Source organism: Spongiibacter pelagi (assembly GCF_014705705.1).
GTDB classification, from domain to species: Bacteria; Pseudomonadota; Gammaproteobacteria; order Pseudomonadales; family Spongiibacteraceae; genus Spongiibacter; species Spongiibacter pelagi.
Genome location: NZ_JACXLD010000001.1, coordinates 517,470 through 574,969 on the forward strand (window position 1 = coordinate 517,470; position 57,500 = coordinate 574,969).

The window sequence follows — 57,500 nt, forward strand, 5'->3', positions numbered from 1 at the left end:
TGCGCGGCGCAGGGTGAAAAGACCTATAGCAATAGCAGCCCACTAACAGAAGAAATAATTGGCGAAGCGGCGGATGCCAGTCTGGCGGATGCTGAGCGTGCCATCGCCGCAGCTAGACAGGCTTTTGATAATAGCGAGTGGTCGCGTGATCACCGCTATCGCCTACAGTGTTTGCGCCGTTTTGTTGAAGGGATGCAGGAACAGGCGGCGCTGATTCGACAGGCGGTTGGAAGCGAAACTGGCGCCACACAAATGTTCGTGAATGGCCCGCAGGTGGATGGGCCGCTGTCGATGGCGAGCTGGCCGTTGGATTTTCTGGAGCGCTTTAACTGGCAGCGAGAAATTGGCGAATACGAAGTCATGGGAATTAAAAGTCAGCGCCGGGTTTGGAAAGAGGCTGCCGGGGTGGTGGCGGCGATTAGTCCGTGGAATTTTCCGCTGCAAATTAATTTGGCTAAGTGTATTCCCGCGCTGGCGGCGGGTTGTACGGTGATCTTAAAAGCGGCGCCGGAAACACCTTGGTCGGCCTCGGTGCTTGGGAAAATTGCCGAGGAGGCGGGTATGCCTGCAGGGGTGTTCAATGTGCTGACGGCAGCTGATCCCGCCGCTATTGGCGAATTACTCAGCACCGACCCGCGTGTGGATGTAGTCTCGTTCACCGGCTCTACGGCAGTGGGTCGAGCGGTCATGCGCAATGCTGCCGATACAGTGAAACGCGTATTTCTCGAGCTGGGTGGTAAGTCGGCGATGGTGGTGCTGGACGATGCGGATTTGGGATCTGCCATGTTCGGTGTATTTGGCGTTTGCGCCCATAGCGGCCAAGGTTGTGCGATCACCACTCGCTTGCTGGTGCCACGAGAAAAACTGGCCGAGGCAGAACAGCTGGCGGTGGCGTATCTGGGAGGCATGCCCTATGGCAGCACTGATACCCGCGGTGAAATGCAGGGGCCGCTGATTAGTCAGCGCCAGCGCGATCGGGTCTTGGCCTGCATCGAAAAAGGCAAGGCCGAGGGCGCAAAGTTAATTCTCGGCGGCGGCGTGCCTCAGCATATCGACAGGGGCTATTTTGTGGAGCCCACGGTATTCAGTGAGGTGGATAACAGTATGAGCATTGCGCAGGAGGAAATCTTCGGCCCGGTGCTAGCGATCATTCCCTATAAGGATGAGGCCGACGCGCTGCGCATTGCCAATGATTCCATTTACGGTCTTTCCGGTGGGGTGTTTTCCGCCAGCGAGGAACGTGCGCTGAATTTTGCCAGTCGACTCCGTACCGGCACGGTCAATATCAACGGCGGTAACTTCCTTGGCCCGGATGCGCCATTTGGCGGTTATAAACAGAGTGGTGTTGGTCGTGAAATGGGGCCGGAAGGCTTTGAAGAATATCTGGAAACCAAAACCGTGGCGCTGGGGTGTAGCTGATGTCCGTTTTTCATCCGGGTATTCAAGATCGCGTTTATGCCGTGACCGGTGCCAGTAGTGGCTATGGTTTGGCTATGGCCAAAGCCATTGTGGCAGCGGGTGGCAAGGTGGGGTTAATCGCTCGAGGTAAGGAGCGATTAAAAAACGTTGTGGCCGAGTTGGGCGAACAACAATGTTTTGCCGTTGCCGCAGATGTGACGAATAGCGCCGAGGCAGAAGAGGCACTGAAGGCGATTAAAACCCATTATTGCCGACTTGATGGTGTGGTTAACAATGCAGGTATGGCGCGCCCCGGTTTTGCCGAAAACTACAGCGATGCCGAAATTCAACAGCAACTCAATTTGAATATCGCTGCCGCCATGTATTGCACGAGGGCGGCCATTCCACTGCTTCAAGGCGGCGACAACCCGCGCATCGTCAATATCAGTTCCGCCAGTGCCGAGCACCATGACGAAATGCAAGGCCTGTCACTCTATGCGGCCAGCAAGGCGGCGCTGGAGCGCTTGAGTCGGGATACCCGCCGTGAGCTGCAGGAATACGGAATCGGCCTGACTATTCTGCGTCCCGGTGCGGCCATGACCGAGTTTGCCGCCGGTTGGGATATGGCGCGACTGGAGCAAGCGGTGACCGCCTGGAATAAGCGTCAGGGTGGGTTTATGGATACCGGTATGGAGCCGGGTCATGTGGCCGATGCGCTGGTGTATTGCTTGGGGGTGCCCCCGGGGGTGTCAGTGGATGTGCTGGAAGTGCGTCCCAACCGCCTAGCCGAAAAATTCAAATTTTAATAAGACTCTATGACGGAGCGAGTGATGACAGAAATTACCTACGTAGAACACAACGGAACCGAACATACGGTAGACGTCGATGAGGGCATGAGCCTCATGGAGGGCGCCACCTTGAATATGGTGCCCGGTATAGAGGGCATGTGTGGTGGCATCTGTTCCTGTGCGACCTGTCACTGCTATATCGAGTTGAGCGATCAGCAAGGTTTACCTGCTATTTCGGAGGGCGAGGAAGATATGTTGTGCGGTGTAGAAGATCGACGCCCGGAGAGTCGTCTCGGTTGTCAGGTGCCGGTGACTAGCGCCATGAATGGCTTGCGTGTGGCGATGCCGGAATCGCAGAGCTGATTTTTCAGAAAAATAAAAATACGGAGAAAGAATATGAGTTTTCAAGACAAAGTCGTGATTGTGACCGGTGCTGGGCAGGGGATTGGCGAAGCCTACGCCAAGCGTTGTGCCAATGAAGGAATGAAAGTGGTGGTGGCGGAATTAAATGCTGAACAGGGCGAGCGCGTAGTGGCGGAAATCTGTGAGGCGGGCGGCGAGGCCATGTTCTATAAGGTCGATGTCGGTAATGAGCAATCCTGTCTGGATTGTGCTGCGAAAGTTGTTGAGGCCTTCGGGAAAATTGACTACCTCATCAACAATGCCGCGATTTTCGGCAATATGAAAATCGAAGGCTACCTGAATGTCGATATGGATTATCTCGAAACCTTTATGCGGGTGAATGTGCATGGTGCCCTGTTGATGGCTCGCGCCTGCGTGCCACATATGCCCAAGGGCAGTGCGATTGTGAATCAGTCCTCTACCGCGGCATGGATGAATATGGGCTTTTATGGAGTTGCCAAGCTGGCCGTGAATGGCCTGACCGGGTCGCTTGCGCGGGAGCTCGGGTGGCGAAAAATTCGCATCAATGCGATTGCTCCCGGCCCTACCGAGACGCAAGCGCTGAGAAATACTGCAGGTGATTATGCGGATGAATTGGTCAAGCAAATGCCGCTGAGTCGGGTGGGTACGCCGGATGATATGGCTGATGCGGCTCTATTCCTGCTATCGGATAAAGCCTCTTGGATCACCGGCCATATTCTCAATGTAGACGGCGGCCAGTTTATGCGCGTGTAAGGGGGCGAATATGAATAATGATAAACGTGAACGCGGCATTGCCCGTTACCACGAGGTCTATAACAATCAATTGCCCGATCCACCGGCAGAGGGTGAGGACCGCTTTTTTGATTATATGTTGGGCAGCCTGTTTGGTGATCTGTGGTCCAATGAAACGCTGAGCATTCGTGATCGCCGTTTGTTGTTGCTGGGTGCGATCACTGCCCAGGGCGAGGAAATGACTTTTGCTATACAGGCCGAGTCCGCTTACCGACGTGGGGAAATGAGTATTGCCGAACTGGAAGAAGCGGTGCTGTTTCTCACGCAGTATGTAGGCTATCCGCGTGCATCGAAGCTGCGGCTGACACTGCTGGGCATGATTGGGAAGTGGAAGAAGGAGTTGAGTGCCGAGTAGTATCGGCACTCCGTTTTCAAAAATTCTATAAACCAACGGCGGGCAGTAATCTTCTGCTTAAAAATGCTCGCAGCTCTTCATCACTGCGAGTCAGTGTTCCTTTTAAGGTCGTCAGTGAAAGCGCGAGTCGAACGCTGATTTCAATAATTTCCATCAAATCATTGGCGTCGATGTCGGGCTCATCTTTCAGAATTTCGCCAAAAATCATCAGTAGTATTTGTTGGCCCTCAGTGTCTTGCAGGGCATCTTCATAGATATCACTGGGGATTTCCGTGTGGGTAACAATATCCAGATGGGGTTCGGTCGGCAGGGTATTCACGGCGTAAACCATCGCTTCAATCAGTTTTTCGGCCGGGCTGGGAAACGCGGAAATATGCGCCACCATTCGCTCCGCCAGTGCGTAGCCAGATTGCAGTAAGGCGGTACGGATGACCTCGTTCTTATTCGAAAAATAATTATAAACCGTTGGGCGGGTCACTCCGGCGCGCTTGGCAATATCGTTGAGGCTGGTTTTCTCCAGTCCCCAGTCTTTCACGCAGGTGATCGCGGCATCAAGAATCCGCAGTTGGGTGTCGTTGAAGTTATCGCTAAAGGCTAAGGGCTGATTAATCTTATTCATCATTCAAATGGGGGAGTCACAGTGGCTTTACACTTTTTCATAAAGTGTAATACTGTAAATCCGCTTTGTCAGCCTTTGTAAGCAAGAACACGTGGTGGGGTGGCGATCATGATCGCTGCTGTTCGGGCTGAAAATTAAAATAATGATAATAGTAGTGAGGTTGCTATGGGCGCTAGCGCAGTTTCACCGGCGGCGAAAAATAATCAGCCCCCCGAGGCTAAAGGCGGTTTGCCACTGCTAGGGCAGATGCTGAATTTTGCACGTAATCCTTACCAGTTTGCCAAAAAGCTGGCTGATGACCACGGCGAGTTTGTCAGTTTTAAATTGATGGGACAGCGGATCTTTTTGCTAACGGGTGAAGAGGCTAGCACGCTGTTTTATCGCGGTACTGACGAGCAGCTTGATCAGTCAGCCGCTTATAAACTGATGACGCCAATTTTCGGTGAAGGCCTGATTTTTGATGCGCCTAACGACAAGAAAAACCAGCAACTGAAAATGCTAATGCCGTCTTTGCGCATGGATGCGATGCGCAATCATTCCGGCAAGATTGTGCAGGAAGTGGAAGACGCGATTGCCGACTGGGGCGATAGCGGTGAGATTGATCTGGTCGATTTTATGAAGCGCCTGACCATCAATACTGCTAGCCACTGCTTGTTGGGGCGGGAATTTCGCTATGAGCTGAGCGAGGAATTTGCCGAGATTTATCACGATCTGGAAAAGGGCGTAAGCCCTCTGGCCTACCACTTCCCCAATTTACCTATTCCGCGTTTTCGCCAGCGCGACAGGGCACGGCAACGCCTTCAGGATCTGGTCGGAAAAATCGTTAAGCGCCGTGAATCGCAGAGTGAAAAGCCGACCGATATGTTTCAGTCGCTGATTGATATGCGCTATGAGGATGGCACACCGCTGGACGACAATGAAATTACTGGCATGTTGGTGGGTGCGATCTTCGCTGGTCACCACACCAGTTCCGGTACGGCGGCTTGGGTATTACTGGAACTTTTGAAGCATCCCGGCATTTTGCGCAATGTGCGTGGCGAGCTGGATGAATTGTTGGGCAGTCGCGGCGAAGTCAGCTTCCAGAGCATGCGTGAAGTTCCGCAATTGGAAAATGTGTTGAAGGAAGTGCTGCGCCTGCATCCGCCGCTGATTATTCTGATGCGCAAGGTCGCCCAGTCCATGCGCTTCAAAGATTACCAGATTGAAGAGGGCGATATGCTGTGGGCGGTGCCGCCGGTGACCCATCGCATGTCTTCTCTTTTTGATAATCCCGAAGTGTTTGATCCAGATCGTTTTGCTGGAGAGAACCCGGAAGATAAGCGTTTGATGGCCTACCAACCCTTTGGTGGAGGCAAACATAAATGTTCGGGTAATGCCTTTGCCATGTTTCAGATCAAGGCAATTTTTGCTGTGCTGCTGCGCCGCTATGACTTTGATCTGGTCGAATCGCCACAGAGTTATGTGGATGACTACAAGGAAATGATTGTACAGCCACTGTCACCTTGCCGAGTCCGCTATCGCCGCCGGGCCGAGAGTAGTTTTGCTAGCGAGTTTGGCAAGAGCGCCCCAGCGGCTGCCGAGGGTTGTCCTTTTCACCAGCAGACGGAGTCGGCGAGTTTGAAGGTGGTGCTTGATTCCCATCTTTGTCAGGGACATGCCATGTGTATTGGCGAGGCGCCGGAGTATTTTAGTCTCGATGAAGAGGGGCAGATGCATCTGATCAAAACCGATGTGATTGCGGCGGATCGCGAGCGCTTGGAAAAAGCCGTGCGTTTTTGCCCGAATCAGGCATTGAGATTAGAAGCCTCAACGCTGGGCGGCTCGAGCAAGGCAGCTGCTTCAAAATGAAGTCCTCGGCGGTATCAGAGATGACGATACTGGTCACCGGAGCAACCGGCTTGGTGGGCGCCCATTCGGCACTGGCCTTAATGAGGGCCGGGCACAAGGTGCGGCTATTAGTGAGAGATAAACACCGTGCTCGCAGCTGGTTCGCTCAACAGGGCGTCGCCGATATTCACTATATACAGGGCGATATGCGCGACCATATTTTGCTTGAAAAAGCCATGCAGGATTGTGATGCCGTTTTACATGCGGCGGCGGTAGTGGATTTGAATGCGTCTCGTGCTGAACAAACCTTGCAGGCGAATCTGGCGGGTCTTGAGGCGGTGGTTACGCAAGCAGTGGGGCTGCGTATTCCCAAAATTCTCTATGTTTCCAGTTTGGCAGTGTTGATGCGCCCCGGTGTTTTTTGTTTGCGAGAAAACGGACCAATGGCTGTCGCGCACGATGCCTACAGTCGAGCCAAGCTAGCTTGTGAGCAGCGGGTGAGAGATTTGCAGGAGTCCGGCGCGCCGATTGTCATCAGCTACCCCGCCGCCGTGGTTGGCCCGGATGATCCGAAACTCTCGGAGAGCAATGCCGCGCTACGTCTTTTTATAGAACAGTTTTTACCCCTAACCAGCAGTGGTCTGCAAATAGTTGATGCGCGGGATCTGGGTGAGTTTCATCGCCGAATGTTAGAAGCTCGATTGGATCAGTCTACTGTTGGTGGCAATGCGGAGCGCTATATCGTTGGTGGGCACTTTGTCGCTTGGCGGGAACTGAACGCACAACTTAAACAGCTTGGTACCCGACCCTTGGCCCTGCCTGTGCCGGGGTGGCTATTGCGAATATTGGGGGGCGTTATGGATGCCCTGCGGGTTTTCATTCCAGTGGAGTTTCCCCTGAGTCGTGAGTCAGCGCGCATGGCAACGCAGTTTGTGCCTGCAGACTCGAGCCGACTTTTACATCGCTATGGTGAGGGTTTTCGGCCTTTGTCGGAAACGCTAGCGGATACCGTGAGCTGGCTGGCAGAAAGTGCTCAGCTATCAAAGAAATGCAGTCCTGAAATTAATAACAATACTGTGGAGCTGAAAAATGGCAGATAAGCGTGTTGCCTCAATTACCCCCCCGAACAAAGCCTATCCTCGCGAGGAATTGGAAGAAATGGTGCAGCGTTGGTTGCAGGCCAATATTGATGCAGAGAAGGCTGGTGATTGGACTAGCCACCTGGGACCTATGTACACCGAAGATGCAGTATACGGCTGGAATATTGGCCCCAATGAAGAATTTGTCGCCAATGGTCGCAAGGAAATTTGTGACTTGGCGCTGGGGTATCAGATGCACGGCTTTGAGGAGTGGGAGTATCCCTATCACGACATCATTATTGATGAGAAGCGTGGAACGGTAATCGGCTTCTGGAAGCAAGTGGCGCCCTATAAACGTGAGGATGGCAGTCATTATGAGATTGCCGGTATAGGCGGTTCCTGGTTTGAGTATGCCGGAAATTTTCAGTGGGCTTGGCAGCGGGATTTCTTTGATCTTGGCAATGCCAAAGATTGTTTCTTCCAGCTGGCAGGCGCTGGTGCGCTAGACAAGGTGGTGAAAGAGAAAATACACCTTCAGGCCAAAGGCGATTTACTTCCCGGTCACCGCAGGCTACGGGAGGAGCCCAGTAAAATTCAGAAAGTTCGCAATACACTCGCCATGGTGAAGATCGCAGTTACGGGGCGCTAAGCCCCCATTATTGATTGCGTTAGTAAAATAATAATAGGTGAAAAATGATGAGCGGCTGGTTTTCTGAAAACCCGGATAAAGCTTGGGTTGAAAAATTCTTTTTGATCTACACGCCAGTGTGGATGGTGTTAATGGCGATCATGATGCCCACTGGCTGGGCAGAATCCGCGGGTAATGGTGCGCTGCTGTTTCATGGCTTGTTAGTTGCGTTGCCGATTATTGTAGTTCCGGCACTATTGAATAAGCGATTTGGCAGTGGTTCGTGGTGCGATAGCTACTGGCTCAAAGTGAATCTCTACCTGTTTATATTCGGCTTTTTCGGCAATTACTTCGGCTCGGAATATTTCTTCGATACTTTGGGCATGGTCTACAACTACCCCAATGCCACCACCAATCTGGATTCGGCGTTGCTGGGTAGTGGTGAGCAGAAAGTGCCGCTGATTATGTATTTCTATACCCACGCCTATTTTATGACGTACCACGCCACGGCAAATATTACCTTGCGTAAATTTCGTTCGCTTAATTTACCCGCTGGTGGATTCTTATTTGCCGTGATGGTGTTTGTGGTGGGTTATCTCTGGGCTTGGGCAGAAACCAAGGCGATGGCCAATCCGATGCTGGAAAGCAGCTTTTACTATAAAGACATGAGCCGAATGCTGGCCTACGGTTCGGCGATTTACGCGACATATTTCGTTGCCAGCTTCCCGATCTATTACTGGATAGACGAAATAAAAACCAGAAAATGGACGTTGTTGCAGGTGGCGGCAGGCGGTATGGCTGCGAGCATGCTGACTTTTTATATGCTCGATATCACCACTCATATTATCGGCCGCTTGTAGTGCAGGTCGAGCAGAAAACAGCCTGAAAAAATAATAAGAGGACAGGAAAGGATGGAGCGCAACAAGCGTGCTGTTAATAAACTGAGAGCCATCACATTGGCGGTGGCGGGTCTTGGATTCGTTGGGCTCGCCGGTGCAGAAACACCCCTGCTTGAAGTGAAAACCAAACGTAAACCGGTGGAGTCTTCGGCGATACTTGAAGAGGTTTATGTGACGGCGCGGAAGCGGGAAGAGAACCTGCAGGAAACCCCAGTGGCAGTTAGTGCCATTGGGGCAGATGCGCTGCGTGAAGCCGGTATTGGCAGTATCACTGATCTGCAGGGGGCGGTGCCAAGTTTGCAGTTCGGTCAAAGTGGCTCCAAAACACCGGCGATTTTTATTCGTGGCATTGGTCAGCGCGAGGCGACATCAGTACTCGATCCCGGCGTGGGTGTGTATCTCAACGGAATTTTTATTGCCCGGCAAGACGGTCAGCTGCTGGACACGGTTGATACTCAGAGTATTCAGGTGCTGCGCGGCCCTCAGGGCACGCTATTCGGTAAGAACAATACCGGCGGTGCAATTCTGGTAACCACTAAGCAGCCTGACCCCACGGAGTACTCTGGTGGTCTGATGATTGATATCGGTAATTACGGTCGTGAAGACGTAAAGTTGAATGGCAATATCCCGTTGTTTGATGGTAAGGCTGGTATGCGTTTGGTGCTGAATAATCGCCGACTAAAAGGGTATTTCGAGAATACTAATGGCAATAGTGATTTTGCCGATGAAGACCGCCTCTCCCTCTCTGCGAGGTTGTTCTGGGAGCTGCGCGATGATTTCAGTCTCGATCTGTTCGGTTTTTGGAGTAAGCAGGATGAGCGCAGTGTCGGCATGACGTGTTTGTTCCAAAATCCTGACGCAAACATTATGCAGCTGCGCTATCCGGGGCAGCCAGAAATTACGAATGCTTGTCGCGACAGTGAGCGGGCATTTTCTCGTAGTGAATACGAGATGAACCAAGAGCACAGTGAGATTAGCATGGTAAATACCATGCTGGCGTTGAGTCTGGATTGGTCAATTTCTGAAAATTACAGCCTGAAAAGTATCTCTGCCTTCAGTTTTCAGGATGGTATACATCGCAACGACGATCAGGATGGTACTCGGGTTCCTGCCCTAGATAGCGGTACCGAGTCGCTCAACAGAACGCTAAAAGCTGATGGCAAAGCGGTTCCTCAAGAGGAACGTTATCAATTTAGCCAAGAACTCCAGCTTAATGGTTTGGCATTTAATGAAAAGCTGAATTACACCGTTGGTGGCTTTTTTTCTTATGAAGAAATTTCAGACAATCCGTTTAGTCAAATGGTTGGGCCAAAAGGCTTGGCCGGGGTGCGACTGAGTTATGCCTGCGGGATTGGGGCGGAGGCTCTCGGATCAATTTGTGGCCTACTAGATGACACTCTGATTTTGCCTCTTGCAACAATATTTGCTAATCGCAGTGATTTGGAAAATGAAAGTTGGGCTGCTTTTGCGCAGGGCACTTACTCGATTACCGATTATCTGCAACTCACATTGGGGGCGCGTTATACCCATGAGGAGCGCAAGCGGAGCATGACCGTCTATGAGGTTGACGCGCTTGAGTTTGGAACTCGAATTGGCGCGGTATATTTAGATCCTGTTGGACTCTACTCACCCATCACCATGTTTCAGTTTAATAACTTAGCGACTAATCAGCCGGATCTGCCGATTATCGTGAATGAAAATGCAGATAGTGGTAGTGCCGAATGGAATAACTTCACGCCCTCGGCAACCTTGTCGATGCAGGCTAGAGAAGATTGGCTGGAAAAAATGAAGCTGGAAAGCTTTATGGTTTACGCCACTTACTCGGAAGGTTTTAAGGCTGGGGGCTTTGAACCCAAGGGACCGGAATTGGTGTCATTTAACCCCGAAGAGGTGGTGAATTACGAGCTCGGTTTCAAACTTGATGCGCTGAATTCACGGATGCGGATTAATGCGGCGGCTTACATGATGGACTATGAAGAAATTCAGGTACGCGTGGCCGAGCAAGGACAACGGATTTCTGATTTGTTTTTGTATTTGAGTAACGCCGGTAAAGCGCAGGTGAATGGCGCGGAACTGGAAACCGTATTTGTATTAGGAAATTGGTTTATTCAGGGAAGTTACTCTTGGACAGATGCTTCTTATGAAGAGTTTGATGCCAATGTGATTATTCCTGGTCAAGGTGAGTTTATTGCTGACCGCAGTGATGAGCCATTTGCGCTGGTGCCTGAGACAAGTTGGTCATTCTCCGTGGCATATAACTGGCTTACACAAATAGGCGCCTTTAGCTCGCGGCTTTCCGCCTATTATCGCAGCGAGCTATTCACCGGTATTGATTACCTCTCAGATGAATTTGAAAGCTCATTCATTGAGGAGCAGACCACTTGGAATTTTCGGCTGGCTTGGCATCCTGATGAAAATCTTAATGTCACCGCCTACGTTAATAATCTGACGGATGAGCAATATTTCTCCAGTGGTTTTGCGGTGTCGGCATTACTGGGTGCGGCCACCTTGGTACAGGGCAATCCACGCTCCTATGGTGTGCAGGTCGGTTATCAGTTCTGAGGAATTCCCTGACTGGGTTTACTGGTTGACTGTTTGTAAAGTGGCAGCTTGCAAGGATATTCTTTTCAGTCCACATTTGCCGGTAAACAGCGCATCCAGATAGGGAAGATAGCAATGAGTCAGTGGTTTGATGTGCTCGGTGGCTTAGGTGTTTTTCTGCTGGGCGTAGTCATCATGACCGATGGCCTAAAAGGCTTGGCCGGTGATGCCCTGCGCCAAACGCTAACCCGCTTTACTCGCAGCCCTTATTCCGGTGCGGCGACCGGGGCATTCAGTACCGCGATTCTGCAATCTTCCAGCGCTACCACTGTCGCGGCGGTGGGGTTTGTGGGCGCGGGTTTGCTCACGTTTTCCCAGGCGTTAGGCATTATTTTCGGTGCTAATCTTGGCACTACCATTACCGGCTGGTTGGTGGCCTTGGTCGGTTTCAAACTCAAGCTCGATAGCGTCATGCTGCCCATGGTGTTGCTGGGGGTGTTGCTGCATCTATTTGGTCGAGGCCGGGCTAAAAGTGGCGGCCTTGGTTTGGCGGGTTTCGGTCTGATCTTTGTCGGCATCAGCGCCATGCAGGCGGGCATGTCCGGGCTGGAAGGGCAGGTAACCCCAGAGAGCTTTCCGCCCAATACCTTGTTGGGACGTTTTCAATTATTGCTGATTGGGGTGGTGATTACGCTGATCACCCAGTCTTCCAGTGCTGGCGTGGCAGCGGCGCTAACAGCTGTGCATACCGGCACTATTAGTTTTGAGCAGGCGGCGGCAATGGTAATTGGTATGGATGTGGGGACTACCGCTACCGCGTTGTTTGCAACCTTGGGCGGCGCGCCGGAAACTCGCCGAACCGGTTATTCCCATGTCGTATATAACCTGATTACCGGACTGGGGGCGTTCTTTTTGCTGATTCCCTATGTGTGGGTGTGGCAAAACCTTGCGCCGGGCGTGATTTACACCCAGTCAGAAATTGCATTGGTGGCGTTTCACACCAGTTTTAACGCCTTGGGAGTACTGCTGATTTTGCCCTTTACCGGCGCTTTTTCGCGACTGATGTTTCGCCTAGTGCCAGAGCGTCAATCCGGTTTGGTCTTGCAGCTGGATCGTCATCTGATCAAAGAGCCGGTCATCGCATTGGAGAATTTACGCGTCAATCTTAATCAAATTGCGGCAGCCCAATTCCAATTTGGACACGATTTATTAAGGGATAAGGAAGCGGCAAATCCAGAGCGCTTGCAGGAAATTAAACAGGCGATTGAACAAAACCAGCGTTATCTCGATGAAATTCATACGCGTCCAGACAGCAAGCGAGAGTGGTCTTGGTTGTTGGCAGAAATGCACGCCGTAGATCATATGCAGCGTTTGAATTATCGCTTGCAGGAAACTCAGCGCGCCCAAAGCTGGCGAAATTCAGCGGATCTGAACGCGCTTGGGCATGAGCTGGAGCTGGGCTTTGCAGCCTTGGTGAACGGTGTGTCAGAGAATGGCGCTTGGTCGAATATTGCCGAACGGGCATCAAGTGTGGCGCAACACTGTCGAGATTTTGCGCAGCAGGGGCGTGAATTGGTGATGGCCAAGATTGCTCGTGGCGATGAAGATACCGTACAGGGCGATACCTTACTGGAGTCTTCGCGTTGGTTGCATCGTGTGGCGGGCCATTGTTGGCGAGTGAGCCATTATTTAAGTGAAGCGGAAATGCTTTCCCAAAGTGAAAAAATGTCGCCGGCAGAAAAAATGCCTATTGAGCCAGATAAAGTGCCAAATTAGTCCGCATTAAATAGCGCCAAAAAATGCTTTTCTGGTTCCCCTGAGCGCGGCTGCTGTCCCGTTTGGACTATTGCTTTAAGTACTCATCTATCACATTCTCAAGATTGAACTATTATAAAAATAATTCCGAGCACTGTGCTTGCGTGGTGCTTTAAAGCTGTTTCGGAGATTTGTTTCTGTGCACGGTTGAGCTGTGTCGAAGCCCCTGAGGGAGTGAGAGATGATCAAGTATTTTCGGCTAGCGGCGGTTATCGCCGCTGTATTGGTTTCCGCTTGTAGCAAAAGTGTGGGGCCTAATGAAGATAGTCAGCAAGCTGCCCAGCAGGCGCAGGCGATGCTCGCCCAAGGCGGCAGTGCGGATGGCAAATCACTGTACGGCGCGTGTGTGGCTTGTCATGGCGATAAAGGCCAAGGCAATGCGGCGCTAGGTGCTCCCTCTCTCACAAACCAACAATCTTGGTATATCCAGCGTCAGCTTGAGTATTTCAAAAACGGGACTCGAGGTACTCATCCAGAGGATGCCTTTGGCGACCAAATGCGCGCGCTGGCATCGAGCTTAGACGAAGCCGCAATGGCTAGCTTGGCAGATTATATTGACGGCTTTTCAAATAAACCGGCCACCGCCACCTTGCAGGGCAATGTAAAGCGCGGCGCCGATTACTACAGCAATTTATGTGGCGCTTGCCATGGCCCCGAGGCCGAGGGCAATGAATTGCTGTCTGCGCCCGCCTTGGCTGGGGTGGATGATTGGTACTTGCTGCGTCAGTTCAAGCATTTTGAAAATGGGCTTCGCGGGGCTGATGAATCAGAGAAATACGCCTATCAAATGGGCTTGATGGGCAAGGTCTTACCCGATGCGGATGTTGCCCGTGATGTGATTGTTTATATCCAGAGCTTGGCTGACTAAGTTGGTGCTAGGCATTTTTAAGCGAAGTCAGCGCCGAATTCGGCTCGGCTTCTGCGGTGTTATTTTAGGCTTATTGAGTGTTTCGGCCACGTCGTCGGTAAATTGGTCGCTTAGGGATTTTTGCCCTGCAGGTTTTGTGCTGCGCGATGGCGGCTGCTATTTGCAGAGTATGTACTACGACTATCACTCGCTACAAAACGCCGGTGTGGGTGGTTTGAAAATTGCGCTGCCCGAATTGCGCCAGGGTTTTAGTCCGCAAAAGATTGATTTGGGGCGCTTGTTGTTTTTCGATCCAATCCTCTCCAAAGACAGTTCGGTAGCCTGTGCTTCCTGCCATGATCCCGATAAGGGTTTTGCCGATGGTCGAGCGGTGAGTGTTGGAATAGACGGGCAATTAACGGAGCGTTCTGCGCCCAGTCTTTGGAATGCGGGATTTCTTCAGCGCTTATTTTGGGATGGTCGGGCGGCGAGTTTGGAAGCGCAGATCATCGGGCCGCTGTTTGCGCCGAATGAAATGGCGGCAACTCCGGATCAATTACTGCATAAGCTGCAAGCCAGTGCGGACTACCGCGCTTTATTTCAGCAGGCTTTTGGCGCAGGCGAGATTAATCTTGAATGGGTGTATGAGGCTCTTGCGGCCTTTGAAAGCAGTTTGGTTTCGCTTAATAGCCGCTACGATTTATATGCCAATGGCTACCATCAGGCTTTAACCGAGCCTGAGATCGAAGGCATGAATGTGTTTCGCTCCTTTGTTGCGCGCTGCGCGGAGTGCCATACGCCACCCTTATTTACGAACCAACAAATTGCAGTATTAGGTACGCCGGAGCCCGAGGGTAAGCCTTTAGATCCCGGAGCGCAGCGAGTGACAGGTGATCCCTCGCAGCGCGGCGGTTTTAAAGTGCCGAGCTTGCGCAATGTCGCTTTAACTGCGCCGTATATGCATTCCGGTCGCTTTGCCACATTGCGCGACGCGGTAGCGTTTTATACCGGTGGTCGTGGTCATGCCGTGCCAGAGGGCGAGCAGTTAAGTTTGCATTGGCATATCTGGGAGCCCAATCTCACCGATGCCGAGTTGGATCGTTTGGTCGATTTTTTACAAACCCTGACCGATGAAAGTTTTAAACCGCAGGTGCCAGCACAATTGCCTTCTGGCTTGGCACCCGTGGTGGGCACGCTCGGTGCGGGTGCAAATTAAATTTAGCCTTAAAAAGCAGGTTTTGAAGACAGAGGACAAAACCATGAAAACAAGCAAACTGTCTGCAATAAGTCGCCGTTACTTGGTGGTGGCCGCGTTAATTTTAGCGGCGATAACCTCAGCCTCGGCAGCGGAAATTCGGGTTAAGGATGGCCAGTCGATTCAGGATGCAGTCAATCGCGCGGTGCCCGGTGATGTGATTTTGGTTGAGCCCGGTACTTACAAAGAAAGTGTCTATGTCGACAAAGACAAAATTACCCTGCGCGGTGTGGTCGAGGAAGGTAAATGGCCGGTAATGGAAGGCGAAGGCAAACGCAACGATGCGATCCTCTACTCCGGCAATGACTTCACCGTGGAGTGGATGTGGATTCAGCATTACAAGGGTAATGCCATTATGGGGCAGGCGGGGAACAACTATGTGATCCGCTATAACCGGGTTGTCGATACCGGCGTTTACGGTATTTTCCCCCAGCTTGGTCAAAACGGTTTAATTGAATACAACGTCTTGGATGGCATTGAGGACGCCGCCATCTATGTGGGCATGTGCGACAACGTAGTGGTGCGTTACAACGAAGTGTTTAACAACGTTGCCGGCATTGAGATTGAAAACACCCGCCATGCGATTGTCGAGAATAACTATGCTCACAACAACACCGCCGGACTGCTGGTGTTTATCACGCCCGGCTTGCCGATTAAAACCACCTACGACGTTATTATTCGCAACAACTTTTCAGTCAATAACAACACGCCAAACTTCGGTGCGCCGGGTTCGATTGTGTCTAAGCTGCCGCCGGGTTTGGGTGTGGTGATTATGGCCGCTGACGATGTGATTGTTGAAGGCAATATCATTACCGGCAACGACACGGCTGGGGTCGTGATTACCGATCTTAATTTTATTACTGATATTGCCAGCGATCCTGAGTCAGAGCCGAACCCTGATCGTATAGCGATTCTCGATAACTTCTTTATGGATAACGGCAAGGCGCCGGTTGCCGATGTGAAAGCGGCGATGATGACCCAGTTTAAAACCCGTGGCCCAGATGTATTGGCTAACTTCGGTTCTGCCCAAGAGCCGGATAACTGCATTTTGAATAAAGACCGCTACGTTACTTTCGGTCTGAAAAAGTGGGGTGTTTGTGAGCGCGAAAACACCCACGATATTGACACCTATTTATTGGCGGATGGTGCGCCGCCGCGTCCGATCGAAACCGATCAGGATTTAACCATTCGCTTGTACAAAGGGATTTGCGCGGGATGTCATGCGCTGAATATGCGGATGATTGGGCCACCTACATTGGCGATACAGGCCTTGTATCACAACAATCCGCAGGGAATTGCCGATTATATTGCTGCGCCTCACAAGGTGCGTCCCGACTTTCCTGAAATGCCGCCACAGGGGCATTTATCAGAAGAGCTGCGTTTGCGGGTGGCTGAATATATGCTATCTCTTGAAAAGCCATGCCATATGGCTATGGATTGTATTCGCGCCGAGCAGAGCAGGGAGTAGTTCTATCGGTCGTAGTCAGGTGTAGTCGCTTTTAATATTTTGATTGGATCATCACAGGGGGTATCCATGAACGTAACACGATTTGGAAAAGGGATTTTTGCAGTCAGTGTTGGTTTGGTCGCCGGCTCCACCCAAGCTCGAGATTTGAGTTTGGAGGAGGTGGTGGTAACCGCCCAGAAGCGTGAACAGAGTGCGATGACGGTGCCGGTCACCGTGGATACTTTTACCAATCAAGATGTAGAAAATACCGGCGCGCTGAATATGGCGGATATTCAAGCCTATATTCCCGGTCTTCGCGTTGGCAGCAATGTGCAAAACGCAGGCGGCATGACCCAATCAACCTTCGTGATTCGAGGTATCGAAACCTCGAATATCAGTACCGGCGGAGACCCTTCCGTTGCGAGCTTCCTAGATGGCGTTTACCTGCCGCGTGCGGCCATTACCGTGCCTTTTTCGGATATGGAGCGCGTCGAAGTTTTGAAAGGCCCGCAGGGCACCCTGTTTGGTCGCAACGCTGCAGCCGGGGTTGTTAACTTTATTCCCAATCAACCCAGCTTCGATGAAAAGGAAGGCTTTGTGCATGCCAAGTTTGGCGAGTATGGCCTGTTTCGTATTGAGGGTATGGGGAACTATCCGGTCAGCGATGACTTTGCGATCCGCGTAAACGCCATGCACAACCAGCGCGATGCGGTAATAGATAATACCGGGCCTTCCAAGCCTGATCCCCGCGAGCAAGATAATCAGTTCCTGCGCGTAGCCATGAATTGGCAAATCTCCCCCAAATGGCGAACCCTGCTTGCCGCCGATATTGACCGTGTCGACAACGGCCCGCAGGCGCAGATGGGTATCAGCCAAGAACGCTCCGATCATCCTGATCCTACCGAGCGCAAGTTGAGTACCGATGCCATGGGCGCGGGTGAGGCGCGGGATATGTATGGCGTCACCGGCAAGCTGTTTTACGACCTGAACGATACGGTTAGCTTAATGGGGGTGGCGAGCTACCGGGATTTTGAAACCTACAATCTGCAAGATGAAGACGGCACCGCTGATCCCGATGTCTACGTAGATACCAATAATCTTGAAGACTCCAATATTTCCTATTTTGAACTTCAGGCCAATATCGCCCTCGACTGGGTGGATGTGGTTATGGGGGCGAATTACAGCCAAGAAGATACCTATCAGCAAACCGCGCTGACCTTTGGCTATGGCACCGTTATCGAGCTGGCTTCGGGAATGGTGGGCATTCCACCGGCGCTTTTGAATTCTTTAATTGGCAGTGCCGTAGAAGGCAGTTTCGTTACTGAAACCATGACCAATGAAGGCGATTTCAAAAACTACGGCATCTATGGCGATATGGATTTCACCATCACCGATCGTCTTAACCTGATTGCCGGCGTGCGTTACAGCAAGGATGAAAAAACCTTTTCGTGGCTTGCGCCGCTGACTGATTTCCCTCTCTCGCAATTACAGGGTGCCAATTTCTTTTTCAATACCGACGGTTTTGAACAGGGCAGTGCTGATTGGAGCAAGGCGACGGGGCGCTTGGTGGCGAACTACCAAGTCACTGAAGAAGCCATGGTCTTTGGCAGTTATTCCACCGGCTATAAGTCGGGTGGTTACGACTCGCTTAATACCGACACTAAAACCGAGCCGCTTGAGCCAGAGGTGGTTGAGAATATTGAACTTGGCTTTAAAGGTGATCTGCTCAGCGGGCATTTGCGCACGCAAACGTCGTTGTTTTATATGACGATAGATGCCCGTCAAGAAGACATCGAATCGCGTAAGCCCGGTAGCAATGCCGCCGTGCCCACGGTTATTAATACCGATGAAGAAATTCAAGGCATAGAAATTACCACGGATTGGTTGGTGAATGATGCGCTGCGTTTTGGTTTGGTTTACACCTACCGCGAACAGCAGTCGACGCGTGAGCCTTACTACAATGCGCAAGGCGATTACGTGGCTGACGATGTGGCAGATGCCACAACACCGCAGGAATACACCTTGAGTTTGGATTGGTCGCCAACGATTAGCTACGGCAGCCTATTTTTGCACGTGGATTATATCTACGAAGAAAATACCGATCCGGAAAATGAAGACCACATTGATGAGTTTAATGTGGTGCCGGGTTATGGCGACGACACAAAATTACTTAATGCCCGTCTGACCTTTGTGATGCCCAATGGCGATTGGGAGTTTGCGCTGTGGGGTAAAAATCTTACGGACAATAAGCGCATTTCTCAGCCCGGCGGCCTGACGGGCGATGTGTTGGGTACTTACCATGTGGGTATTGTTGATCCGCGAATTTTGGGCGTAGATGTTAAGCGCGTTTTTTAACTGGCGGCTTGTAGCTGCTTCCACAAACCGCCGCACTGCCGCCAGCTTCCGTTGTTGTCTCGCTCAATAAAAATGGGCTTGCAGGGGTGCAGTTCTAGTTTGCTCAGCGCATCAAATGAAATAACGCCGAGTAAAAAAGCGGCGTGAAGCAGCGATTTGTTGTGGCCGACAAAAAGCTTGATGTTGTCGGCGTTGGCCGTTGCATCAATTGCGGTAATACGCTGCACAATATGCTCGGCGCAGCGATCGCCAGATTCCATATGTGACTCAGCGCCAGCAAAGGGCAGTCGGTAATTGCTGTCGTCCATCCAGTTTTCCGGCGGTGCATCGTAACGAGGGTCGGCCTGCAAGCTGTCTTCAATTTGAGCGCAACTCAAATTCGCCGCACTGCCCATACTGGTATCGAGCAGGCGATTATAAGCGGATAACGTAGGTGGCTCATTGACGGAGTCGTGCAGTTCACGCCCGATAATTTTCGCGGTTTGCCAAGCGTTAAGGCTTGATGAGCAGTCTAATTCGGGGTGGAGTTGCAGTTGGTGTTTTGAGGCAAAATCACGCAGCAATATGGCTGCGTCGAGAGCTTGCTGGCGACCTAGCTCATTGAGTGCAAAAGGTTGTTGGGCGCTGGGTATTCCAGGCAGTTGCTGAAATTCGCCGTGGCACAAAAGTGCGGCAATAATCCTTGCCATAATCTCCAGATAGCAGTCGCGTAAAAGTTGTTGCCCCAAAAAGGAGTATTGCTCACTCCTGCAGGGAAGTATCTTTGCTGATGTTGCCTTAAATTGAGAATTCAGTCACATATTTATTGCTTTTTTTAGGCAGATTTTTGACTCGCTTGGCTAAAAGCGCAGGCGTGGATGGGTATTTTTTGTGATGCGCATCTCACTTTTGTTGTGTCGGGCGTGTCATAGCTGGGTGGTCTAATTTGGGTTTTACTTAGTGAATGCGTGGAGAAACACCTTGTTTACAGTGTTTTGCGCAATTTTTAGAGACAAATTTTGGGTGTTACGGGAATAGACATTTGAGACATTGCGAATTATTCTCACCGGTTGCGATAGTTTATCGCTGATGTGATGTGCGAGAGCTAGCGTGAAAACGATAATAAAAGCAGGCCATCCAAAAAAATAACAAGTGTCAGCAAAGACACAAAGAACTGATTGGGCGGTGTTTGGGGTATCCAATGCAGGCAATAATTGATGATCTTGATGCACAGCCGCCAGTGGCTGATGCTAATGAGTCTTCCCCGTCTTCGGGCTGGCTCCCATTAATACAGCGTAGCTTGGCAATTATTGCGGTTATTGCCAGTTTGTCGGTCATGGCCTTCCTTTTGTGGACAACGCTCCGCAACACGGTGGAAACCGGTCTTCATATAGTACGTCTTGAGCAACTTGATCGGGTTACGGAAGCGGATGCGAATCTTCAGCGCCGCTTGGACCAGTCGCGCTTAGACCTAGAGGACGGGGTGTCGGATCTGGACGCTGCGCGCGATAGCTTTGCCACTGCGCAACGTGCGCTCTCTCAAGGTCGAGCTGGCCTCAGTGGCATCGACCCGCAAATCGACAGTGCGCTTAAAGAATTTAATCTTTCCGCTAACCAACGATTATTGGCGCTGGATGGTTATCGAGACAGCCTCGACCAGCTCTCATTGTTGTTTGGTAGTGTGCGTTCGCAGGGTCTCGATTTGCTCGGTATTCCTTTTGTGGCGCAGAGCAAAAATTTCTCGCGAGATATTGTCAGTATGCTGGATGTGGCCAGCTCTTACAGTATTCGCCAGCAAGACAGCTACGCGGCGGAAGAGTTGGATCGCCTGTTTGTAAAACTCAGTATCGCCTTGGCGAAAATCAACGATGATGATCTCAGGGTCACGCTGGCGCGTTTTTTAGATACCGTTGAGGCGCTGCGCTTCTCCCGTGAATCACTGCAGAAATCTCGAACGGAGCTGGTTCAGTTGGATCAGCTCGCTAAGCTTACCGCGGTAGACCGAGCGTATCAGGACCACTTCCACCAACTGCAAGAAGTCGCTAGCCGTCACCGGCAAACCTTGGCGGTTTTTGCGGTGGCGCTGCTGATCGCGTTTGGTTTGATTGCGTTTCGTCTGCGCAGCAGCTTCTCGACCTTGGACGTGCTCAACGATGAACTGAAAAATGCCAACGTTCATCTGGAAGAAATTGTTGAACGCCGCACGCAGGATTTACAGCAGGCCTTGAAAGATATTCGCACCCAGCAGGCGCAGTTGATCCAATCTGAAAAAATGGCATCGTTGGGTCAGATGGTGGCGGGTGTTGCTCACGAGATTAATACCCCGCTGGGTTACGCCAACTCCAATGTTGAAATTGTTCGCGATAGCTTGCAGGGGCTTGAAGAGCAGTTGGATGCCGATACTCGCGGTGAGTTTGATATGTTGCTCGCCGACGCCCAATACGGTTTGGAACAAATCAGCGAATTGGTATTGAGCTTGAAGGATTTCAGCCGCGTGGATCGCTCGCAAACGGAATTGTTCGATGTAAACGACGGCCTAGATACCTCGCTTAAAATTTGCCATAACCAGCTTAAAGATCGGGTTAGTATCGAGCGCGAATATGCCGAGCTGCCTAAAATCAGTTGTGCGCCTTCCCAGCTTAACCAAGTGTTTCTCAACCTTATTAATAACGCCTCGCAGGCTATTGATGGTGCCGGTACGATCACGATTAAGACCGAGTTGGAAAATGAGCGCGTGTTAATCCGGGTGCGCGATACCGGTTGCGGTATGGATGAAGAAACCCGCGCGCATATTTTTGAGCCGTTCTTTACCACCAAGCCTATTGGCGAAGGTACCGGGTTGGGCTTGTCGATCGTGTTTAGAATTATTGAAGATCACGGCGGCGAAATTAGCGTGGCCTCGAAAAAAGGCGAGGGAACAGAGTTCCTGATTAGTTTGCCGGTGGCGAGTCAATCGGCGACCAATAAAAAAGCGTCCGCTGTGCTGATTGATGATTCAGTGGAAGTATAAAAACGTTATCTGAGATGGTTTGAGGAGTTGTAATGACCGCAGTAGATGCAGATCAGGCCAAGGTGCTTTTTGTTGATGATGAGCCGCGCATTCTGGTTGCAATGAAAGCGCTGTTTCGGAATACCTATGAGGTGTTTACCGCCAATAGCGGTTCAGATGCGCTTGAAGTGCTACGCAGCCAGGACATTGACGTTATCGTCAGTGACCAGCGTATGCCTGAAATGAATGGCGTTGAGTTTTTGCGCACTGCCCGCACTTTGCGTCCTCGTGCAATTCGTATTTTGCTGACCGGTTATTCTGACCTTAATGCCATTCTCGGCGCGATCAACGAAGGTGAAATTTTCCGCTATATCAACAAGCCTTGGTCCAATAACGACCTGCGTCAAACCATTGCTGATGCCGCCACCGCAGCGCGAACTGAGGGCGTTGACGTTGACGATTTAGTGGCGATGTCGCTGGATGCCGATAGCGGCGATAACTTTGAAGAAGCCGCCGCTAAATTTGAATCTGCCGAGTCAGAGCCCAAAGCGGAATCGTCACTTGGTGCCATGCAGCGGGTGGATGCTCCGGTGGCGCCGAAGCTGGATGATGTGGGTATTTTGATCCTCGATGACGATGCTGATATTCGTGAATCCCTGAAAAATTTTCTTGGCGTTGAGCGCCATGTGTACTGTGCTAGCGGCCTTGACGAGGCCTTGGGTATCCTCGAGCAACACCGCATCGGCGTGTTGATTACCGAGCTGATTGTTGATGGCGAGGCGGTTACCGATTTGTTGTCGGCCCTGCGTGAGCATCACCCTTCCTTGGTGGCAATTGTGCTCAGTGCACAAGCTGACGCAGAAAAGAGTATTGAATTGATTAACTGCGGTCAGGTCTATCGATTCCTCAGCAAGCCAGTGAGTGCGACCCTGCTGCGCGGCAGTATTAATTTGGCGGCGCGGCGTTTCGATATCTTGCAGAAAAATCCAGATCAGGCGCAGCGCTTAGTCGCGGAAAAACCCAAGTCGAGTCAGCGCGAAGATCGTCGTGGCTTGCTCGGCCGCATCGGCCGCATTTTTGGTCTGGCCTCTTAATTCGTTTCCTAAATAATAAGATTAATGCGAAAGGCAGGATATGAGCGATTTTATTGAACCGAATCCCGTGGTGATGGCGCAGGCGGAGCACAAATCCGCAGAGTCCATGATTGCTGCGGCGCTGTTAAGCGTTTGTGCGGTAACGGCGTTGGCCGCTTGGGGTTTGGCTAATTTTGCCACCAGCGAACCTGAATATCGGAATTTGAGTGCGGCGTATCAGGGGCAGTTAGAATCCAGTGAATTGCGTTTGGCTGAAGATGCGGTAATCGCCGATTGGCGAGCGCGCCTTGATACCGCCTTGAGTCAGCGCGACCGCGCCTCGCAGCAAAAAGAGCAGAGCGTTGCCATGCAGAAGCAGGCGCTTGAGTTGCAAGAGGCTCAGGCGGCGATTGCAGCGGCGCGGCAAGCGGCACAGCAAGCCGAAGCCAGAGCGCAGGCGGCGGAGCTGGCGCGTAAGCGCGCTCAGCAAGAGCAGCAAAAACAACAGCAAGTCGCAGCTGAAATTGAGCAGCCTCAGCAGCAGGAAGAAGCACCTGCGGCGCCAGCTGTTGCGGCAGCACCTAAACTGACCGGTGAGGTTGTACCGGCCAGTATCGATTGGGACACCTGTAAAAAACCAGTTTATCCAGCGGCATCTGTGCGTCTTCGTCAGCAGGGTGATGTGGTTTTGTCATTTGCGATCACGGCGTCGGGCGAGGTTGAGAACGCGTCTGTTCTGGAAAGCAGTGGCACCAAGCGCTTGGATTATGCCGCGCTAAATGCCTTGCAGCGCTGTCAATTTAATCCGGAAACGGTGGGCGGCGTGGCCAGACCCGCCAGTACCCAGCTCAAGTTCGCTTGGCGACTTGATCAATAAGCGGCGTTACACACGCCGCTTTCTTTCCTGCTTTCCTCTGAATTACGCCTGAGTCAATACTGACGGGTGTAATGCGTCTTCAGACACGCTAGACTTGCCCGCTGTTGTTCCTAGGTTTACGTTTCTGAGAATCACCATGCCGCAGTCTTATATCAAAAAAATCCTTGAAGCACGCGTTTACGACGTGGCGATTGAGTCGCCGCTCGATCATGCGCGCCTTATGTCCAAACGTCTTGGCAATAATGTGCTGCTCAAGCGTGAAGATTTGCAGCCGGTGTTTTCCTTCAAGCTGCGCGGTGCCTACAACAAAATGATGCACCTCAGCGAAGAGGCGCGCGCCAAAGGCGTGGTGGCAGCCTCGGCGGGTAATCATGCTCAGGGTTTAGCGCTGTCGGCATTAAAGCTGGGTGTGAAAGCGACCATCGTAATGCCTAAAACCACGCCGCAAATTAAAGTGGACGCCGTGCGTTCTCGTGGCGGTAAAGTGGTTTTGCATGGTGATACCTACGACGAAGCCTCGACCTACGCCAAAAAATTGGTGGCTGAAAAGGGCATGGTCTATGTGCATCCCTACGATGACCCGGATGTGATTGCGGGACAGGGAACAGTGGGTGTCGAGATTCTTCGTCAATGCACCGGCCCTCTGGACGTGGTGTTTGTGCCCGTGGGTGGTGGCGGTTTGGCGGCGGGTGTCGCGGCCTATATCAAGTATGTTCGCCCCGAAGTGAAAGTGATTGCGGTCGAGCCGGAAGATGCGGCGTGCTTGAAGCTGGCGCTGGAGAAAAATCGCCGTGCTACGCTGCCGGAAGTTGGCTTGTTTGCCGATGGTGTTGCCGTTGCCCAAATAGGCAAGGAAACGTTCCGGATATTGCGTAAAACCATCGATGGGGTAATTACCGCAAACACCGACGAAATCTGTGCGGCGATCAAAGATATTTTTGACGACACCCGTTCTATTTCTGAACCGGCGGGTGCCTTGGCTCTGGCGGGCTTGAAAAAATACGTTGAACAGACCGGCTGCGAGGGCAAAACACTGGTAGCCATCGACAGTGGGGCCAACACCAATTTTGATCGCTTGCGCTATATTTCCGAGCGCACCGAAATTGGTGAGCAGCGCGAAGCGATTCTGAGCGTGACGATCCCCGAGCGCCCCGGTAGCTTCAAAAAATTCTGTAGTGCGCTGGGTAAGCGCAATATCACTGAGTTTAATTACCGCTTCGCCGATGATCGCGATGCGCAGATTTTTGTGGGCGTGTCGGTGCCGCAGGGCGGTCATCGTGATGACCTGATAGAGAGCCTGACCAAGCTGGGATATCCGGTTGCTGATATGACTGAAAACGAAATGGCGAAGTTGCATATTCGCCATATGGTTGGCGGGCATCGTCCGGCGGTGGTGGAGTCAGAATTACTGTATCGCTTTGAGTTTCCTGAGCGCCCCGGTGCCTTGATGAATTTCCTCACGCGGCTTGGCAATCGCTGGAATATTTCTCTCTTCCATTACCGCAACCACGGCGCGGCGTTTGGCCGGGTACTTGTCGGCTTGCAGGCGAGTCGTAAAGAGCGCGCTGAGATTGAGTCGTTTTTGGATAAGCTTGGTTATTCCTATCATGAAGAAAGTGATAACCCGGCTTACCATCTGTTCTTGAGTTAATGCGCGCTCTCAGCGCCGCTGGATACGAATGGTCTCGCGCTCAGTGAGAATAATATCCAGCGGCACATCCCAGGGCTCGGTGGGTAGGCTATTCACTTCCTGAATGCTGTGAGCAATGCCTATCATCAGTGGCGGTGTATTGCGTTGCTTTTTAAAGCTGAAGCAACGATCGTAAAACCCGCCACCCATTCCCAGTCGATTTCCTTGTCGGTCAAACCCGACCAGCGGCATTAAAACCATATCGAGATTTTCTGCAGAAAATGCTGCGCGGCGCTTGTGTGCCGGCTCCTCAATACCAAAGCGGTTGGGAAACAGCCCCTGTCCCATTTGATAGCCATAGAATGACATTTGCGGCTTTTGGGGGTGAATCACAGGCAGATAGATTACTTGCCGCAGAAGGCGAAATTGATTCAGCAAATCTGAACAGGAAACTTCGCCGTCATTTGCTAAATAAGCGGCAATGTTTTTTGAATGTTCAAACTCGGGGAGGGCAAAAAGGGCTTTGGCGATATTGCGGCTGGCGCGGGCCTGTGCGCCTTCAGAGAGTGCGCGTCGGGCTTGCCGAAGTTGGCTGCGCAGCGCGGATTTAGACAATAACATTCAGTAAGGCCCCGAGGTACCGCTGGCTACGTGACCCTTGAACCCAGTGGTTCAAGGTGGATTGTTCCGTAGCATCTTTAGGCTTTCCGTCACGCGGACATGCACACCGATACTAGCTGGAACTCTCCGGGTTTAAAAGCATCGGCTCAGGGGATTGGTAACCTGGCGAATACCTCAGGATGGGGTGAATTATAACGGTCGCCAGCCCTTAAAAAAACAGGTGGCTTCTACGGATTGAGCCGGTGAGTCTTGGAATAGTCTTCTAGACTAACTGATTTCCAGTTGCCGGCAGCGGTGCAGGGTTTCTTCAATGCGTTCACTAATACGCTTAACCGCTGCGGTTTCAGATTGGCTCGAGGCGCCTTTTTGCTGAGTCTGTAATAACTCGTGACTGATATTGAGGGCCGCCATGACCGCAATGCGCTCTAGGCCGATCACTTTGCCGGTGGTGCGAATTTCGCGCATTTGCTTGTCGAGGTGTTGGGCCGCTTGGATCAAGCCTTGCTGCTGGTCGGTGGGGCAGGCAACCTGAAATTCCTTATCAAGAATTTTTACGCTGACGGTCTGGGTGCTCAACGGGCTTCTCCGAGTAAACGAGTTACTGATCTTTTTCTAATGTGCGCAAGCGTTGAATCATCGACTCGACCTTGGCTCTGGCAGCGTCGGTCTTCTCGATAAGCTGCTCGCGCTCTTCGCGCCATAATCTGGCGTCAGCTTTCAGGGAGCGATTTTCTCGATCTAGCTGATCGCAAAGCTGGATCAGCTCGTCGACCCGGCTTTCAATCAGCTTCAGTTGCCTGTCGTCCATTCCCGATGCTCTCTGGTGCGCGCTGTTATTTAAATAAGATTTCAAACAAGCGCGGCAAGTGATTGTATTGATGATAAATAGTAGATTGAGGCCAGACGGGGGTCAATGCCGATGGGGTGGAATCAGTGTCTCATATTGAGAAAAGCGCGGCGGCTCACAGTGAGTCCAAAATAGCGTTCGATTTTATGAGTGAGCAGAGCCGGCTTGGTTTGCGGTGCTTTATGAAAATGAGATGCCAAATCCGGGGCGTTATATAAATGAGAATATTCGCCAAACTTGATTAAAAAATACATCTTTGAGTTTAACGTTCTGTTTTAACTCGTTTTTCTTGGGGTGTATAGTCAATCAATAGCGCTGTAACCAGTAAAATTAAATTTACCCTGAAATGGTAGAAATGCAGGACGCAATAGAGGTATAGGAATGTTCACCGTTAACCACCAGACTAATCGCATCAATCCAGTAAAGATAAAAACGTTCAGTGAGCTGGGGTTCACAGAGCGTAAGCACTTACAGGAATGGCTGGCCTATCAGCCTGATGCTTTGGGTGAAGAGCTGCTGATTATCCAGAAGGAGTTTGATGGTTTTGACGACACCCGTGAGCGTCTTGATCTTCTGGCGCTGGATAAAGATGGCAATCTGGTGATTATCGAAAACAAGCTGGATGACAGTGGCCGCGATGTGGTGTGGCAGGCACTGAAATACGCCTCCTACTGCGCGAGCCTGACAAAGGGGCAAATAGTTGAAATTTACCAGCAGTACTTGCACCGCTATCAGCCAACAATTCAGGCTGGAGAATCCCTAGCCCAGGCAGGGCAGCTCAGTGATGCGGCTTCGCATATTTGTGAGTTCCTTGATGCGCCAGATCTGGATGAAGTAAAGCTCAATCTGGGCAATAGTCAGCGAATCATGCTGGTTGCCGCCAACTTCCGCAAGGAAGTCACCAGCACCGCTCTTTGGCTGCTCGGTCAGGGCATTAGTGTGCAATGCTTTAAAGTCACACCCTACTCTCTGGGGGAGCAGTTATTAATCAATATCGATCAGATTATTCCCACGCCTGAAGCTAGGGAGCTGATGATTGGAATTAGTGCTAAGGAAGCGGAGGAGAAAACCACCGAGGTGGTGCTTAAAAATCGGCACTCAGTTCGCAGGGAATACTGGGAGCAAGTGCTAGAAGTTTTCCAGAAAAGCCCCTGCACCTTGTACAACAATATCAGCCCCGGCAAAGACCATTGGCTTTCCGCCGGCTCGGGGTTGAGCGGCTGTCCTTACAATTTGATTTTCAATAAAACTGAGTTGCGTGTGGAGCTTTGGATTAGTCGGGTTAATACCGTTGAAAACAAATTTCTCTTTGATTTGCTGCTGGGGCTTAAAGGCGAAATCGAAAAACGTTTCGGCGATGCACTTGAATGGATGCGCCTAGACGAGAAGAAATCCTGTCGCATTCAATATTCTTGTGCGGTGGACGCTTTCAATAAAGACACTTGGACAGAATCGGTTGCCTGGCATCTGGAATATATGAGTAAGTTGGAGAATGCGCTGAAGCAGCCGTTGCAGCGTGCAGCCGAAGCGCTTAAACAGCAGAATTTTGACTAAGGCGTTGTGATGGCGGTAGACAGAAGCTTGGAATACTTGCAGTCCTTGTTAAGGGAGCTGTGTGCACTGCCTCAGGAAACCGAGTGGGTTGAGTTCAAGCATAACAACGATGATGTTCCGGTGATTGGTGAATATATTTCAGCGCTGGCGAATTCGGCAGCCTTGATGGGTAAGCAGTCTGCGTATCTGGTGTGGGGCGTTGAGAATGATAGCCACAAGGTAATTGGTACTACATTCAAGCCCTCGACAACGCGCTACAAGCAGCAGGAGCTGGAAAGCTGGCTGTTGCAAAAAATATCACCAAAGATTCATTTTCGTTTGTTTGAATTTGACAGCCTTAACGAGCTGCCGGTAGTTATTCTTGAAATTCAGGCGGCGGCAAATAATCCGGTGCAATTTGAGGGTGTAGAGTTTATTCGCATTGGTTCTTATAAAAAGAAGCTGAAGGAGTATCCCGAGAAGGAGCGAGAGTTATGGCGTGTATTTGACAAAACGCCCTTTGAGCGACAAATGGCTGCTTCGAATTTAAGTGCTGATGAGGTGCTGAAGCTACTGGATTACCCCGCCTATTTTGAATTAACAGGATTGCCTTTACCGGAGAATCGTGCGGGCATTTTGAATGCATTAAGGGCAGATCAGTTGATACAGAAAGTCCCTGGAGGCCAATGGGGGATCGCCAATCTGGGAGCTATTCTGTTTGCGAAAAAATTGCAAAATTTCCAACATCTTGGACGAAAAGCAGTGCGTCTTATTTTATATCGGGGCAACAGCCGTATTGAAACCGTACGAGAAATGGAAGGGAATAAAGGCTATGCCGTTGGCTTCGAAGGTCTGATCGATTACTTAAAAACGCTATTGCCCTCCAATGAGGAAATTGGCAAAGCCTTTCGTAAAGAGGTGCCAATGTATCCAGAGTTGGCTATTCGTGAGTTGGTAGCGAACGCGATTATTCATCAGGATTTTTCTGCGACTGGTACTGGCCCGATGATCGAAATATTTGATACCAGAATGGAAATAACCAACCCTGGTATTCCCTTGGTCGAGACGGATCGGTTTTTGGACTCACCACCGCAAAGCCGAAATGAAGCGCTCGCCTCATTTATGCGCCGCATCAATATTTGTGAAGAGCGTGGCTCTGGGGTTGATAAAGTGGTATTTCAGACCGAGTTCTACCAGTTGCCTGCGCCCATCTTTGAGGTTACAGACAACCACACTCGCTCTGTTTTATTTGGTCATAAACCATTTTCTGAAATGGATAAGGAAGATCGTATTCGAGCGTGCTATCTGCATTGCTGCCTGCGTTATGTGAACCGGGAGCCAACTAACAATAGCTCTCTGAGAGAGCGGTTTGGAATTGAACAAAGGAACCAAGCGCAAGTTAGTCGTGTGATAAGGGATACGATTGCTGCGGGTCGAATTCGGCCGTATGACCCGGATGCGGGTACTAAGGCAATGCGTTACATTCCGGCCTGGGCCTGATTTGCTTGACCGTTGCTTGACGCAGATGGTGCTGTTGCGAGGCTTTTTTTTCTAACTTGTTGTTTTTGTTGGTTAAGTTTGTTTTTGTTTGTTTGATTCTTGTGTGGCAGAGCTGGGTTCAAATGGGTTTTGTAAGACGGTTATTTGATTGAGCGTCTCTCGGATGAAGCAGCTAAAAATTCTTAATCGCTTATTTTACCCATCTACAGAATTTTCTTTTGAGCAATTTTAGTTTTAAGCGTTCGATTTTATGAGTGAGCAGAGCTAACATTTGCGATCACCATTGCGTAGCAAATACAGTTATAGAAACACCGGTAACAATAGGAAAAGTGAGGTTTTAATGGCGCAGCAGTTGGATCACGACGGGCTGGCAGATATTTTTCTCGCCTTGGGGGCATTGTCGCCGCCGGCGGAGTTGCACGGTTACGCCTCGGGGTATGTGGCCGCAGGGGGTAAAACGATTGCCGAAGAAGCGTGGCCGCAGCATTGTATGGAGCTGCTGGATTGCGAGCAGCCCAACCCCGAGCAGGCGGTGGAGTTGTATCGGGTTTACAGTTCGGTAAAGCAGGATTTAACCAGCAATAATATGGACTTTTTGTTGTTGCTGCCCGGCGAGGAGTTTGAGCTGGGCCTGCGTTTGGCCAGTTTGGGGCAGTGGTGCCAAGGATTTCTGACTGGCTTTGCCATGGCCGGTAAGCAGCGTTTGGCGGAAAAGGGCTCCAGCAAATATTCCGATGAATTAACCGAGGCGCTGGGAGATATTGCCGCCATCGCGCAGATATCTGAAGATGAAGCGGGTGATGAGCAGGGCGAGCAAGACTTTTTTGCAATCTGCGAGTATTTGCGCGTTGTCACCATGACCATTTATGCGGAGTGTGTCGACCTCTCTGCGCAGCAGCCGGCCTCTGGGCGTCTGCATTAAAAATACCTTACAGCCGAGTTATTGATGAGTATCACCAAGCAGGAATATCAGCGCCGCCGTCAGCAATTGATGGCACTTATGGAATCCGACAGCATTGCCATTGTGCCTTCGGCAGGTATGACGGTACGCAGCCGCGATTCGGAATATGCCTTTCGGCAAGACAGTGACTTCTATTATTTAAGCGGTTTTGACGAACCCGATGCGGTGCTTGTGTTATTGCCGGGCCGGTCGGCGGGTGAGTTTATTTTGTTTTGTCGCGATCGCGATCCGGCAATGGAGCTGTGGAATGGCTATCGTGCTGGGCCAGAAGGGGCCTGTTCAAAATACGGTGCTGATGATGCCTTCCCGATTGATGATATTGATGAAATTCTGCCGGGCCTGATCGAGGGGCGGCAGCGTCTTTATTATGCAATGGGGCGTCACGCTGAGTTTGATCAGCATGTGATGCAGTGGGTGAATGTGATTCGCTCCAAGGTGCGCAGTGGCGCGCAACCGCCGGGGGAGTTTCTCGACCTCGATCACCTGCTGCACGATATGCGCTTATTTAAGAGTGCGGCTGAATTAAAAATTATGCGACAGGCGGGGCAAATTTCTGCCCGTGCGCACAGCCGTGCGATGCGTTATTGCAAGCCCGGCGTGTATGAATATCAGCTAGAGGCGGAAATCCAACACGAGTTTGCGATGGCGGGCGCCCGTTTTCCGGCCTATAGTTCGATTGTCGGCGGCGGTGCCAACGGCTGTATTTTGCACTATGTTGAAAACCGTGATCAGTTGCGCGATGGCGATTTAGTCTTGATTGACGCGGGCTGTGAATTGCACGGTTACGCGGCGGATATTACTCGAACCTTCCCGGTGAATGGGCGTTTCTCAAAAGAACAGCAAGCCTTGTATGAAGTGGTGTTGGCGGCCCAGTCGGCGGCTTTTGAAGTGATTCGTCCCGGTAATCACTGGAACGACCCTCATGAGGCAACGGTAAAGGTGATCACGCAGGGTTTACTGGATTTGGGTTTATTGCAGGGTGAGTTAAACGCCCTGATCGAAACCGAAGCCTATCGCCCGTTCTATATGCATCGCGCCGGTCACTGGTTGGGTATGGATGTGCACGACGTTGGCGACTACAAAGTTGGTGGTCAGTGGCGGGTGCTGGAATCCAATATGGTTATGACCGTTGAGCCGGGTATTTATGTGGCGCCAGACAATAAAGATGTCGAGGCGCGCTGGCGCGGCATTGGCATCCGTATTGAGGATGATGTGGTGGTGCGCAAGGGTGACTGTGAAATTCTCACCGAGGACGTGCCCAAGTCGATCTCTGAAATTGAGGCGTTAATGGCCCATGGCTGATTGGGATTACGATATTCTGATCGCCGGTGGCGGCATGGTCGGTATCAGCTTAGCGCTGTGTCTGGATCATCACAGTGGCGGGCGTTTGAACATTGCGGTGGTGGAGAGTTTCCCGCTGCCGCCTAATGATCAATCAGCGCCGCAATATCGCCCCAGTTTTGATGCTCGTTCAACGGCGCTGTCGTTCGGCTCACGGAATATTTATCAGGCCTTGGGCGTGTGGCCCGCACTCGCTCAGCACCTTTGTGATATCAACAAAATCCATGTTTCTGATCGCGGCCATTTTGGCAGCGTATTGATGGAAAAAGAATTGCTCAACTGGCCCGCGCTGGGGCATGTGGTTGAGAACGCGTGGCTGGGCAATGTTTTGCTCAATGAGGTTAGGCAGCGCGCAGCAGTGAGCTTTATCGCGCCTGCAAAAGTGCTAAATGCCGTCATCAATGCCGATGGTGTAGATATTGAGTTGGACCTTGGTGAACGAAAGGAATCGCGCCGTGCGCAGCTATTGGTTGTCGCTGATGGTGCCGAATCCGGCTTGCGCCAGCAATTGGGTATTCACGCTAAGGTCGATAATTATCACCAGATTGCAGTGATCGCCAATATCGCTACCGAGCGCCCACATGGCGGTATGGCCTTTGAGCGCTTTACCGAGGCGGGGCCGTTGGCGATGTTACCGCTAACGCCAGACGAGCAAGGTCGCTCCCGCTCGGCCTTGGTTTGGACCTTTGCCGAGGCTAAAGAGGCTGAGGTGATGGGCTGGTCGGATAGTGAATTTCTCGCGCGTTTGCAGGAGCAGTTCGGTTATCGCTTGGGCAAGCTGGTCCATGTTGGGCAGCGCGGATTGTATCCGCTGCGTTTAACCGAGGCAGAAGAGCAGGTGCGCCGCCAAGTTGTGGTGATGGGCAATGCCGCGCACTTTTTGCATCCGGTCGCCGGGCAGGGGTTTAATTTGGCTCTGCGCGATGCAGACGCGCTTGCGGTCGTGCTGGCGCAAGCCAAGTTGGTCGGTAAAAATCTGGGTGAGCTTTCGGTTTTACAAGATTACGCTGAGCGTCAGCGAGGTGATCAGTGGCTAACTACCATGTTTTCCGATCGTTTGACCAAGGTGTTTGGTAATCGCAAGCCCTTGCTTAGCGTGTTGCGCAATTTGGGTTTAGTGATGCTCGATGGCAGTCCGGCGCTCAAAAATCAATTTACACAGCGGGCTGCGGGAATTGTGCAGCCTTCTCAGCAAGGCAGGGTGTCGTCATGAGTCAGCAGCAATTCGATATGGTGATTGTTGGCGGCGGCATGGCCGGTGCGGCGCTGGCGCTAGCCTGTAGTGAACTGCCCATTCGTATTGCTTTGCTTGAAGCGCAATCTGTCCGTGAAGGCTGGCCGCCACTAGAAGAAAGTGTGCTCGACTACGATGGTCGCGTCAGTGCGATCACAGAAGCTTCCCGGCAGTTGCTGGAAACGCTCGGCGTGTGGTCCGAAATCCAATCGCGCCGCAGTTGCGCTTATACCGATATGGATGTGTGGGATGGCGAGGGCACCGGGCGCATCCATTTTTCTGCATCGGAAGTGAATCGTGAGCAACTTGGGCATATCGTTGAAAATCGTCTGATTACCGCAGCGCTGATGAATCGCCTGCGTGAGCAGGGTCGAGTGCAGTGTTTGTTCGGTCAGCCATTAGTGGGGTTAACCGAGCAGGGCGACGGCGCCGTTCTGAGTTTGGAAGATGGTCGCCAGTTGCGGGCGGATTTAGTGGTGGCGGCAGATGGGGCCAATTCGCGCATTCGTGAGTGGGCCGGTTTTGCCACCCGAGAGTGGGATTATCGCCACCGGGCAATTGTTACCACGGTAGAAACGACAAAACCTCACCACAACACCGCCTGGCAGCGGTTTTTACCCGAGGGGCCGCTGGCATTTTTACCCTTGCCAGATGCGGCGAATCGCCGTGTTTACTGCTCTATTGTGTGGTCGGCGCAGCCGGATTTTGCCGAGCAATTAATGGGGCTGAGCGAGGCCGAGTTTAATCAGGCGTTAGCGCGGCATTTTGAAGCTCGGTTGGGGTCGGTAGTGGCTTCGGGTAAGCGCATTTGTTTTCCGCTGCGGCAGCGACATGCGGTGGATTATTGCCGAGGGCGCGTGGTATTGGTGGGCGATGCGGCTCACACCATTCATCCGCTGGCGGGCCAAGGAATTAATTTGGGTTTTGCCGATGTGCAGGCGCTGGCCGATGAGCTAGCTAGGGTGCTTGCTAAAGGCGGCTCCTGTTTTGATGCCGATATGTTGGGTCGTTATCAGCGCCGCCGCAAGGGCGATAATTTGGCGATGATGGCGGCGATGGAAGGCTTTCAGAATTTGTTTGAATCATCGTTAATGCCCCTTAAAATCATGCGCAATGTCGGTATGCGGGCCTTAAATACTCTAACTCCGGTAAAACGACAGCTAATCAGTAAGGCGATGGGGCTTTAAGCCGGCCCGGCCGGCGGTTAAAATGCGCCGGTTAAATTTCTACTTTTGAGGACAGCTCCATGAGCAATACCCCCAGCGAATTGAAATACGCTAGCAGCCACGAATGGGCACGTGTCGAGGAAGATGGCACTGTGACGGTAGGTATTACCGATCACGCGCAAAATGCCTTGGGTGATGTGGTGTTTGTGGAACTGCCCGAGGTGGGCACAGAGTGTTCTGCAGGCGATGAAGCCGCTGTGGTTGAATCAGTAAAAGCGGCTTCCGATATTTACGCGCCGGTTTCTGGTGAGATCATTGCGGTGAACGAAGAGCTGGAAGAGTCGCCAGAAACCGTCAATGAATATCCTTACAGCGACGGCTGGTTCTTCCGTATTAAGCCAAGCAACTTGGATGAGTTGGACGAACTGTTGAGCGCCGAAGATTACGACGCTCAGTGCGAAGACTAAATTCGCGTAGGTCGGTGATGCTTATCTTAGGCTGATCACCGGCCACCCGGCCTGCTCCGCAAATTGGCGGAGCGTGTCGTCTGGGTCTACGGCTACTGGATTCTCTACCTGCTGCAACAGCGGTAAATCATTGTGAGAATCGCTGTAAAAATAACTTCCCGCCAATGTTTCATTGTTCTCTGCCAGCCACTCATTCAGGCGCGTGACTTTACCGTGCTGAAAAGTGGGTAGGCCGCAGGGCTCGCCGGTATATTTCCCGTCTTTAATTTCAGCGTCGCAGGCCAGCAGCAGGTTAATGCCCAAACTCTTAACAATGGGCTCGGTAACAAAGCGATTGGTGGCGGTAATAACCATTAAGATATCGCCGGCCTGACGGTGCTTTTCAATCAATGCCTGAGCTTTGGCGAGTTTCATCGGTTCGATAAAATCCTGCATAAAGCGCTGGTGCAGTGGCGCTAATTCCGCCGGGGATTTGCCGGTAAGTACCCGCAAGGCAAAGCGGAGATAGGCGATGATATCTAGCCCGCCCTGTTGATATTGGCGGTAGAACTCGTCGTTTTGCTGCTTGTGTTCAACCGGGTCAACCAAGCCTTGAGTGATTAAAAACTCGCCCCATGCGTGGTCGCTATCGCCCGCCAGCAGGGTGTTGTCTAAGTCGAAAATAGCCAAGGCCATGGTGAATTCCGTCACAGCGTGAAAACCGGCAACTATACCCGCGCTGTTTTGCATTTGCATCTCGAATTCCCAGCTTGCAGAAATTGTGGAACAATAAGAAAAACTGGCGGTGTTCCGGCAGCTAATAAATTAGAAGAATGATTTCATAGGTGAGCAAGTGATTGATTCGGATGGATTCCGCCCGAATGTCGGTATCGTTATCGCCAACGCGCATGGCCAAGTTCTTTGGGCTCGACGCGTGGGTCAGGATGCCTGGCAGTTTCCCCAAGGAGGGATAAACGACGGTGAGTCGCCCGAAGACGCGCTCTATCGCGAGCTTTACGAAGAAGTGGGGCTTGAGCAGGCCGATGTCGATGTTCTGGCCTGCACCCGTGGCTGGTTGCGCTACCGCTTGCCGCAAAGATTAGTTCGTCACGGCAATAAACCCCTTTGCATTGGTCAAAAACAGAAATGGTTTCTGCTGCAGATGCGCGGTGATGAAGGCAAAATCAATTTTGATCGCGGCGATAAGCCCGAGTTTGATCACTGGCAGTGGGTGAGTTACTGGTACCCCTTGGGCCAAGTGGTGTCTTTTAAGCGTGAAGTTTATCGCCGGGCTATGAAAGAGCTGGCGCCTCGGCAGGCGCGCTTGGTTAAAGACCATCTGCCGGGAGCGGGCGGATGATTCTCTCTGAGCTGCGTTCCATAGTTCAAGCGGTTAATGCAGCAAAAGATCTGCAGGCGGCACTGAATATTATTGTTCACCGGGTTGCCGAGGTAATGGGTACCGAAGTGTGTACGGTGTACCTGCAAGACCCGGAAACCAAGCGCCTTATTTTTATGGCGAACCGCGGTTTGAATCCGGATTTGATTGGCAAGATCAGTCTGGGCGCAAACGAAGGTCTGGTTGGTCTGGTGGCGCGGCGTGAAGAGCCGTTGAACTTGGATAATGCCGAGAGCCATCCCAACTTCCTATTTTTACCCGGTATTGGTGAAGAGCATTACCACTCTTTTCTCGGCGCGCCGATAATTCATCAGCGCGGTGTTTTGGGCGTTCTGGTTGTTCAGCAGAAAGATAGCCGCCGTTTCAACGAAGATGAAGAAGCGTTTCTAGTAACCATGTCGGCCCAGCTGGCCGGGGTTATTGCTCATGCCCGCGTGACCGGGTCGATTACTGCAGATGCCGGTGCTCCGGCAAAAACCGCTGTTTTTAAGGGGATTGCCGGTGCCCCAGGTGTGGCGATTGGGCAGGCGGTGGTGGTTGTGCCGGCGGCGGAATTGTCCTCGGTGCCGCGTCGGCAAATCGACGATCCAGAAGCGGAGGTCGAACGCTTTAAGTCGGCGCTGTGTTCGGTGCGCGATGATGTTCGAGACCTGAGCAGCAAATTGCAGGGCCAGCTTTCCTCTGAGGAGCTAGCGCTGTTCGATGTATACCTGCGTATTTTGGATGACGGCCACTGGGTTTCTGAGGTCATCAATAAAATCCGCTTGGGCGAGTGGGCGCAGGGCGCCTTGAGTCAGGTGGTGCTGGCTCACGTCAATGCTTTTGAAACCATGGAAGATGAATACTTCCGCGACCGGGCGACGGATATTAAGGATCTAGGTCGTCGTGTGCTGGGCTATTTACAGGCCGATACCGAAGTGGAATCTGCTGAATATCCGGACAATACCATTCTCTGTGGCGATGAGTTGACCGCCTCCGTGTTGGGTGAGGTGCCTCGGGAAAAGCTGGTTGGCTTGGTGTCGGTTAAGGGCTCAAGTAACTCGCACGTTGCTATTTTGGCGCGGGCCATGGGTATTCCCACTGTGATGGGTGCCAGCGACCTGCCCTACACCCAAATTGACGATGCCAATTTGATTGTCGATGGCTACAGCGGCAGCGTTTATTACAACCCCTCGCCAGATGTCTTCGAGCATTTTCGGGTTATCTGCGAAGAAGATCAGCAGCTTAATCGCGGGCTGGAAAGTCTGCGTGATTTGCCCTGCGAAACTTTAGACGGCCACCGTATGCCGCTGTGGGTCAACACCGGTTTGATGGCCGATGTGGCGCGCTCGTTGGATCGCGGTGCTGAAGGCGTGGGGCTGTATCGTACTGAAATTCCCTTCTTACTGCGTGAGCGTTTCCCCTCGGAAGAGGAGCAGCGGCAAATTTATCGCGAACAGCTTTTGGCCTTCGCGCCGTTGCCCGTTACTATGCGCACCTTGGATATTGGCGGCGATAAGGCCTTGCCTTACTTTCCGATTGAAGAGGAAAACCCCTTTCTGGGCTGGCGTGGAATTCGCGTTACCCTCGATCACCCCGAAATCTTTTTGGTTCAGGTGCGGGCCATGCTAAAGGCCAGTGAGGGCCTGAATAATCTGCGCATCATGTTGCCGATGATTAGCAATGTGGAAGAGGTGGATGAAGCCCTGCGCTTGGCGCGTCGAGCTTACGATGAGTTGGTCGAAGATGGTTGGGATATCAGTTTGCCACCCATTGGCGTTATGGTTGAGGTGCCGGCGGCGGTAAGTCAGGCGCGGCAATTAGCGCGGCGAGTCGATTTTCTCTCAGTGGGCAGCAATGACCTGACCCAATATTTGTTGGCGGTGGATCGCAACAATACCCGCGTTGCCGATCTTTATCATGCTTATCACCCGGCGGTGCTGAGCAGTCTTTACACGGTAGTTGAAGCGGCTCATGCGGAAGGCAAGCCGGTGGGGATTTGTGGCGAGCTGGCTGGTGATCCCGGTGCCGCGCTGCTGTTGATGGCGATGGGCTTTGATATGTTGTCGATGAACGACAATAGCCTGTTGCGGGTTAAAGCCGTGATTCGCAGTGCCAAAATTGCCGATAGCCAAGCGCTATTGGAAAAGGCGATGGAGGCGGAAACCTCAGATCAGGTGCGCACCATTCTTAAGGCGGCCATGGTGGATGCCGGCGTTGAACGCCTGCTGCAGCCGGTTTCTTAACAGCGGTTAATTCCTTTTATTAGCCGTCTTCCTTGGTAATAGCTTCGGCAATAATTTCGCCGCCCTCGCTCAATGAAAAATAATGGGTGGCTAAAGGCCGTTGCTCGTTGCCGTAATTTCTCTCCCAAAACTCCTGTCGACCGTCGCGGTGCTGAAACACCACGCAACTTGAGCGGGTGCCGTATTCGGGGCTGCGCACAAAGCGTGTAGACAGCACTCGGTCGAAATCGTCTTCCGACTGTGTGGTTATGGTGTCGTCCATCAACATGGAAAAGAGTGCTTCACGGCTATAGGTGCTGCCTGAAAGTTTGGCCAAATCGCGCTGTGCAAGCTGGGTTTTGGGGTTTTGCTGAGTGAGGGCGATATTGCCGAGTACGTATTGGCCGCGCTCAAGAGTCTTGAAGCCCGCCGCAATATTATTGCTATAGGCAAGAGTGTGGCCGTCGCATACCGCGAGATTAAACGGGCGATAGTCGTTTTTTTCCGGCTCTAGCTCGGCGAGAAAAGCGGCGCTGTCTTGTTGGCTGAGTAAAAAATCTTGCACGAGCTGTCCGCGGCTGCGTTCGCCCTCGGCTGGAACTTCTCGCAGATTGGTCACCGCCGCAAAGCGTCCATTGCGCTGAATCGCCAGCCAACTGCCACCGTATTCTTGATCGCGGCCGCCGAGAATCTCGGGCTGATCATGCCAAAAGTGGGCGGCTAATGTTGGCCGCGCAAAGAATTCGTCACGATTGGCGGCGACAATAAGGGGGCGTGTTGAGTCTTGCTGCCAAGAAAGAAAAATCAGGCACATGGTCTTTTTATTTGCGTTTGGTTTTCCCGTTTCTGCCGTCATAATAGCAAGCTTTGAAAAACTGGGCTGGCCATGTTCCTTCTTATTTATTTGGCATTGGGCGTTTTTGCGGGTTTAACGGCCGGTGTCTTTGGTATTGGCGGCGGCATGATCATAGTGCCCGGGCTGATCTACTGTTTTGCCTTGCAAGGGGTGGGTGACACCGTTGCTGTGCATATGGCGGTAGGTACATCGCTGGCAACCATTGTGATGACGTCAATTAGTTCGGTGCGTACGCACCACAAACTGGGCAATGTCGATTGGCAGACGTGGCGCTTTTTGGCGCCGGGCATTGCATTGGGTGTGATGCTTGGTGTGGCGGTGGCCAGCCAAATGTCAGGTAGTTGGCTGAAATTAGTATTTGCGATATTTGCGTTTCTGATCGCTTTGCAAATGTGGTTTGGCGTGACGGCGCACGGGGGCAGAAACTTACCCGGTAAGGCGGCGTTGTCTGCCACCGGCAGCGGTATAGGTTTTCTTTCTGCGCTGTTTGGTATCGGCGGTGGTTCACTTACGGTGCCGTTTTTGAGTTGGTGTAATGTGCGCATGCAGGCGGCGGTGGCGACCTCGGCGGCCTGCGGTTTACCCATTGCCATTGTCGGTGCGATCAGCAATATGGTGGCGGGTTACGGTCATCCAGATTTACCCGCGTGGACAACGGGCTATGTGTTTTGGCCGGGATTTTTAGGCATTGTGTTATTGAGTACGCCCTTTGCGCGTATTGGCGCTAAGTTGGCGCAGGGTTTGTCTGGCGCAAAACTTAAGCGTAGCTTTGCGGTCTTTCAGTTCGTTGTCGCTTGTTATCTTTTCTATGGAGCCCTGTTCTAATGTTGCATCACCCCAATATTGATCCGGTCGCGGTAGAGCTTGGGCCGCTGGCGATTCACTGGTATGGCTTGATGTATTTAGGCGGCTTTCTGGCCGCGTGGTATTTGGGCAAGATGCGCACGCGTAAACCGTGGAGCCCGGTTAAAGAAGAGCAGATCGATGATCTGATTTTTTACGGGGCCATGGGAGTGATTCTCGGCGGTCGTGCCGGCTATGTGATTTTTTATAACTTCGGTCAGTTTTTAGACGACCCGCTGTGGCTGTTTCGCATCTGGGAAGGTGGCATGGCTTTCCACGGTGGTTTGCTTGGCGTAATGATTGCCATGTGGCTGTTTGCGCGCAAAATTGGCCAGCCGATGTTCGCGGTGTGGGATTTTATTGCGCCACTGGTGCCCATCGGTTTGGGACTGGGACGAATTGGTAACTTTATTGGGCAGGAGTTGTGGGGGCGCCCGACTGATGCTTGGTACGGTATGTTGTTTCCGCGTGATCCCATGCAGTTGGCGCGTCACCCCTCGCAGTTGTATCAAGCGGCGCTGGAAGGCTTGCTGCTGTTTTTGATTCTCTATTTTTACACCCGCAAGCCGCGTCCTTTGCTGGCGACATCAGGATTGTTTGGTCTGTGTTATGGCTGCTTCCGATTCCTGGTTGAATTTGTGCGCGAGCCAGATGCCCATATTGGCATTGATGCTTTTGGCTGGATGACGCGCGGGCAGGAACTGTCGCTGCCAATGATTATCGCGGGGGCGGCACTGATGATTTATGCTTACCGCCGTGAAGCGAAACAAGCGAGAGTGTGAAATGCAGCAATATCTGAATTTATTGAAAGACGTCAGAGACAATGGCGTTGATAAGGGCGATCGCACGGGCGTGGGTACGCGCTCGGTGTTTGGTCGCCAGCTGCGTTTTGATCTGAACGAAGGTTTTCCGCTGCTGACCACCAAGAAGGTTCATCTGCGCAGTATTATTTATGAGTTGCTCTGGTTTCTGAACGGCAGTTGCGACAATAACTGGCTGCGTGAACGCGGCGTGACCATCTGGGATGAATGGGCGCTGGAGAATGGCGATTTAGGGCCAATTTACGGCAAGCAGTGGCGGAGCTGGGCTTGCCCTGATGGCAGCACCATCGACCAGATTACCGAAGTGGTGGACATGATTCGTCGCAAACCGGATTCGCGCCGCCTACTGGTAAATGCGTGGAATCCCGCAGACTTGCCGAATGAGTCGATCAGTCCGCAGGACAATGTGCGTGCGGGCCGTGCGGCGCTGCCGCCTTGTCATACGCTTTTTCAGTTTTATGTTGCCGAGGGCAAGCTGAGTTGTCAGCTCTACCAGCGCAGTGCCGATCTGTTTCTGGGCGTGCCATTTAATATTGCCAGCTATGCGCTGCTTACCCATATGATTGCCCAGCAGTGCGATCTTGGTGTGGGGGATTTTGTGCACACCTTTGGTGACTGTCATCTTTACCTCAACCATTTGACCGACGATATTGTGGAAGAGCAGTTGCGGCGTGAGCCGCGCGCACGGCCAACGCTCAAAATAAAAAGGCGTCCGGATTCGGTGTTCGATTACGACTTCGACGATTTTGAGTTCGAAAACTACGACCCTTATCCGGCGATAAAAGCGCCGATAGCGATTTAAGTTATGGCGGTCACGATCTGTCAAATTGTTGCCATGAACCACCAGCGGGTGATTGGTATTGAAAATCGCCTGCCTTGGCATCTGCCTGCAGATTTGCAGCATTTCAAAAAAACCACGCTCGGCAAGCCGATTGTGATGGGGCGCAAAACCTGGGAGTCCTTGGGGCGGCCATTGCCCGGCCGCGAAAATATTGTGATTACCCGGCAGTCAGATTTTGTTGCTGAGGGTGCTCACGTTTGCGCTTCACTCGGTGCCGCGCTTGAGCTTGCGAGTGAGTTTGCAGAGCAGGCTGGGTTAGATGAGGTGATGGTGATTGGCGGTGCGCAAATCTACGCTGAAAGCCTTCCGCTCTGTCAGCGGCTCTACCTCACCGAAGTGGATTATCCCCTTGAGGGAGATGCCCATTATCCAGAGCTGGATTTAGCACAATGGATGGAGTCTTCTCGAGAGTGTTACAACTCCGGCGATGATGGAGCGCCAAAGTATTGTTTCGTGACACTGGAACGAAATCCTACATAACAAGTCTGAAAACAAATTTGTGAAAGGGTTCTCAGTGGGTCGGGCTGGTTTTTCGCACGATCCTGTAACCATATTTCACACATTGGTAACAGAGCCAAGCTTAAATATTATATTACAAAACATTTAGCTTTCTCGTTGATTCTTCTAAATGCCCGTGCTTAAAATAGCACCCGCTGTATGAAAGCACGGCATCGCCTGCCGTACGGCTAAGAGAAGATAATAAGCTTTGCTTTCACTAAAACGTCCCAAATAGGAAAAGCGATTCCCATGAAAATGCATCGATTGAAAACAATCGCGCTTGCAGTCACTGCGACTGCCGGCGTATTGGCTGGATCGTCTGCTTTCGCCGCTGAGCAGCAAGCTGCTCCGGCTGCCGAAGCAGCACAACCCGCTAAGCCACTTGTTCCCGTAAGCCACGTGATCAAAGTGGGTGAGCGCCGCACCGCAGACGCTAAAAAGTCTCAAGTGCGTATCGACCGCCTGGCTGCTGAAACTGGCGACCTGTTGCAAGACTACAAAACTGTGATGAAGCAGGTTGACGGTCTGCGCGTGTACAACGCCCGTTTGGAAAAGCAAATCTCTAACCAGGTTCGCCGTATTGCCGGCCTGGAAAAGTCAGTTGCTGAAGCCACTGTTATCCAGCGTCAAATCGACCCGCTGCTGCAGCGCATGATCGACGGTCTGCAACAGTTCGTTGAGCTGGACGTGCCTTTCCACAAGGAAGAGCGTGAAGAGCGCATTGAATTCCTGATGAGCAACATGGAGCGCTCCGACCTGAGCATCGCGGAGAAATTCCGCCAGGTTTTGGAAGCTTACAAAATCGAAAACGAATACGGCCGCAAAATCGACAGCTACGAAGGTGTAGCAATGGTTGATGGCGCTGAGCGCAACGTGAACTTCCTGCGTATCGGCCGCATTGGTCTGCTGTATCAAACAACTGACGGCGAGCACTCAGGTGCTTGGGACCAAGGTCAGCGTCAGTGGGTTGAACTGGATGCCGGTGATTACCGCGGCGCGATCCAAAAAGGTCTGCGCATTGCTCGTAAGCAAGCGTCTATCGATATCATGAAACTCCCAGTTTCGGCTCCGGAGGCTGCTAAGTAATGAAACGTAATTTTTTGAAAGCCGCCGTTTTCGCAATTGGTGGCACAATCGCAATGGCCTCTGCTCCTTTGATGGCGCAAGAAGCCAAGTCTCTGGATGAGCTGCTGGAGCTGGTGAAGCAAGGTCACGTTAAAGACCTGCGCGAAGCTAAAGCCCGTGAGCAGCGTTTCATCAGTGCTCGTGCTGATCAGCAAGCAATGCTGAACCAAGGCAAGAACACACTGGCTGCTGAAGAGAAGCGTTCTGCAACTCTGGAAAAGCAGTTTGAAGAGAACGAATCTGTTATTAACGAAAAATCTCGTCAGCTTAAAGAGCGTCTGGGTACCCTGACTGAACTGTTTGGTCACCTGACTTCTACTGCGGGCGACCTGCGTTCTAACTTCCAAAACTCGCTGATCAGCGTTCAGTATCCTGGCCGTGGTGATTTCATCGACAGCCTGATCGAAAAAATGTCTGGTGCTGAAGAGCTGCCAAGCATTGAAGAGATCGAGCGTATTTGGTTCGAACTGCAGCGTGAAATGACCGAGTCTGGTCGCGTTGTTAAATTCCGCACTGCAGTAACTAGCGCTGGCGGTGAGAAGAGCGAACAGGACGTTGTTCGTGTAGGTACCTTCAACCTGGTTAACGCCGACGGTGAATACCTGCGCTACAGCCCAGAAAACGGCTCTCTGCAAGTACTGGCTCGTCAGCCATCTGGCCCATACATGGGTTGGGCGGAAGAACTGGCTCAAACCGGCTCAGGCAATGCGGCTTTCGGTGTTGACCCAACAGGTCCTACTGGTGGTTCTTACCTGGCGGCGCTGATCGACAGCCCAACTCTGGAAGAGCGTTGGCACCAAGGTGGTGTGGTTGGTTACGTAATCACTGCCGTTGGTGTGCTGTCTATGCTGATCGCGGTATGGCGCTTGATCGTTCTGTCTATCGAAGACATGAAAGTGAACAAGCAGCTTAAGAGCAGCAAAGCGATGGACAACAACTCTCTGGGTCGCGTACTGAAAGTACACGAAGAGAATCCAAGCATGGATTCCGAAACTCTGGAGCTGAAACTGTCTGAAGCGATCCTGAAAGAAACGCCACGTCTTGAGCGTTCTTTGAACCTGCTGAAGATCATTGCTGCGGTTGCACCGCTACTGGGTCTGCTGGGTACCGTAACCGGTATGATCATCACCTTCCAGGCAATCACCATCTTTGGTGCGGGTGATCCAAAAGCAATGGCAGGTGGTATCTCTGGTGCACTGGTAACTACAGTACTGGGTCTGATCGTAGCGATCCCAACTGTACTGCTGCACACCTTCGTGAGCGGTCGCGCTAAGAAAATCCTGCACGTTCTGGACGAGCAGTCCACCGGCATCATTGCCGAGCACACTGAAGGACGCGCGGGGTAATAAGCGATGTACCAAATCAATGAATGGGTTGAGATCATTCGGCGATTCATGGATGCAGGTGGCGATGTGCTCTGGGCCATCGCCGGCCTCACCTTCGTCATGTGGACTCTAGCTCTTGAGAGAGTTTGGTATTACAAGTTCGGCCTTGGTAAAGACGTAAGTAGCGCAGTAAACACTTGGGAGGCACGCTCAGAGCGTAAATCCTGGAATGCGCACCAGATTCGCGAAAAGCTGATTTCAGAGGCTTCTCTGAAAATCCAAGCGAATCTGCCGATGATTCAGACCATGGTAGCGCTTTGTCCGCTGCTGGGTCTGCTCGGTACGGTAACCGGTATGATTGAAGTATTTAACATCATGGCGGTAACAGGTGGCGGTGACGCCAAATCCATGGCTGGCGGTGTTTCCAAAGCAACAATCCCGACAATGGCGGGTATGGTTGCAGCTCTGTCGGGCGTGTTTATCAATACTTATATCACCAGTATTGCTAGCCGCGAGACCGAGCTTCTGGAAGACCATCTGACAACCGATCACTAAGAGAAAAAGCATGAGAAAGCACAGCAAAGGAGCCGAGGAATCCTCCGGCGAAATCGACCTGACGCCGATGCTCGACGTGGTATTTATCATGTTGATCTTCTTTATCGTCACGGCGTCTTTTATTAAAGAAGCGGGCGTTGAGGTTAACCGTCCCGAGGCATCCACCTCGAGCAAGAAAGAAAACGTCAATATTCTGATTGCAGTTACTGGTACCAATGAAATCTGGATCGACAAGCGCCGTGTAGACAAGCGCGCTGTTCGCTCCGTTGTCGAGCGTATGCACGCTGAAAACCCGAAAGGTGCTGTGGTTATTCAGGCTGATAAAGCCTCGAATACTGAAACAGTGGTTTCGGTTTTGGATTCCAGCCGCGCGGCTGGGGTATACGACGTTTCATTGGCTACTGAAGATAACTAATCGATATGAATATTCGACTTCTGATCGGTGCCGCACTGGCATTTGTGGTGACAGCAGCGCTGTTCATCATCATGCCATATCTGATCGAGTCAGCTGACAAAACCCTGGACGACAAGCCCCGGACCAAGTTGGCCGATATTCAGATGCCGGACACCAAAATTGAGGCAATGCGGGACTCTAAACCCGAGAAACCCAAGCAGCCGGAAGAGCCGCCACCAGATATGGAACAGCCGGAGATGGAAGACATCAACCCGGATCTGGAGGCAGTGAATATGGCGCCAGCACAAGCGTTGGATATGACCAATACAGCAGGCGGTTTGTCAGCCTCTGACGGTGAATATCTGCCAATTGTTAAGGTTGCTCCTATTTACCCACGTCGGGCACAGAGCCGCGGTATCACCGGTTACTGTACTGTTCAGTACACCGTAACTAAATCAGGTACTACGCGCGACATCATGCCAGTTGAGGGTGAGTGTCAACCGCCGGGCTATTTCGAAAGTGCTTCTGTTAAAGCCGCTGCGAAATTTAAATATAAACCGCGTGTTGTGGACGGTGAGCCAATTGAGGTTCCAGGCATCCAGAACCGCTTCACCTACGAGTTGGAAAAATAATGTCCGATCACTTGTACACGAAAAAATCGCGTCCAGTGCTGGCCAGTATGGTTTGTTCCATCGCTCTGGGTGCGGCGGTAACCTTCGCGCTGCCATTGGTAAGCACCGCGCTGTCTCCTGTAATGGGTAGCAGCGTCGGTATTGCTCAGGCAGCCGAAGATGCCAAGCCCAAGAGAAGCACTCGCCGTACACCAGCGATTCGCGCAAAAGTCTTTGAAAAGCTGAATGAAGCGCAGGTTGCCGCAGAAGAGAAACGCTATAAAGATGCTATTAAGCTTCTTAATGATCTGCGTGACACTTCCGGTAAAAATGCGCTGAACAGCTATGAGCTAGCTAACCTCTACAACCTCTATGCGTTCGTTTACTTCACCATTGAAGATTACGACAATGCATTGAAGGCCTATCTGAATGTTGTAAAACAGCCAGATATTCCTGAGGCCATGGAGCTGAACACCAAGTTCACCATCGCTCAGTTGTACTTTGTAAAAGAAGATTACAACGGCGGTGTTAAAACCCTGCTGGAATGGTTTAAAGCCAAGAAAGATTTGGGTGAAGATCCGGGTGCCAATGCTTACGCACTGCTGGCGCAGGGTTACTACCAGCTCAAAGATTTGACCAAAGCACTTAAATACATTGAAGTGGCCATTGATGATTATCAAAGCCGCGGCAAAGTACCTAAAGAGCAATGGTGGGGTCTGCAGCGTTATCTGTACTACGAGAAAAACAACATCGATAAGGTGATTGCGATTCTCGAAGAGTCGATGAAGCACTACCAGAAGAAAGCCTACTGGTTGCAACTCTCGGCGATGTACAACGAGAAAAAGCGTGACTCAGATGCAACCGCTGCGATGGAAGCTGCTTACGAGCAAGGCCTGCTGACTGGCGACAAAGAACAGATCAATATGGCGTATCTGTTCCTGTCACAGGAAGTGCCTTACAAGGCTGCCAAAGTGCTGGATAAAGGCATTAAAGATGGGACTATCCCTTCAACTTCTAAAAACCTTGAGCTGCTAGGTAATGCTTGGCGCCAGGCGCAAGAAGTGAAGAAAGCGATTCCAGAAATGGAAAAAGCGGCGGCGAAATCCGATAAGGGTGAGCTGTGGTCTCGTTTGGGTAACATCTACCTCGACAATGATGAGTTTGAAAAAGCGGAAGATGCGCTGGAGAATGCCTTCAAAAAAGGTGGCCTCAAGCGTCCGGAGCAAGCTTTCCTTGTCTTGGGTATGGCTCGATATAATCTGAAAAAGTACGATGGTGCTAAGAAAGCGTTTAAAGAAGCGCTGAAAAGTGACAGTACTAAAGATTATGCCAAGCAGTGGATGACCTTTATGGATCGCGAGCTGGCTCGCCAAGCCGCACTGGCTGACGGCTGATCTTAAACTTCTGGTTTAATGTATTTATGACTAAGGCGCCTTTTGGCGCCTTTTTTGTTTTCGGCTTGTTTTTGAGAAAACAATAGAGACAGCTATAGTTAAAAAATAAAAGCCAGTTAATGAGCCGGGGGAATGTTTGAAGAGATGGATTTTTCTGACAGCAGTCAGCTTCTTATATTTAGGTCAGCCTCTGTTTGCGGAAGAGCTCAACGAGCAGGGCGCATTAACGCGCACATGGAATGCCGCTGAGACTATGCGCGATGTGTGGTCGACCCGCTGGGTGGGCTTCGCGGAGAATATCGACCACTACTTGTCTGGCAGTCCCGATGAGCCAGTTAGCCCAGAGGACAATCGTAGTTATTTAAAATTACAGTTGCGGCAGAGCTTCCTTAAAGTCGGTGAGCAGCAAAGCGATGTCAGGCTGCGTGCCAAGGTGGATTTGCCGAATACCGAACAACGACTGAAGCTGTTCTTTAGCAGTGACCCAGACAGCGAGTCTGATGTGTCAGAAAGAAGCAGTAGTCTGTCATCCGGTGAGCGTGTTCGGCGGGATGGTTCGGTGGCGGGTTTAGAGTTGGCACCGCAAAGTCCTTGACATCAATGGAAGCGTTCAATGCGGGTGGGGGCAAAATTGCGCTCGTCATTGGTTCCCTACACTCGGTTAAGATTTCAAAGAAAATACAATGAACACGCCGGTTGGCTGCCAGTGTTTAACCAAGAATTCGCCTACTTTCACGATAACGGCTGGGAAGAAACTTCTGAACTCAGGCTGGTTCGCCAAGTGAATGAGCGTACCAATTTAAGTTATCTGAATTCGCTGGAGTTTCAGGATAGAAATAACTACTTTAGCAATCTCCAGTTGTTCACAGTGCACCGAAAAATAAATGAGAAGTGGTCACGGGATTTTCGTCTTGGCGCGATTTACTCTAGTCAAAACGGGGGGCAGGCTGATCGCTATTTCAGTCAGCTTAATTTTTATCAAAAAGTGCATGAAGACTGGGTGTTTTTTGCCGTGAGCCCGGAGCTTTATTACGACCGGGAGAATGCGTGGAAGTCCGCCTATGCGCTCAACTTCCGTTTCGATGTCTATTTTTCAGAATAATAAAGAGGTGTGGTGTGGCTAAGTTTGATTACGTTGGTAAGAAACGCGAAGACGTGCGGGCGATCAGTCAGCGTGAAGAGCGAATGGTACAGCCGATTCTGCGCTGGGCCACCAAGCTGAATATCTGGGTTTTCAAGGCCAGTGGTGGGCGCTTAATGAAGACCTTTTTGGGTAAAGCGCCAATTTGTGTGGTGACGACGACGGGCGCAAAAACCGGTAAGAAGAGGGAAATCGCCCTGATAGATATTAATTGGGGCGACAATAAAATTTTAGTGGCTTCCAAAGGGGGAATGAGCAAACACCCCGTTTGGTATTACAACGTGAAAGCGAATCCATTGGTGGAAATTCTTGCCGAGGGCGGGCGCAGAACCTATCAAGCTCGCTTGGCAACGCCTGAAGAAAAGAAAGAAGTCTGGCCTGTATTGGTTGGTGTTTATGAAGACTTTGATGAGTATCAGGCCCGAACCGATCGTGATATCCCCGTTTTTATCTGCGAACCTCTTGCCTAGTAAGCGCGATGTACGACGCTGCGTAAAATAAGTTCCTAGCTTAATTCATCTAGCCATTCCAGTGGCCCAATTTGTGCTTGTGTAAAAAAAGAATACAGGAGCAGTACGGGTGCATATGGAATGTGTCTGCAAAAATTACGCAGCAGCAAATTTCATCCGACAAAATTGAATTAATGTCATAATTTTCCCACGTTGGCAGGCTAAGATTGCCGGTCTGACAAAATCTGGGCGCGTGGTTACTAGGAGTAGGTATGAGTATTCGGGTGGCGATAAATCACAACACCTATTACAGCTTTGATCGTGATGTGACACTTTCCCCCCATGTTGTTCGTCTGCGCCCGGCGCCGCATAGTCGCACGCCGATCCATAGCTACAGCATGAAGGTAAAGCCTGAAGGTCATTTTCTTAACTGGCAACAGGATGCCTTTGGCAATTATCTTGCTCGGTTGGTGTTTCCGGAGAAGACCCGCGAATTCAGTGTAGAAGTTGAGGTTATTGCCGAGTTAACCGTCATTAATCCCTTCGACTTTTTTGTTGAGGAATATGCGGAAGCCTTCCCCTTTAAATACCCCAAGCAACTGCGTAAGGAATTAGGGCCCTATCTGGAAAAACAAACCCAGGGGCCGCTGTTTAAAAAAATGTTGGCCGAGCTGAAAAAGCCGGAAAAACATATCATCGATTTTCTGGTGCGGGCCAACCAAACCGTTGAAAAAGCCATTGAATACAGCCTGCGTTTTGAGCCGGGCGTGCAAGACCCCGAAGAAACGCTGGAATTGGCCAAGGGCTCATGCCGGGATTCGGCATGGCTGATTGTCCAATTATTCCGTCATCTTGGGCTGGCGGCACGCTTTGCTTCCGGCTATCTCGTACAGCTTACTGCGGATGAAAAAAGTTTGGACGGCCCCAGTGGGCCAGAGCAAGACTTCACCGACCTGCACGCGTGGTGCGAAGTGTATTTGCCTGGTGCCGGTTGGGTCGGCTTAGACCCCACCTCGGGCCTGTTTGCTGGCGAAGGGCATATCCCACTGGCTTGTACGCCAGACCCGATTTCTGCCGCGCCGATCGAAGGCTTTACCGATGAGTGTGAAGTCGATTTCGATTATTCCAACGAGGTAACGCGGGTTCACGAAGATCCACGCGTGACCAAACCTTACAGCGATCAGCAGTGGGCCGATATTCTTAAGCTGGGCGAATCCATCGACAAGGTTTTGCAGGCCAACGACGTTCGCCTGACCATGGGCGGCGAGCCCACCTTTGTTTCGATAGATGATATGGAATCCGCTCAGTGGAATACCGAAGCGCTGGGGGCTGAAAAATTACGGCTAGCGAAAACCTTGTTATTACGAATGCGCGATCATTTTGCGCCCAAGGGTTTGCTGCATTACGGACAAGGAAAATGGTATCCCGGTGAGGAAGTGCCGCGTTGGGCGCTGGGCTTGTTCTGGCGTACTGATGGCGAAGCCTTGTGGAGTCGCCCAAATCTTTTGGCGCGGGTAGATCAAAATTACGGCCACGACATTGTTATGGCTAAGCGCTTTTCCAAGGCCTTATGCGCCAAGCTCGGCGTTGAGGCGCGCTATGCCCAGCCCGCTTATGAGGATGGCCTGTACTACTTGCTGCAAGAGCAAAAGGTGCCGCCAAATATCGATTTGCTCGCAGCTAAAATGAAGGGCGATTTAGGGCGTCGTCGTCTGTCTCGTTTGTTGGAAAAGGGCATCGAAAATCCCACCGGATTTATATTGCCGCTGGAGTGGAATTACTTTTCTCAAAGCTGGCAAAGCTCACGCTGGAAGGTGAAGCGCGAACGCCTGATTTTGACGCCGGGGGATTCCCCCATGGGCTTGCGTTTGCCACTGGGCGACCTTGCCACAACGGTCGAGGAAGAGTATCCGCCCGAGCGCGATCCCTTTGAGCCGAGAGAGCCGCTAAAAACGCGTGAAGTTTATCGCGATGGTCAGGCGCATATGGATGTGGCGCCGGGCATGTCTGGCTATTCTTCTGCAATGTCAGGCGGGCAAACGGTTACTCCTCAAACTGCAGCGCCACAAACATCGCGCAAATCTTCATCGCAGTATGTGATTCGTACGGCGCTGTGTATTGAGCCGCGCGATGGCAAGCTGCATATCTTTATGCCGCCTTTTTATGCCTTAGAACACTATGTGGCGGTGCTGACTGTGCTGGAAGATCTGGCCGCTGATTTTGATGCGCCGTTGATTATTGAAGGCTATGAGCCACCGCGCGATCCTCGCCTGCAAAAATTGCTGGTTACGCCAGATCCCGGTGTTATCGAGGTAAATATTCATCCAGCAAATAATTGGAAAGAGCTGGTTGCCAATACGGAAGAGCTTTATAAAGCGGCGCGTGAATCTCGACTCGGCACCGAAAAATTTATGCTCGATGGCCGCCACACCGGCACTGGTGGCGGCAACCATATTACCTTGGGCGGGGCATCGCCAGCGGACAGCCCGATTTTGCGGCGTCCGGATTTACTGCGCAGCTTGGTGAGTTACTGGCAGCACCATCCCAGTCTTTCTTACCTGTTTTCCAGCGCCTTTATCGGCCCGACCAGTCAAGCGCCGCGCTGTGATGAAGGTCGGGACGAAATGCTCTACGAAATGGAAATCGCTTTCCAACAAATGCCAGAGGGTTTAAGTGATCAGCCCTGGTTGATTGACCGCCTGATGCGCAACCTGCTGATTGATGTGACCGGTAATACCCACCGCGCTGAGTTTTGTATCGACAAACTCTATGCGCCGGGAAGCGCGACCGGTCGCTTAGGTTTACTAGAGTTTCGCGGATTCGAAATGCCGCCCCATGCGCGCATGTCTTTGGTGCAGGTGTTGTTGATTCGTGCACTGGTAGCGCGCTTTTGGAAAGAGCCTTACCGCAAGCCCCTTGTTCGCTGGGGGACATCACTGCACGATAAATTTATGCTGCCGCACTATATTTGGGCGGACATTAAAGAAGTGGTGGCGGATCTGCGCGCCCACGGCTTGGATTTTGATAGTGACTGGCTGCTGCCCTTTGAGGAGTTCCGCTTCCCACATTATGGCCGCACCACAATCGACGACATCGAGATTGAGTTGCGCTGGGCGATTGAGCCTTGGCACGTGCTAGGTGAAGAAATCGGTAGCTTTGGCACCTCGCGCTATGTGGATTCCTCGGTGGAGCGTTTGCAAGTGCGAGTGAGTGGGCTGACCGATAGCCGTTATGTTCTCGCCTGTAATGGCCGCCGTGTGCCGCTGCGCAATACTGGCAAGCACGGTGAGTATGTGGCGGGTGTGCGTTATCGCGCATGGGCGCCGCCGTCTGCGCTACACCCCACAATGGGCGTGCATACCCCTTTGGTATTTGATTTGATCGATACCTGGAATGGCCGCTCAATTGGCGGCTGTACCTATCATGTGTCCCATCCCGGCGGTCGCAGTTATGAGACCTTCCCGGTAAATGCTTTTGAGGCGGAGTCGCGGCGCATTAATCGCTACGATACCACTAGCTATACACCGGGGCCGTTCACGCCAAGGCCCGATATGGATGCCCTGCGTGAAGTCTTCGTCAGCCCAGCGCGGCCGATGGCGCCGCCGCCGGAAGAGTCGCCGGGTGAATATCCACATACCCTTGATTTGCGTCGCCAAGCCAATTGGATCGGCTGAATAAATACAACTGGTGTAAACACGACAGATTTGTTACTTTTCCGGGCGCTGCCGGGGTGTGAAAATGCCTCGCAGTGCCGGTAAAGATAACAACAGCAAGAGTCGTTTAGCACCACATGAAATTGCCCCTTCCCGTTCTGAATTTTCTCAAACGCCGCGCCGCTGATATTAGCGCTCGCACCCCAAGCAAAGTGATTGGTGTTGAATACCTGACTCGCTGGCATGTGCTGCCGAAAAACCCGCTGTTCAATGTGTATCTACACCATGTGCAGGGCAATGACCCTGACACCCATCTGCACGATCACCCATGGTTGTTTAATTGCTCGATTGTGTTGCGCGGCGAGATTGACGAGACCTTGCCCAAGCGTCACCGGGTATTAAAAGAAGGGACAGTGACCGGCCGTATGAGCCGAGCGCCACACCGTTTGGACTTGCGCAGCAACGACAGCCTGACCCTGTTTTTAACTGGGCCGAAAATTCGGCGCTGGGGTTTTTATACTGAAAAAGGCTGGGTAGATAGCGATCAATATCTGCGGCAAGGCGGCGATGGCCGTGCAGTGAATACGCAGTATTTGTCAGACAATGCAGCGGAGCGAATCACTAATTAACGCGGCTAAGCGCGACATTAATTAGCGATCCGTAATAGCAAGTTCGCGGAATTAATCTTCTGCTATGGCAGTGGGTTGAGCCAGTGCTTCACCTAAACGCGTCGGCGTACCGGCCTCGAATTTATCCAGCCACTCGATTTTGTCCTGACCAAATAACAAAATCACGGTGGAGCCGAGTTTAAAGCGTCCCATTTCTTCGCCTTTTTTCAGCTCAACTATTGGCGCGGGCTGGTCGTAATCAGTCACCCGAACGCGGCGCTCAAGTGGTGCGACCTGACCTTCCCACACGGTTTCAATTCCCGCCACAATCATCGCGCCAACCAAAATCATCGCCATGGGGCCGTGCTCGGTATCGAATACACATACGGCGCGCTCATTGCGGGCGAACAGATCATTTACATTTTCTGCGGTCGTGGTGTTAACCGAGAACAGTTGGCCGGGAATATAGTGCATGCTGCGCAGCTTGCCGTTAACGGGCATATGTACGCGGTGATAATCCTTGGGCGAGAGATAAATAGTGGCAAAGCTGCCGCCAAGAAACTCCGCCTCAAGAGCTTTGTCGCCGCCGAGCAATTTCAGCAAGCTGTAGTCTTGGCCCTTGGCTTGAAAAATCCGTCCGGCCTTAATGTCGCCAAGCTGGCTAATGGCGCCGTCGGCGGGGCAGGCTAGCAAGTTGCCTTCCGCCAGTGGGCGCACACCATCGCGCAGTGCGCGGGTAAAGAAAGCGTTAAAGTTAGCGTAGGACTCGGCGTCAGACTCTTGTGCCTCTTCCATTTGCACGTCATAGGCTTTGATAAACTGCTTGATCAGCAGATTTTTTAGCCACGGCAGGCGAGCTTCCGCAAGTTTGCCAACCAGTCGCGAGAGCAGGTGCTGGGGCAGAAGATACTGGACAATAATAAAGACGATTTTCAAAACCAAATTCCCTGTTTTTTGGGTGTTCAATAAATTGGGGTGGCCCGATATTGCGGAGAGTGTAACTGGAGTTCGATGGGCTGGGTAGTTTTCCCCACTCGTAAAAAGTGCCGTCGCGCAGCTCGATTAGTTTTGCCGCGCAGGGCGATTAGTTTTCGCTAATGCTGGCAATAATCTGCCGATAGCTGAATAAGCGCTCGGGAAATATCTTGCCCTGTTCGGCCGCTTCTAAAAGTGCGCAGCCCGGCTCTTGTTCGTGGCGGCAGTCGCGGAAACGGCATAGTCCCAAGTAGGGGCGAAACTCGATAAAGCCTTGGCTAATGGCCTCGCGATCTAAATTCCACAGTGCGAATTCTCGAATTCCCGGCGAGTCGATCAGACTGCCGCCGGCGGGAAAATGAAATAGCCGGGCAGTAGTGGTGGTGTGCCGGCCTTTGGCAGTGGCTTCGGAGAGTTCGCCAACCCGAGTGTCAGTGCCGGGCAGTAAACAGTTAATCAGTGAGGACTTACCTACGCCAGATTGCCCAACAAATACGCTGATATGGTCGTTCAGCGTGTTACTAAGGTCATCCAAGCCATGCTCGGTATGTTTGGAGGCTTGAATTAATGGGTAGCCGATAGCTTGGTAGCGCTCGCACATGGCGAGTAATTTCTGATGCCGCTCAGAATCGATGAGGTCAGCTTTGTTTAGTAGCAGCAGGGGGGGAATCCCTACGGTCTCAGCGGCGACCAGATAGCGGTCAATCAGATTGGCGTGGGCCTCGGGTTCAACGGCAAACACAATCACAATGCGGTCGATATTGGCGGCCACCGGTTTTAGGCGATTGAAATTATCTGGGCGCTCCAGCAGAGATCGTCTGGTTTGGCGGGCCACAATTACGCCGGTAGGGTTGCCGGCCTGCCAGACCACGCTGTCGCCGGTTACCAGCGCTTCAATATTACTGCGCACATGGCAGCGCTGACGCTGACCGTCTTGTCCTTCTACTTCAACTTGCTGGCCGAAATGGCTAACAACCAGCCCTTCTTGTTCTGGGCCGAGAGAGCCGTCGCCAAGGCTGGAGTCCAAGGCAGCATCGCGCTTTGCGGCGCGTTCGCTGCGTTCCTGCTGGATTTTTTCAATGCGCCAGCGCTGTTGTCGGCTAATTTTGCGTTTGCTCATTTGCGGAGCTGTCGTCATCCAAACTTCAAACAATGGCGCTATCTTAACCGATGAACTGCTACAATTACGGTTTTTGTGCGCCAAAGTCGGCTGGATTTAAGCCGAACGCTGGGGGCGATATTTTTGCGGAGTGCGTTATGCCGGTAAAACAACAGCATTTAATCTGGATCGATCTGGAGATGACCGGTCTCGACACCCTGAATGATCACATTATTGAAATTGCGACCGTTGTCACCGATGAGAACCTCAATATTGTGGCGGAAGGCCCGGTGTTGGCCATCCACCAGTCGGATGAGGTGTTGGCGGGTATGGATGAGTGGAATACCAATCAGCACGGAAAATCGGGCTTGCTGAAGCGGGTGCGTGAAACCGGTATGAACGCCATTGAGGCCGAGCGCCTGACGTTGGCGTTTCTGGATAAGCATGTGGCACAGGGTGCATCACCCATGTGTGGCAATAGTATTTGTCAGGATCGTCGTTTTCTCGCCCGCGAAATGCCGAAGTTGGAAGCCTTTTTCCACTACCGCAACTTGGATGTCAGCACGCTGAAAGAATTGTGTAAGCGCTGGCGTCCTGATCTGGCGGATTTTTCTAAGTCTTCAAAACACTTGGCGCTGGATGATATCCGCGATTCTATTAACGAGCTGAAGCACTACCGCGACCACTTCTTGCGTATTTAAATTCGGCTGCGCTGCTGAGTCAGCGCCCAGTCAATATGCTCGCGGGCATTGTCATCGGCAACTGCCCGCTGCGTTTCTAGTGCTGTTACTATTCGTTCTGAATAGGGCGCATTGCCCAAGCCCACCGCTAGATTGCGCAGCCAGCGTTGATAGCCAATACGGCGAATCGGCGAGCCTGCAGTGCGCTGTTCAAACTCCGCTTCACTCCACATAAATAGTGTGATCAGCTCGCTGTTGTCTAAATTGTGGCGGGGCTGAAAGTCGGGTTCCGGGCTGTGCTCAGTAAATTTATTCCACGGGCAAACCAGCTGGCAGTCATCGCAACCGAATACCCGGTTGCCCATTTTGGGCCGCAGCTCTTCGGGAATACTGTCTTTCAATTCAATGGTGAGATAAGAAATGCAGCGCCGGGCATCGACTTGATAAGGTGCGACAATGGCGCCGGTGGGGCAGTCTTTAATACAGGCCGAGCAACTGCCGCAGTGGCCGCTCTCTTGTGGCGGGTCTAGCGGCAGTGGTGCGCTGGTGTATATTTCGCCGAGAAAAAACCATGATCCCGCCCGTTGATTAATCAACATACTGTTTTTACCGATCCAGCCGAGGCCGGCTTGTTCGGCAAAGCCGCGTTCCAGTACCGGAGCGCTGTCAACAAAGGCGCGATGCTGGCCGCCAATTCGCTCCTCTATTTTTTGCGCTAACTGGGAGAGGCGTTTGCGAATGAGCTTGTGGTAATCCCGGCCCAAGGCGTAACGGGAGATATAGGCGTGATCAGGCTTGTTGTT

The 57,500-nt window shown here is 51.8% G+C and carries 54 protein-coding genes and 1 other RNA gene (2 of these 55 cut by a window edge); 44 read left to right on the forward strand and 11 right to left on the reverse strand.

Features of this window, described 5'->3' with window-relative positions; translation table 11 throughout:
• The 5 genes in view from IB286_RS02425 to IB286_RS02445 are tightly spaced (at most 33 nt apart) and all read left to right on the forward strand, a layout consistent with a single transcriptional unit that may run on beyond the window.
• A protein-coding gene (locus tag IB286_RS02425; protein ID WP_190762071.1) for an aldehyde dehydrogenase family protein crosses the window boundary here: on the forward strand, window positions 1-1,419 show its 3' portion. Its footprint begins 51 nt before the window's first position; 1,419 of the gene's 1,470 nt are visible here — the last part of the coding sequence; the start codon falls outside the window, past its left edge; its stop codon occupies window positions 1,417-1,419.
• Entirely contained in the window at window positions 1,419-2,204 is a 786-nt protein-coding gene (locus IB286_RS02430) for an SDR family oxidoreductase (RefSeq protein ID WP_190762072.1), read from the forward strand. Before IB286_RS02425 ends, IB286_RS02430 begins: the two co-directional genes overlap by 1 nt.
• 24 nt (window positions 2,205-2,228) lie before the next feature.
• Window positions 2,229-2,549: a 2Fe-2S iron-sulfur cluster-binding protein gene (locus IB286_RS02435; protein ID WP_190762074.1), complete on the forward strand. Its 321-nt coding sequence runs from the start codon at window positions 2,229-2,231 to the stop codon at window positions 2,547-2,549.
• A 33-nt stretch (window positions 2,550-2,582) separates the two neighbouring features.
• Window positions 2,583-3,323, forward strand: coding sequence for an SDR family oxidoreductase (locus IB286_RS02440; protein ID WP_190762076.1), 741 nt, complete (start codon window positions 2,583-2,585; stop codon window positions 3,321-3,323).
• Window positions 3,324-3,333: 10 nt separating this feature from the next.
• Window positions 3,334-3,717: a carboxymuconolactone decarboxylase family protein gene (locus IB286_RS02445; RefSeq protein WP_190762079.1), complete on the forward strand. Its 384-nt coding sequence runs from the start codon at window positions 3,334-3,336 to the stop codon at window positions 3,715-3,717.
• 25 nt (window positions 3,718-3,742) lie between these two features.
• Here the strand turns inward: IB286_RS02445 and IB286_RS02450 are convergent, their stop codons facing one another.
• Entirely contained in the window at window positions 3,743-4,339 is a 597-nt protein-coding gene (locus IB286_RS02450) for a TetR/AcrR family transcriptional regulator (RefSeq protein ID WP_190762081.1), read from the reverse strand.
• A 162-nt stretch (window positions 4,340-4,501) separates the two neighbouring features.
• Between IB286_RS02450 and IB286_RS02455 the strand changes: the two genes are divergently transcribed.
• From IB286_RS02455 to IB286_RS02500, 10 genes are all read left to right on the forward strand, one after another.
• Entirely contained in the window at window positions 4,502-6,184 is a 1,683-nt protein-coding gene (locus IB286_RS02455) for a cytochrome P450 (RefSeq protein ID WP_190762083.1), read from the forward strand.
• A 20-nt stretch (window positions 6,185-6,204) separates the two neighbouring features.
• Entirely contained in the window at window positions 6,205-7,263 is a 1,059-nt protein-coding gene (locus IB286_RS02460) for an SDR family NAD(P)-dependent oxidoreductase (protein ID WP_190762085.1), read from the forward strand.
• Window positions 7,253-7,891, forward strand: a complete 639-nt coding sequence (locus IB286_RS02465; RefSeq protein ID WP_190762087.1) for a nuclear transport factor 2 family protein — start codon at window positions 7,253-7,255, stop codon at window positions 7,889-7,891. The genes IB286_RS02460 and IB286_RS02465 overlap by 11 nt, the downstream gene beginning before the upstream one ends.
• A 47-nt stretch (window positions 7,892-7,938) precedes the next feature.
• The gene (locus IB286_RS02470; protein WP_190762089.1) at window positions 7,939-8,730 is read left to right on the forward strand and encodes a hypothetical protein; all 792 of its coding nucleotides are present in this window, start codon (window positions 7,939-7,941) and stop codon (window positions 8,728-8,730) included.
• A gap of 51 nt (window positions 8,731-8,781) precedes the next feature.
• Window positions 8,782-11,331 carry a TonB-dependent receptor gene (locus IB286_RS02475; RefSeq protein WP_190762091.1) on the forward strand — a complete coding sequence of 850 codons (2,550 nt, stop codon included), beginning with the start codon at window positions 8,782-8,784 and terminating at the stop codon, window positions 11,329-11,331.
• Between the two features lie 114 nt (window positions 11,332-11,445).
• A complete protein-coding gene (locus IB286_RS02480; protein ID WP_190762093.1) occupies window positions 11,446-13,086 on the forward strand; it encodes a Na/Pi cotransporter family protein in 1,641 nt (546 codons plus the stop codon).
• A gap of 220 nt (window positions 13,087-13,306) precedes the next feature.
• Complete coding sequence (locus IB286_RS02485; protein ID WP_190762094.1) at window positions 13,307-13,993, forward strand: c-type cytochrome; 687 nt, start codon at window positions 13,307-13,309, stop codon at window positions 13,991-13,993.
• The gene (locus tag IB286_RS02490) at window positions 13,965-15,188 is read left to right on the forward strand and encodes a cytochrome-c peroxidase (protein WP_223826051.1); all 1,224 of its coding nucleotides are present in this window, start codon (window positions 13,965-13,967) and stop codon (window positions 15,186-15,188) included. The genes IB286_RS02485 and IB286_RS02490 overlap by 29 nt, the downstream gene beginning before the upstream one ends.
• Before the next feature lie 43 nt (window positions 15,189-15,231).
• Complete coding sequence (locus IB286_RS02495) at window positions 15,232-16,695, forward strand: parallel beta-helix domain-containing protein (protein WP_190762095.1); 1,464 nt, start codon at window positions 15,232-15,234, stop codon at window positions 16,693-16,695.
• A 66-nt stretch (window positions 16,696-16,761) separates the two neighbouring features.
• Window positions 16,762-19,029 (forward strand): TonB-dependent receptor, encoded by a 2,268-nt coding sequence (locus tag IB286_RS02500; RefSeq protein ID WP_190762097.1) that lies wholly within the window; start codon window positions 16,762-16,764, stop codon window positions 19,027-19,029.
• Here the strand turns inward: IB286_RS02500 and IB286_RS02505 are convergent.
• Window positions 19,026-19,718, reverse strand: coding sequence for a histidine phosphatase family protein (locus tag IB286_RS02505; RefSeq protein WP_190762099.1), 693 nt, complete (start codon window positions 19,716-19,718; stop codon window positions 19,026-19,028). The genes IB286_RS02500 and IB286_RS02505 overlap by 4 nt on opposite strands.
• Before the next feature lie 491 nt (window positions 19,719-20,209).
• On the opposite strand from IB286_RS02505, the gene IB286_RS02510 reads away from it, so the two are divergent.
• The 4 genes from IB286_RS02510 to ilvA all read left to right on the forward strand — a co-directional run bounded on the left by IB286_RS02510 (window position 20,210) and on the right by ilvA (window position 25,598).
• On the forward strand, window positions 20,210-22,018 hold the full coding sequence (locus tag IB286_RS02510) for an ATP-binding protein (RefSeq protein ID WP_190762102.1): 1,809 nt from the start codon (window positions 20,210-20,212) through the stop codon (window positions 22,016-22,018).
• A 32-nt stretch (window positions 22,019-22,050) separates the two neighbouring features.
• The gene (locus IB286_RS02515) at window positions 22,051-23,091 is read left to right on the forward strand and encodes a response regulator (protein WP_190762103.1); all 1,041 of its coding nucleotides are present in this window, start codon (window positions 22,051-22,053) and stop codon (window positions 23,089-23,091) included.
• A 40-nt stretch (window positions 23,092-23,131) separates the two neighbouring features.
• Window positions 23,132-23,947, forward strand: a complete 816-nt coding sequence (locus tag IB286_RS02520; RefSeq protein ID WP_190762104.1) for an energy transducer TonB — start codon at window positions 23,132-23,134, stop codon at window positions 23,945-23,947.
• Between the two features lie 136 nt (window positions 23,948-24,083).
• Window positions 24,084-25,598, forward strand: a complete 1,515-nt coding sequence (gene ilvA / locus IB286_RS02525) for a threonine ammonia-lyase, biosynthetic (protein ID WP_190762105.1) — start codon at window positions 24,084-24,086, stop codon at window positions 25,596-25,598.
• A gap of 9 nt (window positions 25,599-25,607) precedes the next feature.
• Here the strand turns inward: ilvA and IB286_RS02530 are convergent, their stop codons facing one another.
• The 4 genes from IB286_RS02530 to IB286_RS02545 all read right to left on the reverse strand — a co-directional run bounded on the left by IB286_RS02530 (window position 25,608) and on the right by IB286_RS02545 (window position 27,006).
• Window positions 25,608-26,198 (reverse strand): 5-formyltetrahydrofolate cyclo-ligase, encoded by a 591-nt coding sequence (locus tag IB286_RS02530; RefSeq protein WP_190762106.1) that lies wholly within the window; start codon window positions 26,196-26,198, stop codon window positions 25,608-25,610.
• A 4-nt stretch (window positions 26,199-26,202) separates the two neighbouring features.
• Window positions 26,203-26,382, reverse strand: a non-coding RNA gene (gene ssrS, locus IB286_RS02535) — 6S RNA.
• Between the two features lie 83 nt (window positions 26,383-26,465).
• Window positions 26,466-26,774, reverse strand: a complete 309-nt coding sequence (locus tag IB286_RS02540; RefSeq protein ID WP_190762107.1) for a cell division protein ZapA — start codon at window positions 26,772-26,774, stop codon at window positions 26,466-26,468.
• A 22-nt stretch (window positions 26,775-26,796) separates the two neighbouring features.
• Window positions 26,797-27,006, reverse strand: coding sequence for a TIGR02449 family protein (locus IB286_RS02545; RefSeq protein ID WP_190762108.1), 210 nt, complete (start codon window positions 27,004-27,006; stop codon window positions 26,797-26,799).
• 420 nt (window positions 27,007-27,426) lie between these two features.
• On the opposite strand from IB286_RS02545, the gene IB286_RS02550 reads away from it, so the two are divergent.
• From IB286_RS02550 to gcvH, 7 genes are all read left to right on the forward strand, one after another.
• Window positions 27,427-28,599 carry a DUF4268 domain-containing protein gene (locus tag IB286_RS02550; RefSeq protein WP_190762109.1) on the forward strand — a complete coding sequence of 391 codons (1,173 nt, stop codon included), beginning with the start codon at window positions 27,427-27,429 and terminating at the stop codon, window positions 28,597-28,599.
• Window positions 28,600-28,608: 9 nt separating this feature from the next.
• Window positions 28,609-30,078, forward strand: coding sequence for an ATP-binding protein (locus IB286_RS02555; RefSeq protein ID WP_190762112.1), 1,470 nt, complete (start codon window positions 28,609-28,611; stop codon window positions 30,076-30,078).
• Between the two features lie 340 nt (window positions 30,079-30,418).
• Complete coding sequence (locus tag IB286_RS02560; protein ID WP_190762113.1) at window positions 30,419-31,000, forward strand: UPF0149 family protein; 582 nt, start codon at window positions 30,419-30,421, stop codon at window positions 30,998-31,000.
• A gap of 24 nt (window positions 31,001-31,024) precedes the next feature.
• Window positions 31,025-32,341, forward strand: a complete 1,317-nt coding sequence (gene pepP, locus IB286_RS02565) for a Xaa-Pro aminopeptidase (protein WP_190762114.1) — start codon at window positions 31,025-31,027, stop codon at window positions 32,339-32,341.
• On the forward strand, window positions 32,334-33,593 hold the full coding sequence (ubiH, locus tag IB286_RS02570) for a 2-octaprenyl-6-methoxyphenyl hydroxylase (RefSeq protein WP_190762116.1): 1,260 nt from the start codon (window positions 32,334-32,336) through the stop codon (window positions 33,591-33,593). Before pepP ends, ubiH begins: the two co-directional genes overlap by 8 nt.
• Window positions 33,590-34,801: a UbiH/UbiF/VisC/COQ6 family ubiquinone biosynthesis hydroxylase gene (locus IB286_RS02575; RefSeq protein ID WP_190762120.1), complete on the forward strand. Its 1,212-nt coding sequence runs from the start codon at window positions 33,590-33,592 to the stop codon at window positions 34,799-34,801. The genes ubiH and IB286_RS02575 overlap by 4 nt, the downstream gene beginning before the upstream one ends.
• Window positions 34,802-34,860: 59 nt before the next feature.
• Window positions 34,861-35,247, forward strand: a complete 387-nt coding sequence (gene gcvH / locus IB286_RS02580; protein WP_190762122.1) for a glycine cleavage system protein GcvH — start codon at window positions 34,861-34,863, stop codon at window positions 35,245-35,247.
• Window positions 35,248-35,268: 21 nt separating this feature from the next.
• Here gcvH and IB286_RS02585 read toward each other — a convergent pair whose 3' ends face one another.
• Window positions 35,269-35,982: a histidinol-phosphatase gene (locus IB286_RS02585; RefSeq protein ID WP_450097553.1), complete on the reverse strand. Its 714-nt coding sequence runs from the start codon at window positions 35,980-35,982 to the stop codon at window positions 35,269-35,271.
• Window positions 35,983-36,079: 97 nt separating this feature from the next.
• Here IB286_RS02585 and rppH point away from each other — a divergent pair, with 97 nt between their 5' ends.
• Window positions 36,080-36,586: an RNA pyrophosphohydrolase gene (gene rppH, locus IB286_RS02590; RefSeq protein WP_190762123.1), complete on the forward strand. Its 507-nt coding sequence runs from the start codon at window positions 36,080-36,082 to the stop codon at window positions 36,584-36,586.
• Entirely contained in the window at window positions 36,583-38,850 is a 2,268-nt protein-coding gene (ptsP, locus tag IB286_RS02595) for a phosphoenolpyruvate--protein phosphotransferase (RefSeq protein ID WP_223826052.1), read from the forward strand. Before rppH ends, ptsP begins: the two co-directional genes overlap by 4 nt.
• A gap of 19 nt (window positions 38,851-38,869) precedes the next feature.
• On the opposite strand, the gene IB286_RS02600 is transcribed toward ptsP, so the two are convergent.
• The gene (locus IB286_RS02600; RefSeq protein WP_190762136.1) at window positions 38,870-39,685 is read right to left on the reverse strand and encodes an NRDE family protein; all 816 of its coding nucleotides are present in this window, start codon (window positions 39,683-39,685) and stop codon (window positions 38,870-38,872) included.
• A 30-nt stretch (window positions 39,686-39,715) separates the two neighbouring features.
• On the opposite strand from IB286_RS02600, the gene IB286_RS02605 reads away from it, so the two are divergent.
• The 15 genes from IB286_RS02605 to IB286_RS02675 all read left to right on the forward strand — a co-directional run bounded on the left by IB286_RS02605 (window position 39,716) and on the right by IB286_RS02675 (window position 53,964).
• Window positions 39,716-40,510, forward strand: a complete 795-nt coding sequence (locus tag IB286_RS02605; protein ID WP_190762137.1) for a sulfite exporter TauE/SafE family protein — start codon at window positions 39,716-39,718, stop codon at window positions 40,508-40,510.
• On the forward strand, window positions 40,510-41,310 hold the full coding sequence (gene lgt, locus IB286_RS02610) for a prolipoprotein diacylglyceryl transferase (RefSeq protein ID WP_190762143.1): 801 nt from the start codon (window positions 40,510-40,512) through the stop codon (window positions 41,308-41,310). The genes IB286_RS02605 and lgt overlap by 1 nt, the downstream gene beginning before the upstream one ends.
• Window position 41,311: 1 nt before the next feature.
• A complete protein-coding gene (locus tag IB286_RS02615) occupies window positions 41,312-42,151 on the forward strand; it encodes a thymidylate synthase (RefSeq protein ID WP_190762146.1) in 840 nt (279 codons plus the stop codon).
• 3 nt (window positions 42,152-42,154) lie between these two features.
• Complete coding sequence (locus IB286_RS02620; protein WP_190762147.1) at window positions 42,155-42,670, forward strand: dihydrofolate reductase; 516 nt, start codon at window positions 42,155-42,157, stop codon at window positions 42,668-42,670.
• A 267-nt stretch (window positions 42,671-42,937) separates the two neighbouring features.
• On the forward strand, window positions 42,938-43,774 hold the full coding sequence (locus tag IB286_RS02625) for a DUF3450 domain-containing protein (protein WP_190762149.1): 837 nt from the start codon (window positions 42,938-42,940) through the stop codon (window positions 43,772-43,774).
• Window positions 43,774-45,159, forward strand: a complete 1,386-nt coding sequence (locus IB286_RS02630; protein ID WP_190762150.1) for a MotA/TolQ/ExbB proton channel family protein — start codon at window positions 43,774-43,776, stop codon at window positions 45,157-45,159. Before IB286_RS02625 ends, IB286_RS02630 begins: the two co-directional genes overlap by 1 nt.
• Before the next feature lie 6 nt (window positions 45,160-45,165).
• Window positions 45,166-45,693 (forward strand): MotA/TolQ/ExbB proton channel family protein, encoded by a 528-nt coding sequence (locus IB286_RS02635; protein WP_190762151.1) that lies wholly within the window; start codon window positions 45,166-45,168, stop codon window positions 45,691-45,693.
• A 10-nt stretch (window positions 45,694-45,703) separates the two neighbouring features.
• Window positions 45,704-46,108 carry an ExbD/TolR family protein gene (locus IB286_RS02640; protein WP_190762152.1) on the forward strand — a complete coding sequence of 135 codons (405 nt, stop codon included), beginning with the start codon at window positions 45,704-45,706 and terminating at the stop codon, window positions 46,106-46,108.
• Window positions 46,109-46,113: 5 nt separating this feature from the next.
• Window positions 46,114-46,719, forward strand: a complete 606-nt coding sequence (locus IB286_RS02645) for an energy transducer TonB (protein WP_190762153.1) — start codon at window positions 46,114-46,116, stop codon at window positions 46,717-46,719.
• On the forward strand, window positions 46,719-48,092 hold the full coding sequence (locus tag IB286_RS02650) for a tetratricopeptide repeat protein (protein ID WP_190762154.1): 1,374 nt from the start codon (window positions 46,719-46,721) through the stop codon (window positions 48,090-48,092). Before IB286_RS02645 ends, IB286_RS02650 begins: the two co-directional genes overlap by 1 nt.
• Before the next feature lie 136 nt (window positions 48,093-48,228).
• Window positions 48,229-48,687, forward strand: a complete 459-nt coding sequence (locus IB286_RS02655) for a hypothetical protein (protein ID WP_190762156.1) — start codon at window positions 48,229-48,231, stop codon at window positions 48,685-48,687.
• A gap of 111 nt (window positions 48,688-48,798) precedes the next feature.
• Entirely contained in the window at window positions 48,799-49,194 is a 396-nt protein-coding gene (locus tag IB286_RS02660) for a hypothetical protein (RefSeq protein ID WP_190762158.1), read from the forward strand.
• A 14-nt stretch (window positions 49,195-49,208) separates the two neighbouring features.
• Window positions 49,209-49,703, forward strand: a complete 495-nt coding sequence (locus tag IB286_RS02665; RefSeq protein ID WP_317889679.1) for a nitroreductase family deazaflavin-dependent oxidoreductase — start codon at window positions 49,209-49,211, stop codon at window positions 49,701-49,703.
• A 251-nt stretch (window positions 49,704-49,954) separates the two neighbouring features.
• Entirely contained in the window at window positions 49,955-53,356 is a 3,402-nt protein-coding gene (locus IB286_RS02670; RefSeq protein ID WP_190762160.1) for a transglutaminase family protein, read from the forward strand.
• Between the two features lie 116 nt (window positions 53,357-53,472).
• Window positions 53,473-53,964, forward strand: coding sequence for a hypothetical protein (locus IB286_RS02675; RefSeq protein ID WP_190762162.1), 492 nt, complete (start codon window positions 53,473-53,475; stop codon window positions 53,962-53,964).
• Window positions 53,965-54,015: 51 nt separating this feature from the next.
• Here the strand turns inward: IB286_RS02675 and asd are convergent, their stop codons facing one another.
• Both asd and rsgA read right to left on the reverse strand, forming a co-directional pair.
• A complete protein-coding gene (gene asd / locus IB286_RS02680) occupies window positions 54,016-54,879 on the reverse strand; it encodes an archaetidylserine decarboxylase (protein WP_190762163.1) in 864 nt (287 codons plus the stop codon).
• 148 nt (window positions 54,880-55,027) lie between these two features.
• Entirely contained in the window at window positions 55,028-56,038 is a 1,011-nt protein-coding gene (gene rsgA / locus IB286_RS02685; protein WP_190762164.1) for a small ribosomal subunit biogenesis GTPase RsgA, read from the reverse strand.
• A gap of 137 nt (window positions 56,039-56,175) precedes the next feature.
• Here rsgA and orn point away from each other — a divergent pair, with 137 nt between their 5' ends.
• Window positions 56,176-56,718: an oligoribonuclease gene (gene orn / locus IB286_RS02690; protein WP_190762165.1), complete on the forward strand. Its 543-nt coding sequence runs from the start codon at window positions 56,176-56,178 to the stop codon at window positions 56,716-56,718.
• Here the strand turns inward: orn and queG are convergent.
• Window positions 56,715-57,500, reverse strand: the 3' portion of a protein-coding gene (gene queG / locus IB286_RS02695) for a tRNA epoxyqueuosine(34) reductase QueG (RefSeq protein ID WP_317889680.1). Its footprint extends 309 nt past the window's final position; only the last 786 of its 1,095 coding nucleotides appear in the window; its start codon lies beyond the right edge, outside the window; it ends in the stop codon at window positions 56,715-56,717. The two genes, orn and queG, sit on opposite strands and share 4 nt — an antisense overlap.

Bases quoted from the DNA above. Each gene is read 5' to 3' on its own strand.
- IB286_RS02435 (WP_190762074.1), top strand. From the start codon at position 2,229: ATGACAGAAATTACCTACGTAGAACACAACGGAACCGAACATACGGTA.
- IB286_RS02605 (WP_190762137.1), top strand. From the start codon at position 39,716: ATGTTCCTTCTTATTTATTTGGCATTGGGCGTTTTTGCGGGTTTAACG.
- IB286_RS02520 (WP_190762104.1), top strand. From the start codon at position 23,132: ATGAGCGATTTTATTGAACCGAATCCCGTGGTGATGGCGCAGGCGGAG.
- IB286_RS02675 (WP_190762162.1), top strand. From the start codon at position 53,473: ATGAAATTGCCCCTTCCCGTTCTGAATTTTCTCAAACGCCGCGCCGCT.
- pepP (WP_190762114.1), top strand. From the start codon at position 31,025: ATGAGTATCACCAAGCAGGAATATCAGCGCCGCCGTCAGCAATTGATG.
- IB286_RS02455 (WP_190762083.1), top strand. From the start codon at position 4,502: ATGGGCGCTAGCGCAGTTTCACCGGCGGCGAAAAATAATCAGCCCCCC.
- gcvH (WP_190762122.1), top strand. From the start codon at position 34,861: ATGAGCAATACCCCCAGCGAATTGAAATACGCTAGCAGCCACGAATGG.
- IB286_RS02500 (WP_190762097.1), top strand. From the start codon at position 16,762: ATGAACGTAACACGATTTGGAAAAGGGATTTTTGCAGTCAGTGTTGGT.
- IB286_RS02575 (WP_190762120.1), top strand. From the start codon at position 33,590: ATGAGTCAGCAGCAATTCGATATGGTGATTGTTGGCGGCGGCATGGCC.
- IB286_RS02465 (WP_190762087.1), top strand. From the start codon at position 7,253: ATGGCAGATAAGCGTGTTGCCTCAATTACCCCCCCGAACAAAGCCTAT.
- IB286_RS02440 (WP_190762076.1), top strand. From the start codon at position 2,583: ATGAGTTTTCAAGACAAAGTCGTGATTGTGACCGGTGCTGGGCAGGGG.
- IB286_RS02600 (WP_190762136.1), bottom strand. From the start codon at position 39,685: ATGACGGCAGAAACGGGAAAACCAAACGCAAATAAAAAGACCATGTGC.
- IB286_RS02650 (WP_190762154.1), top strand. From the start codon at position 46,719: ATGTCCGATCACTTGTACACGAAAAAATCGCGTCCAGTGCTGGCCAGT.
- IB286_RS02475 (WP_190762091.1), top strand. From the start codon at position 8,782: ATGGAGCGCAACAAGCGTGCTGTTAATAAACTGAGAGCCATCACATTG.
- IB286_RS02430 (WP_190762072.1), top strand. From the start codon at position 1,419: ATGTCCGTTTTTCATCCGGGTATTCAAGATCGCGTTTATGCCGTGACC.
- IB286_RS02515 (WP_190762103.1), top strand. From the start codon at position 22,051: ATGACCGCAGTAGATGCAGATCAGGCCAAGGTGCTTTTTGTTGATGAT.
- IB286_RS02480 (WP_190762093.1), top strand. From the start codon at position 11,446: ATGAGTCAGTGGTTTGATGTGCTCGGTGGCTTAGGTGTTTTTCTGCTG.
- IB286_RS02585 (WP_450097553.1), bottom strand. From the start codon at position 35,982: ATGCAAATGCAAAACAGCGCGGGTATAGTTGCCGGTTTTCACGCTGTG.
- lgt (WP_190762143.1), top strand. From the start codon at position 40,510: ATGTTGCATCACCCCAATATTGATCCGGTCGCGGTAGAGCTTGGGCCG.
- IB286_RS02620 (WP_190762147.1), top strand. From the start codon at position 42,155: ATGGCGGTCACGATCTGTCAAATTGTTGCCATGAACCACCAGCGGGTG.
- IB286_RS02635 (WP_190762151.1), top strand. From the start codon at position 45,166: ATGTACCAAATCAATGAATGGGTTGAGATCATTCGGCGATTCATGGAT.
- orn (WP_190762165.1), top strand. From the start codon at position 56,176: ATGCCGGTAAAACAACAGCATTTAATCTGGATCGATCTGGAGATGACC.
- IB286_RS02450 (WP_190762081.1), bottom strand. From the start codon at position 4,339: ATGATGAATAAGATTAATCAGCCCTTAGCCTTTAGCGATAACTTCAAC.
- IB286_RS02645 (WP_190762153.1), top strand. From the start codon at position 46,114: ATGAATATTCGACTTCTGATCGGTGCCGCACTGGCATTTGTGGTGACA.
- ptsP (WP_223826052.1), top strand. From the start codon at position 36,583: ATGATTCTCTCTGAGCTGCGTTCCATAGTTCAAGCGGTTAATGCAGCA.
- IB286_RS02555 (WP_190762112.1), top strand. From the start codon at position 28,609: ATGGCGGTAGACAGAAGCTTGGAATACTTGCAGTCCTTGTTAAGGGAG.
- IB286_RS02625 (WP_190762149.1), top strand. From the start codon at position 42,938: ATGAAAATGCATCGATTGAAAACAATCGCGCTTGCAGTCACTGCGACT.
- IB286_RS02550 (WP_190762109.1), top strand. From the start codon at position 27,427: ATGTTCACCGTTAACCACCAGACTAATCGCATCAATCCAGTAAAGATA.
- IB286_RS02470 (WP_190762089.1), top strand. From the start codon at position 7,939: ATGAGCGGCTGGTTTTCTGAAAACCCGGATAAAGCTTGGGTTGAAAAA.
- ilvA (WP_190762105.1), top strand. From the start codon at position 24,084: ATGCCGCAGTCTTATATCAAAAAAATCCTTGAAGCACGCGTTTACGAC.
- IB286_RS02530 (WP_190762106.1), bottom strand. From the start codon at position 26,198: ATGTTATTGTCTAAATCCGCGCTGCGCAGCCAACTTCGGCAAGCCCGA.
- IB286_RS02615 (WP_190762146.1), top strand. From the start codon at position 41,312: ATGCAGCAATATCTGAATTTATTGAAAGACGTCAGAGACAATGGCGTT.
- IB286_RS02670 (WP_190762160.1), top strand. From the start codon at position 49,955: ATGAGTATTCGGGTGGCGATAAATCACAACACCTATTACAGCTTTGAT.
- IB286_RS02505 (WP_190762099.1), bottom strand. From the start codon at position 19,718: ATGGCAAGGATTATTGCCGCACTTTTGTGCCACGGCGAATTTCAGCAA.
- IB286_RS02485 (WP_190762094.1), top strand. From the start codon at position 13,307: ATGATCAAGTATTTTCGGCTAGCGGCGGTTATCGCCGCTGTATTGGTT.
- IB286_RS02445 (WP_190762079.1), top strand. From the start codon at position 3,334: ATGAATAATGATAAACGTGAACGCGGCATTGCCCGTTACCACGAGGTC.
- IB286_RS02510 (WP_190762102.1), top strand. From the start codon at position 20,210: ATGCAGGCAATAATTGATGATCTTGATGCACAGCCGCCAGTGGCTGAT.
- IB286_RS02460 (WP_190762085.1), top strand. From the start codon at position 6,205: ATGACGATACTGGTCACCGGAGCAACCGGCTTGGTGGGCGCCCATTCG.
- IB286_RS02560 (WP_190762113.1), top strand. From the start codon at position 30,419: ATGGCGCAGCAGTTGGATCACGACGGGCTGGCAGATATTTTTCTCGCC.
- IB286_RS02640 (WP_190762152.1), top strand. From the start codon at position 45,704: ATGAGAAAGCACAGCAAAGGAGCCGAGGAATCCTCCGGCGAAATCGAC.
- IB286_RS02630 (WP_190762150.1), top strand. From the start codon at position 43,774: ATGAAACGTAATTTTTTGAAAGCCGCCGTTTTCGCAATTGGTGGCACA.
- rsgA (WP_190762164.1), bottom strand. From the start codon at position 56,038: ATGAGCAAACGCAAAATTAGCCGACAACAGCGCTGGCGCATTGAAAAA.
- ubiH (WP_190762116.1), top strand. From the start codon at position 32,334: ATGGCTGATTGGGATTACGATATTCTGATCGCCGGTGGCGGCATGGTC.
- IB286_RS02495 (WP_190762095.1), top strand. From the start codon at position 15,232: ATGAAAACAAGCAAACTGTCTGCAATAAGTCGCCGTTACTTGGTGGTG.
- IB286_RS02545 (WP_190762108.1), bottom strand. From the start codon at position 27,006: ATGGACGACAGGCAACTGAAGCTGATTGAAAGCCGGGTCGACGAGCTG.